The following is a 55910-nucleotide window of genomic DNA, read 5'->3' as shown; positions in this document are numbered from 1 at the left end:
CGCGATGACGTTCTTCGCCTTGTTGCGATAGAGCCCGATGGTCTTGATATAATCGCGAACCCTCTCCTCGCCGAGCGTCACCATTTTCTCCGGCGTGTCGGCCACGGGAAACAGATGCCGCGTCGCCTTGTTGACACCGGCGTCGGTCGCCTGCGCCGACAGCGCGACCGCCACCAGCAGCGTGTAGGGATTGAGGTGTTCGAGTTCGCCTTTCGGCTCGGGATTGGCCTTGCGGAAACGGCTGAAAGCCTCGACCACTTCGGCCTGCGTCCAGGGCTTGAACTTTATCGGCTTGAGCCTGGACTTGGCGGCTTTCGATAACCGCTTTGCCGGTCTGGCCGGACTCGCTTTGGATTTTGAACGGGACGTGATCGCCTTTTTTGCCATGATCCCGGTATAGTAAGGCGCCATGGATGAGCGCAACGATTTTGATCTTGAGCAGATCGCGGACGCGCCGCTGTTCAGCGCGCGGCTGACGCCGCATCGTTCGCTCAGCCGCCACGGTTTTCTGGTGCTGATGGGAATTGTCATCGCCGTCAGTTTCGCGGCGGGCATCATGTTCCTGATGATGGGCGCGTGGCCGGTGCTGGCCTTCTTCGGGCTCGACGCACTGATCATCTACTGGGCGTTCAAGCTGAACTTCCGCCGCGCCGACGCGACCGAGGATATCGTCGTCACGCCGTATGAAATCCGCGTCCGGCGCGTCAGCCATCGCGGACATGTTGCCGAATGGACGCTCAATCCGCTGTGGGTCCAGCTCGAGCAGAAATCGCATGCCGAATTCGGCATCGAAAAGCTCTATCTCGTCTCAAGAGGACGGCGGCTCTCGATCGGCAGTTTTCTCGGACCAGACGAAAAAGCCAGCTTTGCCAAAGCCTTAACCGCAGCGCTTCAGACCGCCAAACGCGGCCCGACCTATAATCCGGTGACCTGAACACAGGTCGGGAAACGGGTGGCTGGCGCGGGACGAGCAGCCTAGATCATGATGGACACCGCATAACGGACGCCGCCATGATGAACGCCGCCAAAGTATCTGCGATGAAATCCATGCTCACTGAGCTGAAGCTCGCAAAGCCGTCCAGGCAGGGCGCGGCGCTGCGCGATTACGATTCGGTGCGCCGCGCGATCGGATTCATCTCCGAGCAGTGGCGCACGCAGCCGACCATCGAGGCGATGGCGGACGCCGCGCATCTGACGCCCGATGAACTTCATCATCTGTTCCGGCGATGGGCGGGACTGACGCCGAAGGACTTCATGCAGGCGCTGACGCTCGACCACGCCAAGCGTCTGCTGCGCGATTCCGCCAGCGTGCTCGATGCGGCGTATGACTCCGGCCTGTCCGGGCCGGGACGGCTGCATGATCTGTTCGTGACCCATGAAGCGATGTCGCCGGGCGAGTGGAAGAAGGGCGGCGAGGGCATGACGCTACGCTACGGTTTTCATCCCTCGCCGTTCGGCATGGCGGTGATCATCGCCAGCGAGCGCGGGCTTGCGGGTCTGGCGTTCGCCGACGAAGGCGAGGAGATGCCGGCGCTGGCCGACATGCAGAAGCGCTGGCCGCTGGCGACCTACATCGAATCGTTCGCCGAGACCGCGCCGCTGGCGAAACGGATTTTCGATTCCTCGCAGTGGCGCGAAGATCAGCCGCTGCGCGTGGTGCTGATCGGCACCGACTTCGAGGTCCGCGTCTGGGAAACGCTGCTGAGAATTCCGATGGGTCGCGCCACCACCTATTCGGATGTCGCCTGCAGGATTTCCTCGCCGAAAGCGTCGCGCGCGGTCGGCGCGGCGGTCGGCCGGAACCCGATCTCGTTCGTGGTGCCGTGTCACCGTGTGATCGGCAAGAGCGGCGCGCTCACCGGCTATCACTGGGGCATCACGCGCAAGCGCGCGATGCTCGGCTGGGAAAGCGGACAGGCAGCGGGGGAGTGATGGCCCTTTCTTCCCTCTCCCCTTGTGGGAGAGGGTGCCCGAGCAAAGCGAGGGCGGGTGAGGGGTCCTCGACTACGTGCTTGAACACCCCTCACCCGGCTCGATCTCGTTTCACTCGATCTCACCACCCTCTCCCACAAGGGGAGAGGGTAAGAACTACCCCGCCAAATCCTTCACCGACGCAACCGTCGAATCGGCGTTGAGCCGGTAGACCACCGGCGCGCCGGTGCCGAGTTCACGCTTCAGGATTTGCTCCGGCGTGAGCTTTTCCAGCACCATGATCAGCGCCCGCAGCGAGTTGCCGTGGGCCGCGACAAGCGTGCGCTGGCCGCGCAGCACGCAGGGCAGAATCTCCTGCACGTAGTAAGGCAGCGTGCGGGCGAGCGTGTCTTTCAGGCTCTCGCCGCCGGGCGGCGGCACGTCGTAGGACCGCCGCCAGACCAGCACCTGCTCCTCGCCCCACCTGGCGCGGGCGTCGTCCTTGTTCAGACCCGACAGATCGCCGTAGTCGCGTTCGTTCAACGCAAGATTCTTCGTGATCGGAATCCCGGTCTGGCCCATTTCCTTGAGCGCAAGATCGAGCGTGGTCTGCGCGCGCGTCAGCGCCGACGTGAAAGCCACATCGAAGGTCAGGCCCTGCTCCTTCAGCTTGCGGCCCGCGCCGACGGCTTCCTTGACGCCGAGCTCGGTGAGCCCGGGATCTTTCCAGCCGGTGAAAAGATTCTTCAGATTCCATTCGCTCTGGCCGTGACGCACGAGCACGAGAAGACGGTCGCTCATTCTTTCAATTCCGATTTCGAGGATGGGTTCAAGAGGCGCCAATGCCGAGCACATCGGCCATGGTGTAGAAGCCGGGCTTCTTGCCCTGCGCCCACATCGCCGCCTTCAGCGCACCGCGCGCGAAGATCATGCGATCCTCCGACTTGTGCGCCAGTTCGATGCGTTCATAGGGCCCTGCGAAAATCACCGTGTGATCGCCGGTGGCTGTGCCGCCGCGCAGCGTCGCAAATCCGATGTCGCCCGGAATGCGCGCGCCGGTGTGACCGTCACGGGCGCGGACCGAGCGCTGCTCGAGATTGACGCCGCGCCCGTCCGCCGCCGCCTGTCCGAGCAGATAGGCTGTGCCCGACGGCGCATCGATCTTCTGCCTGTGATGCATTTCGAGAATCTCGATGTCGAAATCCTCGTCGAGCGACTTCGCCACCTGCCTGACCAGCGCCGCCAGCAGATTGACCCCGAGGCTCATATTGCCGGACTGCACGACGATGGCCTGCGAGGTCACGCTCTTGATGACCGCGTTGTCCGACGCCGAGAGGCCGGTGGTGCCGATGACATGGACCAGGCCGCGCTGGGCCGCGATGGCGACATTGGCGATGGTCGCGGCGGGAACAGTAAAATCGAGGATGCCGTCGGCGTTCTTCGACAAGGTCCAGAGGTCGCCGGAGAGTTCGATGCCGTTGGCGGGAAGCCCGGCGAGCACGCCGGAATCCTGACCGAGCAACTCAGAACCCGGTGCCTCCAGCGCCCCGGCCAGCGTGGTCCCAGGAGTCTCGGCAATGGCGCGGACCAGGGTTCGCCCCATCCGGCCACCGGCTCCAGCAACGATCAGGCGCATATCGGCCATTTCCAGCCCTCAAACCAGAAAACTATGATTCCAGTGTGGTTTGGTTCGCAAGTCCGACCACCACACTGGCGGTATAGCGGCGCGGGGCCACGGCGGCAACCGGAGGCCACACCCTCCTGCCTCGCGTCTGGACAGACTTATGGGAGGTCATGCAAGGGTCACGCGGAGAACCTAGTTCTGCGTGACACAAACGCTCCGAAGGACACCACCATGCGCCTGCTGCCTGCCGCGTTCGCCGCGATCCTTGCGATCACATTTTCCGTACCTGCATCCGCCGCGGAGCGCATCGGCGGCGACAACGCGTTCTCTTTCGTGGCGCTCGGCGACATGCCCTACAACCTGCCGGACGACTATGCGAAGTTCGACCGGCTGATCGCCGCGGTCAACGCGCTCAAGCCCGCCTTCACCCTGCATATGGGCGACATCAAGTCCGGCGCGCTTCCCTGCACCGATGAAGTTCTCAAGAAGTCCTACGACCAGATCCAGACCTTCGAGGGCGCGCTGGTCTACACCATCGGCGACAACGAATGGGTCGATTGCCACCGCAAGGCCGCCGGCGGTTACGACCCGCGCGAGCGGCTGGCGAAAGTCCGCGAGATGTTTTTCGCGGCCCCGTCAAAATCACTCGGCAAGACACCGCTCGATGTCGAGAGTCAGGCGTTGCTGATGCCGCAATTCTCAACCTATGTGGAGAACACGCGGTTCACCAAGAACGGCGTGATGTTCCTCACCGCCCATGTCGTGGGGTCGAACAACGGCTTCGAGGCGCAGGACCCGGGCGGCGTGACTGAATTTTTCGCCCGCGACAAGGCCAACGTCGCATGGATCGAGGCGGGTTTTGCCAAGGCGAAAGCCGACGAGGCCAAGGCTTTGGTGATTTTCATGCAGGCGGAATTCAACGAGGCACGGTTTCCGAACGGCGCGATGCCGCGCCAGTCCGGCTTTGCCAACACGCTCGACGCCATCGAGGCCGGCGCGAAAAGCTTCGGCAAGCCCGTGCTGCTCATCCATGGCGACGAGCACTTTTTTTCAATCGCGCCGCTGCGCAACAGCAAGGGCAGGCCGATCCCCGGCGTCAACAAGCTGATGGTCTACGGCGATACGCTGGTCCACGCCGTGCGCGTGCTGGTCGATCCGGACAGCAGCAATGTGTTCGGATTCGTGCCGCTGATCGTCCCTGAGAACGGGATGGGGAAGTAGGGCATGATCCCGAAAAGTGGACACCGGTTTTCGGATCGGATCATGCCCAAATAAAACAGGCTTACGGCTGATCGCCGTCGTAGCCTTCGACAATCACGATCTCGCCCTTGGAATGCGGTGCGCGGGCTTTCACGAGAGCTGCGTATTCCGGCGAGTGATAGCAGGCGAGCGCAGTCGCGTAGTCCTTGAATTCGATCACGACATTGCGCGAGCGCGCCGGACCTTCATGCGCTTCATGAGCGCCGCCGCGCACCAGAAACTTCGCGCCGTACTTCTTGAACACCGCGCCGTTGTGCGCGACGTAGTCACGCTTGTAGGCATCGAGGTCATGCACATCGACCCGTGCGATCCAGTAACCCTTGGGCATTGGTTTCTCCTTCTTCTTGCTTACAAGTCTTTTGAACTCTCATTTCGTCATGCCCGGACTTGTTCCGGGCATCCACGTCTTACCTCTCCCAGCAATGAAGGCGTGGATGGCCGGGATAAACCCGGCCATGACGGCGGAGTGTTGTGAGCCACTAGCCGCCCGCCTGTGCGATTTCAGCAACGATCGCCTCCGCCGCCGCTTTCGGATCGGCGGCCTCCACCACCGGCCGGCCGACCACAAGATAATCCGCGCCCGCAGCAATGGCGCGGCCCGGCGTCATGATGCGCTTCTGGTCGCCCACCGCGCTGCCTGCGGGGCGAATGCCGGGCGTCACCAGCGCCATCTGTGCGCCGACAATGCCGCGCACGGTGGCGGCCTCTTCGCCGGAACACACCAGACCATCGACGCCGAGCGCCTGCGCCTGCAAGGCGCGCGCCTCGACCAGATCCGGGACGCCGAAGCGAAAACCTGCTGCGTGCAAATCGTCATCGTCGTAGGAAGTCAGCACCGTGACCGCGAGAATCTTCAGCGACGATCCGCGCGCTTCGACCGCCGCCTTCATGGTCTGCGGATAGGCATGCACGGTGAGGAACGTCGCGCCAAGCTTCGCAACGCTCTCGACGCCCTTCGCAACGGTGTTGCCGATATCGTGCATCTTGAGGTCGGCGAAAACCTTCTTGCCGCGCTCCGCCAGCTTCGGCACCAGTGAAAGTCCGCCGGCATAAGCGAGCTGGTACCCGATCTTGTAGAACGTCACGCTGTCGCCGAGCCGCGCGATCAGCGCTTCCGCGGCCTCGACGCTGGAGAGATCGAGCGCGACGATCAGCCGGTCGCGGGTTTCAACGTGGGTGGGCTTCATGCGGTCTCACATCATCTGTTGGGCGGCATCGATCAACTGGCGCAGCGTTCCGCGCAGCAGCTCGGCATCCGCCGGCTCCTTCAGGCGATCCATGTCGTCGAAGGCCTGATCGGCGAACGACAGCGCCATCTGCTTCGGGACCACCGTCGCGCCGCAGCCCAGCGCCAGGATCTGGCGCAGCGCCATCAGCACGCGAAGCCCGCCGAACTTTCCGTCGGATGCGGCTCCGATCGCAAAGGCGCGCTCGCGAAACACCTGACCGAACGTCTCGTTGCGGTCGCGCACCCGCGTCACCCAGTCGATGGCGTTCTTGAGCAGCGGCGGCACCGACGAATTGTATTCCGGGCTGACGATGAGGACGCCGTGATGCGCACCGATCATGCGCTTGAGATCGACGGCGTTGGCTGGTACGCCGGATTTCACTTCAAGGTCGCCGTCATAGATCGGCAGCGGATAATCATTGAGCGAGATCAGCGTGACATCGACGTCGAGCAGCGCCAGCTCCTTGACCGCCACGGCGGCAAGCCGTGCGTTGAACGAGCCTGTGCGCGTTGAGCCGGGAATGACGAGGATTTTCAGCGCGGACATAAGGTCAGCACTAAAGCGTTTTCCGGGGTAGGGAAAGCCGGTTTAGCATCTGGCGTCATTCCGGGGCGCGAGCCCTTGCGAGTGAACCCGGAATCCAGAGGTGTCAGGAATGAACTCTTCTGGATTCCGGATCAGTCCGCTGACGCGGCCTGTCCGGAATGACGGCGCAAAGCCGATCAGCCCTTGCGGTAGACCCAGACCCGCGCCGGCGGCAGGTTCATCCAGACCCGCTCGGAGGCCTGGGTATGGATTCCCGGCAGCGATTTCGGGATCGGCGGCGCCACCGAATAGGTGAACTGGATGAAGGGCGCGCCCGGCTCCATTTTCAGGAATGCGTCGCGCATCAGCTTCAGGCGGACCAGCATCGGCTTGGTGACCAGCGGCAGGCCCGACACCATTGCTGCCGCGGGCTCTTTCCAGTCGGACAGTGTCTGATCGAGACTGTAGGCGTCGCCCTGAATCACGGTCGCCTGCGGATAGCGTTCGCGCAGCAGCGCGCAGAAACCCGGATCGAACTCCACCAGCACCAGACGTTTTTCGGCCACGCCGTGCGCGATCAGCGCATCGGTGATCGCGCCGGTGCCCGGTCCAAGCTCAATGACGGGTCCGTCGGAATGCGGATCGACATAACGCGCGACCGTGCGCGCCAGCACCTTGCTGGAGGGCATCACCGCGCCCATGTGCAGCGGCTTTTCAATCCAGGAGCGGAGAAAACGGACTTCGTCGTCAAGACGAAGCGGTTTTTTCAACGCACGCGCAGTGGATTGGGGAGCCATGATACTTCCAGCGGAGCCCGGGGACGGGCGAGGCGTCAAATTTCCTTCACAAAGGGGTACAGACGCAAGCAAAAAGCGTCAAGGAGGCCGGTTACGGCGTATTGGTCCGAGTCCCGAAGAAATCTTTGACCATCTTGAAGAATCCAGCCGCCTCGGGCTGGGTTTCGCCCGATGACAGCTTTTCGAACTCCGCCAGCAGCTCTTTCTGCTTCTTGGTCAGGTTCTGCGGCGTTTCGACCACGACCTGCACGTACATGTCGCCCGTCTGCCGGGAACGCAGCACAGGCATGCCTTTGCCAGCAACGCGGAAGCGGCGCCCGGACTGGGTACCGGACGGCACCTTCACCTTGGTCTTGCCTGTGTCGATGGTCGGCACTTCAAACTCGCCGCCCATCGCCGCCGTCACCATCGACACCGGAACGCGGCAATGCAGATCGGCGCCGTCGCGCTGGAAGAACTTGTGCGCCGCCAGCGACAGGAAAATATAAAGATCGCCCGCAGGACCGCCCTGCACGCCCGCCTCGCCTTCGCCCGCGAGGCGAATGCGGGTGCCGTCCTCGACGCCCGGCGGGATATTGACCGACAGCGAGCGCTCCTTCTGAACGCGGCCCTGTCCCGAGCAGGACGGACACGGCGTTTCGATCATCTGGCCGCGGCCCTGACAGCCGGGGCAGGTGCGCTCCAGCGTGAAGAAGCCTTGCGCCTGGCGAACACGCCCGGCGCCGCCGCACATCGAGCAGGTCTTCGGCTTGGTGCCGGCCTTGGCGCCGGTGCCGGAGCAGGTTTCGCAGGTGACCGCGACAGGGATATTGATCTGCGCGGTCTTGCCGGAGAACGCCTCCTCCAGCGTGATTTCCATATTGTAGCGCAGGTCCGCGCCGCGCTCGCGGCCGCCACGGCCGCCGCGCTGTCCGGCCATGCCGAACAGGTCTTCGAAAATATCGGAGAACGAGGACGCAAAGCCGGCGCCGAATCCGGCTCCATGGCCGCCGCCATTGCCCTGCTCGAACGCGGCATGGCCGTAGCGGTCGTAGGCGGCACGCTTGTTGCCGTCCTTGAGGATTTCGTAGGCCTCGGAGATTTCCTTGAACTTGTGCTCGCAGGATGGATCGCCCGGATTCTTGTCCGGGTGCCATTTCATCGCGAGCTTGCGGAAGGCCGATTTCAGTCCGGCTTCGTCGATGGAGCGTTCGACTTCCAGCGTCTCGTAATAGCAGGCCTTAGACATGGCTGATCTGGGTCATGCGAGTCTGGATCTGTAAGCGGTTCGGTTCGCCACGAAAGGCCTCCCCTTGAGGGGAGGCCGGTCGTGCATGGTTACGCGGACTTCTTGTTGGTCTTATCGTCGTCGACTTCGGTAAACTCGGCGTCAACGACATCGTCCTTCGCAGCATCCTTCTTGGCATCCGCCTCGGCCTGCTGCGTGTACATCGCCTCGCCGAGCTTCATCGAAGCCTGGGCGAGGGTATTGGTCTTGGCCTTGATGGCTTCCGCATCGTCACCCTTCAAGGCTTCCTTGAGATCCGCCAGCGCGTCTTCAATGGCCTTGCGCTCGGGCTCGCCGACCTTCGCACCGTGCTCGGCCAGCGCCTTCTCGGTGGAATGCACCAGCGCGTCGGCATGGTTCTTGGCATCGACCGCCTCGCGGCGCTTCTTGTCCTCGGCCGCGTTGACCTCGGCGTCCTTGACCATCTTCTCAATGTCGCTGTCAGACAGTCCACCGGACGCCTGAATGCGGATCTGCTGTTCCTTGTTGGTCGCCTTGTCCTTCGCCGACACGTTGACGATGCCGTTGGCGTCGATGTCGAACGTGACCTCGATCTGCGGCATGCCGCGCGGCGCCGGAGGAATGCCCATCAGGTCGAACTGACCAAGCATCTTGTTGTCGGCCGCCATCTCGCGTTCACCCTGGAACACGCGAATGGTCACCGCGCCCTGATTGTCCTCGGCGGTCGAGAACACCTGGCCCTTCTTGGTCGGGATCGTGGTGTTGCGCTCGATGATGCGCGTGAACACACCACCCAGCGTCTCGATGCCGAGCGAGAGCGGCGTGACGTCGAGCAGCAGCACGTCCTTGACGTCGCCTTGCAGCACGCCGGCCTGAATCGCGGCGCCGATGGCGACGACTTCGTCAGGATTGACGCCCTTGTGCGGCTCCTTGCCGAACAACTGCTTCACGACTTCCTGCACCTTCGGCATGCGCGTCATGCCGCCGACCAGAACGACTTCGTTGATCTCGGCCGCCGACAGACCTGCATCCTTCAGCGCCTTGCGGCACGGCTCGATGGTCTTCTGGATCAGATCGTCCACCAGCGCCTCGAACTTCGCGCGGGTCAGCTTCATCGTCAGATGCTTCGGACCGGAGGCGTCCGCCGTAATGAACGGCAGATTGATTTCGGTCTGGGTCGTCGACGACAGTTCGATCTTGGCTTTTTCAGCGGCCTCTTTCAGGCGCTGCAAGGCCAGCTTGTCGTTGCGCAGGTTGATGCCCTGCTCCTTCTGGAATTCATCCGCCAGATAACCGACAAGACGCATGTCGAAGTCTTCACCGCCGAGGAACGTATCGCCGTTGGTGGACTTCACCTCGAACACGCCGTCGCCGATCTCGAGGATCGACACGTCGAAGGTGCCGCCGCCGAGGTCGTACACCGCGATGGTGCCGTTCTTGCTCTTGTCGAGACCGTAAGCGAGCGCGGCCGCGGTCGGCTCGTTGATGATGCGCAGCACTTCAAGGCCGGCGATCTTGCCGGCGTCCTTGGTGGCCTGACGTTGGGCGTCGTTGAAATAGGCAGGAACGGTGATGACCGCCTGATCGACCTTCTGGCCGAGATGGGCTTCCGCGGTCTCTTTCATCTTCTGCAAAATGAAAGCGGAGACCTGCGAAGGCGAATAGCTCTGGCCGTCAGCTTCGACCCAGGCATCGCCGTTGGACGCCTTCACGATCTTGTAGGGGACAAGCTTCTTGTCCTTTTCGACCGTCGGGTCGTCGTAGCGGCGTCCGATGAGGCGCTTGACGGCAAAGATGGTGTTTTCCGGATTGGTGACAGCCTGGCGCTTGGCGGGCTGACCGACGAGGCGCTCGCCGTCGTCAGTGAAGGCAACGATGGACGGGGTCGTCCGCATGCCCTCGGCATTCTCGATCACTTTCGGCGATTTGCCGTCCATCACGGCAACGCACGAATTCGTGGTGCCGAGATCGATCCCAATGACCTTTCCCATGGTCCTCTAGTCCTTCTTTTTGCGGCAGGTTGGCTGGGCCCTGACGGCGCACCAATCCAAACCCCCAAGTATCAAAACTTCGCGACGTCGCGACGCTCCGCCTCATATAGGAGGGGGGCATGAGGCCGCAAGGACCAGCCCTTGTAAACCGCCGGGAAAATGAATTTCCGCAAGCGCCCCTGGGGGACTGCCCTGGGTACGGGGAGCAGCGGTCAATGCGTCAATTTGCAACGATTCGGGCCTTGATCTGTTGGCCCGGCGCGGAAACAGTCAAGCCCTCGCAACGAGACCACCTCGCGCCGCTCGCGACCATCGAACGGCCTCAATACGACATCAGTCAGGTTTCATGAAAACAATCGCCCGCATTCTCGCCGTCGTCTCCGTCGCTGTTGCCTCACCGGCCCTGGCCGCCGATCCGGTGTTCCCGCCGGGCGCGCGGGTCGGGCTGGTGCCCGCCGAAGGGCTAACGGTCGCCAGGGAATTTCTGGGTTTCGAATCGGAAGATCAGAAGATCAAAATCGGGCTGGCCGAGATTCCGCCCGAGGCTTTCGCGACGGTCGAGACGGCTGTGAAGGAGGGCAAGACCCCACCCACCGGCGCGAAGCCGGAAGCCTTCGACACCACCGCGGGCAAGGCCTTCATCACTTCGGACACCGGCAAGGATGGCGCAACCACGATCCGGATGTATTCCCTGATCGTGTCCGGCGACAAGTTCACCGGTTACGTCATCGCGCAGGCGCGCGAGGACGCGGCGAAGCCGCTTTCCGACGGCGCCATGCGCAAGATGCTGGCGTCGACAACGCTGCGCAAGGACGTGCCGGTCAACGAGCAACTCGGTCTGCTGCCCTTCAAGATCGGCGACCTCGGCGACTTCAAAACCGTTCGCACCCTGGCGCCGCGCTCGTCGATCCTGCTGACCGACGGCACCGAGGACACAACGCTGGACGGCGCGCCCTACATGGTGATCGGCCTGATCGGCACGGGTCCGGAAAAGCCAGACGATCGCGCGCGCTTCGCGCAACAGAGCGCCGCCACGATTCCGGGCCTGCGCAATGCGCGCATCACCTCGAACGAGCCGATGCGGATCGAAGGTACGCCCGGATTCGAAACACGGATCGACGCCGTCGCCGGCAAGAACGATACGCCGGTGACCGTGGTGCAGTGGCTGAGATTCGGCGGCGGCTCATCGCTGCGGATCATCGCAAGCGCGACGCGCGAGGAATGGCCGAAAGCGTTCCCGCGATTCCGCGCGGTCCGCGACGGCATCGATCCGCGATGATCCAAAGACCGTCATTCCGGGGCGCGGGCATTTGCGAGCGAACCCGAAATCCGAAAATCGTACTGGATGAACTTTGAAGGATTCCGGATCAGTCCGCGTTGCGGACTGTCCGGAATGACGCCGGAACGATTTCAGCTTTTCGCGCCGCCCTTGGCGACCGCGACCAGCGCCGGCCGCAACACGCGTTCGCCGATGGTGTAGCCGCCCTGCACGACCTGCACGACAGTGCCCGCCGGCACAGAGGAATCCGGCACTTCGTACATCGCCTGGTGGAAGTTCGGATTGAACTTCTCGCCGAGCGGATCGAGCCTCGAGACGCCGTTTTTCTCCAGCGCCTTGTGCAGCGACTTCTCGGTCAGTTCGACGCCTTCGATCAGCGCCTTGAGGCCAGGATCGGCGGCTTCGCGCGCTTCCATCGGCACCGCGTCCAGCGCGCGCTGCAAGTTGTCGGCGATGTCGAGGACGTCGCGCGCGAAAGCCGTGATGCCATAGGTCCGCGCGTCGGCGACTTCGCGCTGGGTCCGCTTGCGCAGATTTTCCATCTCCGCGAGCGTGCGCAGCATCCGGTCCTTGGCCTCGGCGACGTCCTTGGTGAGCGCTTCGACCGACCCTTCTTCAGGATCGTCGGGCATCACGTAAGGCTTTGAGACCACAGGCTCCTTGTCGTTCGCCGGTTCCGGCGCAGACTTGTCCTGCGGTTCCTTTTGCCCATTGGAATTGGCCATAACTCACCTTTTCAGCAAATCGTCATAACGAATGTGGGATTGTTAGCCCGCATATCGTTGTTTAGAGGCGGAAAATCAAGCGCAAACGCACTATTTGCCGATCAGCTGGCTAACGATCCGGGCGGCGTAATCGACCGTCGGAATGACCCGCGCATAGTTCAGCCGCGTCGGGCCGATCACGCCGAGCACGCCGACAATGTGACCCGCGCCGTCGCGATAAGGTGCGATGATGGTCGAGGAGCCGGACAGCGAGAACAGCTTGTTCTCGGAGCCGATGAAAATACGCACGCCGTCGGCGCGCTCGGCGCGGCCAAGCAGGTCGATCACGCCCTTCTTCGCTTCAAGGTCGTCGAACAGCAGCCGCACCCGTTCGAGATCCTCCATCGCGTGAAGGTCTTCCAGCAGATTGGCGTGACCGCGCACGATCAGTTGCCGCTCGTCGCTGGCGCCGCCCGACCAGCTTGCGATACCCGCTGCGATGACTTTCTGCGTGAGCTGATCGAGTTCGCTGCGGCCCGCGGTCAGCGCAACCTCAAGTTCGCTGCGCGCCTCGGCCAGCGTGCGCCCGCGAATTCGCGCATTGAGAAAATTCGAGGCTTCGGTCAGCGCCGATGACGGCACGCCCGGCGGCAGCGGCAGCACGCGGTTCTCGACCTGACCGTCTTCGGCTACCAGCACGACCAGTGCCTGCGCCGGTTCAAGGCGAACGAATTCGATATGCTTCAGCCGCACGTTCGACTTCTGCGTCAGCACAACGGCTGCGGCGCGCGTCAAACCCGACAGCCGCGTCAAGGCTTCGCTCAGCGCGGCTTCGACCGATGTTGCTCCGCCCACGGACTTGAGCTGGCCTTCGATCGATTGGCGCTCCGGCTCGGTCAGATCGCCTACCTGCATCAGCGCATCGACAAAAAAGCGCAATCCCAACTCAGTCGGCAGTCGCCCCGCCGACGTATGCGGCGCATAGATCAGTCCCAGTTGTTCGAGATCCGACATCACATTGCGCACCGAAGCCGGCGACAGCGGCATCGTGATCAGGCGCGAGATGTTGCGCGAGCCCACCGGCTCGCCGGTGGCCAGATAGCTCTCGACGATCTGACGGAAGATATCCCGCGACCGTTCGTTGAGCTGCGCCAGCCCGGCGTTCGGCGTGATCAGATGGCCTATCGGGTCGTGGTGGGCCAAAATCGGGCTCCAAACGGGGTTGATATCGCTACAATTGTCCATCGTCCGGCATCATGACAAGCGGGTTTCTGCCCACATCTTTGCCGCCGCCCTGATCTGCCCTTGCCGCTACGCTTCCGGCCCCCTAAAAGCAGCGCCAAATCAGGATTTCCCGGAATTTCAGGAGGTTTTTCATGCGGCCAAGCCGTCGCGCGCCCGACGAACTGCGCCCCGTCACGCTGGAACGCGGTGTGGTCAAATACGCCGAAGGTTCCTGCATGGTGAAATTCGGTGACACCCACGTGCTGGTCACCGCCACGCTGGAAGATCGCCTGCCGCCGTGGCTGAAGGGTCAGGGCCGCGGCTGGGTCACCGCCGAATACGGCATGCTGCCGCGCGCCACCCACGAGCGCATGCGCCGCGAATCCGCCGCCGGAAAGCAAAGCGGCCGCACCGTCGAGATCCAGCGCCTGATCGGCCGCTCGCTGCGCACCACTGTCGATCTTGTTGCGCTGGGCGAACGCCAGATCACAGTGGACTGCGATGTCATTCAGGCCGACGGCGGCACGCGCACCGCGTCGATCACCGGCGCATGGGTCGCGCTGGCGGATTGCCTGCAATGGATGAAGGCGCGCAACATGCTCAAGAACGACAACGTGCTGCGCGACAATGTCGCCGCGATTTCGTGCGGCATCTACAACGGCACGCCGGTGCTCGACCTTGATTACGCGGAAGACTCCGAGGCCGAAACCGATGCGAATTTCGTCATGACCGGCGACGGCCGTATCATCGAGGTTCAGGGCACCGCCGAAAAGACGCCGTTCTCGCAGGACGAGTTTCTCAACCTGATGGCGCTGGCCAAGAAGGGCATCGCCCGGCTGGTCGACCTGCAAAAAATGGCGGTGGCGTAAAACAAGGTTGTCATTCCGGGGCGCAGGCGGCCCATGCCGCATGCGAACCCGGAATCCAGTCGAGATGAACATGATGAGATTCCGGGTTCGCGTACGCCAAAAGGCGCCCGCGCCCCGGAATGACGGATCGGTTATAAGTAGTCATGACTCAACATCGCCGAATCACCGGCCGCCTTGTGATCGCGACCCACAATCCCGGCAAGCTCGCCGAGATGCGCGAACTGCTTGCGCCTTACGGCGTGGAAGCGGTGTCGGCGGCGGAACTCGGCCTCGCCGAGCCGATTGAGACCGGCACCACATTTCAGGCCAATGCCCGCATCAAGGCCATGGCAGCCGCGAAGGCGGCGAAACTTCCGGCCTTCGCCGACGATTCAGGCCTCGCGGTCGATGTACTCGGCGGCCAGCCCGGAATCCATTCGGCGCGCTGGGCCGGAGAGGACAAGAATTTTCTCGCGGCGATGACGCAGATCGAGCGACTGCTGCAGGAGCGCGGCGCGAAGGAGCCCGCGCAGCGCAAGGCGCATTTCGTCTCGGCGCTCTGTGTCGCCTGGCCGGACGGACATCAGGAAGACGTCGAGGCGCGCGTCGACGGCACACTGGTCTGGCCGCCGCGCGGCACCGCGGGTTTCGGCTACGATCCGGCGTTTCTGCCCGACGGTTACACCCGCACCTTCGGCGAGATGACCAGCATCGAGAAGCACGGCCTGCCGCCGCATGGCTTAGGCCTTTCCCATCGCGCGAAAGCTTTCGTGAAGCTCGCGCAGATGTGTCTCGCATGAGCGACGCAATTCAATAGCCCGCTTTTGCACCTCTCCCGCTTGCGGGGGAGGAGGAAAAGAAATGATGGATCGTTAAAATTTTAACGAACGCGATTGAGGAAAGTGCTGAAAAAGGGCGTGTTGTTGCGGCCTTAAAAGCTTAATATGGCATTAATGATTCAGCCCTCCGCAGCCTTCGGTGTTTACGTCCACTGGCCGTTCTGCCTGTCGAAGTGTCCGTATTGCGACTTCAACAGCCATGTGCGTCACGCGCCGATCGACGAGTTTCGTTTCGCCCGCGCCTTCGAGCGCGAGATCGAGACCACCGCCGCGCGCACCCCTGGCCGCGAGGTCACGTCGATCTTTCTCGGCGGCGGCACGCCCTCGCTGATGCAGCCGCAGACTGTCGGTGCGATTCTCAACTCCATCGCCATGCACTGGCGTGTCGCCAGCGATGTCGAGGTGACGCTGGAAGCCAATCCGACCAGCGTCGAGGCCACGCGCTTCCGCGGCTATCGCGACGCCGGCGTCAATCGCGTGTCGCTCGGCGTGCAGGCGCTCGATGATGCCTCGCTGAAAGCGCTGGGACGCCTGCACACCGCGCGCGAGGCGCTCGATGCGGTTGCGATCGCGCGCTCCGCGTTCGACCGCTATTCGTTCGATCTGATCTACGCGCGGCCCGACCAGACCCCGCGGATGTGGGAAGACGAATTGAAGCTCGCGATCTCGGAAGCCGCTGAGCATCTGTCGCTGTACCAGCTCACCATCGAGCCGGAAACGCCGTTCTTCGGGCTGCATGCCGCCGGCAAACTCAAGATTCCTGACGAGGCAGTGGCGCGCGCGCTTTACGACGTGACGCAGGATGTCTGCGCCGAACTCGGTCTGCCGTCCTACGAGATTTCCAATCACGCGCGGCCGGGCGCGGAGTGCAAGCACAACCTCGTCTACTGGCGCGGACAGGAATATGCCGGCATCGGCCCGGGCGCGCATGGCCGCCTCGATATCGACGGCATCCGTCACGCCGTCGCGACCGAGAAGCGGCCCGAGACCTGGCTGATGCGCGTCGAGGCGCAGGGCCACGGCGTGACCAGCGACGAGCTTCTCAACAGCGAGGAGCGCGCCGACGAATATCTCCTGATGGGGCTGCGTCTGGCGGAAGGCATCGATCCGGTGCGCTACAAGGCGCTGTCGGGACGCGCGCTCGATCCGAGGCGGATCGAAATCCTGCGGGATGAGGGTGCGATCACGGTCGATCCCGATGGCCGTGTCAGAGTTACGATGCAGGGATTTCCGGTGCTGGATGCCGTGGTCGCGGATCTCGCGGCGTAGCCACCGTCACTTCTTTTCCCTCTCCCCTTGTGGGAGAGGGTGGCGAAGTCGAGCAAGGCGAGACTGAGCCGGGTGAGGGGTTGCTGGCATCGCGATAAGGAGCACACCCCTCACCCGCCCTCGTTTCACTCGGGCACCCTCTCCCACAAGGGGAGAGGGAAAGCGCTACGCGCCGAAACTCTTCGGCGATCCGGCAACGATCTGTCCGCCGCCGGGCCCAACGCGCATCACCGCCAGACCGCGCTCATTGGTGCCGTCGCTGCGGAATCGAAACAGCCCATCGATGCCCGCGAAGCCGGAAGGATTCGTCAGGACCTCCGGTGAAAACCGCTGGCCGCCTTGCGTTCGCGCCAATGCCGCAACCAGCGCGACCCCGTCATAGGCAAGCGTCGCGGTGCGGACCGGATCGCCGCTGTATTTCGCACGGTAGCGCTGGGAAAAACTGCGGAAGCCGGCCGGATCGGGCGCCGCATAAAGTCCGCCGCGCAGATTGGCGTTCGCGAACACGCGGGGATTGTCCCACAGGCCAGTGCCGAGTAACTGCACGCGCTTGAGATTGGCGCCGCCCGCGGCAAGCGCATCCGCGGCGCCGGCCAGCGCATCGCCGTCGTCGGCGAGCAGCAGCGAATCGGCATTGGCGAGCGCCTGGCCGATGGCGGCCGCGGGTTGCGCGCGATCGGCGCCGTATTTTTCAAACGCGGCAATGCGCCCGCCCCTGCGCGGCACCGCCTGCTTGAAGGCGGCTTCGACCACATTGCCGTAGGCATTCTCCGGCAGAAAGGCGGCGAAGGATCGCTTGCCGGTCCCTGCCGCATATTCGACGATCCGGCTGACGTCCGACTCGGGAAGAAAACTCAGGAGATAGACGCCGCGCCCGGCAACGCTCGAGTCGGTCGAGAACGCGATCATCGAGATGCCGCGATTGCGCGCGGCCTGCGCGGCGGCCGGAACCGACTGAGCGAACAAAGGCCCGAGAATAATTTCAGCGCCTTCATCGACAGCCTGCTGCGCGCCCTGCTGTGCGCCTTGCGCGGTGCCGTTGTCGTCCTTGATCAGCAGCTGGATATTCGGATTCTGAAATTCAGCGAGCGCCAGTTCAGCGGCGTTGCGCATCGATTGCGCGGCGACGGCGGCATTGCCGGACGCCGACAACGGCAGCAAGAGCCCGACCTTGACCTGGCCGCTGCCCACCGCCGACGGCTGCTGTGGCGGGCCGGCCGGCTGCTCGCCACCGGAGAACGGAGACTGCATGCCGGCGCAACCGGCAACGAGTGGCGCACCCAGAATCAGGCCGACAGCGCCGCGGCGGGTCGCGCCGATGCGTGGAGGCTTTGGAGTGAACGGCGCAACCATCATTGTCTTCCGGGTATCGATCCTGGGCCACGTCTGGACGAGGATTCAGGCATATTGTCGGCTATAAGCTAGCCGGATCAAAGGCCTTTCGCACACTTCAGCACAACCGAACATGAACAGCTATTGCGGATGCGAACAAGACGAGGCGGCGCTTCGGCGTTAGATTGTTCCAATGCGCACCAAACCATCCCCCGCTTCTTCGCCTGATTCCGACAGCTCCGCCCGCACTTTCGCGGTCGCAGGACAACTCGTTCATGCACCCAAGGCCGCTCCGGGCCTGTATCTGGTCGCAACGCCCATCGGCAATCTCGGCGACATCACACTGCGCGCGCTTGAGACACTCGCCGGCGTCGACATCGTGGCCTGCGAGGACACCCGCATCACGCGGCGGCTGATCGAACGGTTCTCCATCGCCGCATCGCTGATGCAGTATCACGAACACAACGCCACGGTGGCGCGGCCGAAGATTCTGGAGAAGCTCGCGCAAGGCGCGTCCATCGCGCTGGTGTCGGACGCCGGAACGCCGCTGATTTCCGACCCGGGATTCAAGCTGGTGCGCGAAGTCAGCGCGGCGGGTTTTCCGGTGGTCGCATTGCCGGGACCATCGTCGGTGCTGGCGGCGCTCTCGGTCGCAGCATTACCGACCGATCGATTCTTTTTCGAGGGCTTTCTGCCCTCGAAACAGAATGCGCGCCGCACACGCCTTAGTGAACTCGCACGTATCGACGCCACCTTGGTGATGTTCGAGAGCGGCGCACGGGTGCAGGATTGCCTGCACGATCTTGCAGGCGTCATGGGCGAGCGCGAGGCCGCGATCTGCCGCGAAATGACCAAGCTGCATGAGGAGGTGCGCCGCGCGACTGTCTCCGAACTCGCGGCGATTGCCGATACACTCGAGACGCGCGGCGAATTCGTGCTGGTGATCGGTCCACCCGCCGCCGATGCCGGACTGATGAGCGACGACGCGCTCGACGATCTGCTGCGGACATCGCTGACGCGCGGCAGCGTCAAGGATGCGGTCGCGCATGCGGTTGAAGTGTCCGGACGGCCGCGCCGCGAGATCTATGCCCGCGCGCTCGAGCTTTCAAAGGACGGCGATGACGCAGGATAGCGATCCGCCAAAATTGCCGAAGGCTCGCGCAAACATCCCCTCCCCGGCGCGCGTTGCGGCGTTTCAGACCGGAATTTCCGCCGAGAGCAAAGCCTGCGTTTACCTGATCGCCAAGGGCTATCGCATTCTGGCACGGCGCTTCCGCACACCCTACGGCGAGATCGATATCGTGGCCCGACGGCGGGACTTGCTCGCTTTCATCGAAGTGAAGGCCCGCGCGAATCTCGACGAGGCCGCCTATTCGGTGACGCCCCGGCAGCAGCACCGCATCGTCGCCGCGGCCCAGGCCTGGCTGATGGCGCATCCCGAACACGCCGGTTTCGACATGCGGTTCGATGTGGTGCTGATTGCGCCGAAACACCTGCCCAAACACCTCACGGCCGCATTCGACGCTGGCGCATGAACAGCAGGGTTGCATGCAAAACCTCTGGCAACGGAAGCTGAAATCGCACAGATTGCCGCCGCAACAGATCAACAGCCGGATTTGACTCATGAAGCTGAAAGTCGCCGTCCAGATGGACCCCATCGCGCGGATCAACATTCGCGGCGACTCGACATTCGCGCTTCTGCTCGAAGCGCAGAAGCGCGGCCATGCGCTGTCCTATTACACGCCCGAAAAACTATCCCTGAAGGGCAAGCAACTGGTCGCCATGGTCCAGCCGCTCAAGGTGCGCGATGAGGACAGCGATCACTTCACGCTTGGCGATGCCGAGCGCGTCGATCTCGCATCCTTCGATGTGATCCTGCTGCGGCAGGACCCGCCGTTCGATCTCGCCTACATCACCACCACGCATTTGCTCGAACGCATTCATCCGAAAACGCTGGTCGTGAACAATCCGGCCAGCGTGCGCAATGCGCCGGAAAAAATCTTCGTGATGGAGTTCGCAGACCTGATGCCGCCGACGCTGATCTCGCGCGACAAGGACGAGATCAATGCGTTCCGCGCCGAGCAAGGCGACGTGGTGATGAAACCGCTGTACGGACATGGCGGCGCCGCGGTGTTTCGCATCACGCCGAACGACATGAATTTCGGTTCGCTCTACGACATGTTCTCGGTGACGTTCCGCGAACCGTGGGTGATCCAGCGCTTCCTTCCCGAGGTCAAGCACGGCGACAAGCGCATCATCCTGGTCGATGGCGAATTCGCCGGCGCGGTCAATCGCGTGCCGGCGGCGGACGATCTGCGCTCCAACATGGTGCGCGGAGGCGCCGCGCAATCCACCGATCTGTCGCCGCGCGAGCGCGAGATTTGCGAACGGCTGAAACCGGCGCTGCGCGAGCTTGGCCTGCTGTTCGTCGGCATCGACGTGATCGACGGTCACCTGACGGAAATCAACGTCACCTCGCCGACCGGCATCCGGGCGATCGCCCGGCTCGGCGGCCCCGACGTCGCGGCGAAGATCTGGGACGCCATCGCCGCCAGGCGCGCTTAGCGACCCCGCGACAGGTTAATCAATTGCTGACCACCTTCTGCCAATCTCGCGGCGGGGGAGTGCGCCGCCGCCGGATACACGGTATGCGCGCACCGAAACGAGCTGACTAATGGCAATTGAAGTCTTCAACGGCACATCGATTCCGCGCGAGCTGACCACCGCCGCGATGGAATTCCTGTGGGTCAAGTGGAAAACTCTTAACGATACCAACGACTTGACGTTGCAGCGGCTGACTGAGGAATGCAGCTATCAGCTCCGCGCCAATTCCATTCACCTGCTCACGATCAACGACGACTTCGTCTACATGTACGTCGGCGAGGCGGTTCAGGCCGCTGCCAGCGAAAACCTGGCGGGCACCTTGCTGTCGCAGCAGATCAACCCTCTCAAGCGGGAATTCGCCGACGTCTATCGTCAGGTGACCAGGCGCCTCACACCGGCCTTCGTTCGCTTTACCGCAACCTGGTCGCAAACCGGCCAGCTCTGGCAGCGCCTCATCCTGCCGATCAAGGTCGCCGATGGCGCCGTTATTCTTGTGGTCTACTCCGAGCTGATCAACCATCAGACCGAGATCTACGATCATCTGTTCCGCACCGCGCCGGACGCGATGATCATCGCCTGCCCCATCACCAATGATGCCGGGCACGCCATCGACGGCTGGGTCCTGATGATGAACGACCGCGCGCGCCATTTGCTGAGATTCGACGGCACCGTCGGCAACCTGCGCCTGACTCAGCTGCCGCAATTCGCCGGAGTCGACATCTGGGGCCGGCTCTATGCTCCGAAATCCGCCGCCGCGGCGACGCCGGTGACCACCGCGGATTTCAACGTCGAGATCATGCGTTTTCCGCATGTGTTCGGCCTTCGCATTTCGCCGAAGCTCGACGACAGGGACGCGACGCTGGTTCCGCGCAGCGACGCCAACGGCGTCAATCAGCCCGCCTGACTTTCAAGGCATCCTGGCTTGAAGCCGCAATGACAGCTGCGTGACGTCACGCGTGCGTGCCTGCATATGCCCGTCCTTGCCAGCGAACGGAAACGGACCGCATAATCGGAACCGCGACGGCAAGCGACAACAACAAAATTCAATGGAGGAATGCATGACGATCGATGTTTCGCGACGATCTCTCCTTGCTCTTGGCGCCGGACTTGGCGCAAGTCTTGGCGCAACGATGATAAGCAGCGGCGCCATGGCGCGCGCGCCGAAGCTCGGCACGCAGGCTCCCTACTATCATCGCTTCAAGCTCGGCGAGGCCGAAGTCACGGTGGTGTCCGACGGACCGCTGCCGCTCGGCGATCCATCCGGCACATTCCTCGGCGTCCCGAAGGAGGACGTGCAGAAGATGCTGAGCGATAATTTCCTCAGCCCCAGCAACGTCATTCTCGAACAGAACGCGCCGATCGTGAATTTCGGCGAGCGCGTGGTGCTGTTCGACACCGGCATGGGCACATCGAAACTGTTCGGGCCGACCACGGGGCGTCTGCAGAAAAGCATCACCGAAGCCGGCCTCAAGCCGGAAGATGTCGATGCGATCGTTTGCTCGCACGCGCATATCGACCATATCGGCGGCATCGTCGATGAAGGCGGCAAGCCGCTGTTTCCGAACGCGCAGGTCTACATCAGCCAGACGGATCTCGAGTTCTGGACCGACGAGAAGAAGATGGACGGGCCGCTCAAGGATTTCATCGTCCACGCCCGCAAGAACCTGATGCCGGTGCGCGACCGCATCGTGTTCTTCAAGGACGGACAGGAATTCCTGCCGGGCATCACGGCGATCGCCGCGCCCGGCCACACCTTCGGCCACCACATCTTCATGATCCAGTCGGGTGGAAAGTCGTTCGCCTTCCTCGGCGACCTCACCCACCATCAGGTGTTGCTGCTGGAGCGGCCGAAGATGGAGTTCGCCTACGATTCCGATCCCAAGATGGCAGCGGCGACGCGGGTCAAACTGCTGGACACGATCGCGGCCAACAAGACGGCGGTGATGTCCTATCACTTCCCGTGGCCGGGCTACGGCCATGTGGTGAAGGCGGGCGACGGCTTCCGCTACATCCCCGAGCCGATGATCATGAATCTCTGAGACTTGCTCACGTCCTTTGGCGGCGGCTTCATCTCCGCTGCCAAAGGCGCTCCATCTGCGAACTTCAGCGCGACAGCACCCGGATGCCGGCGGGCCAGACACGATCGCCGTTGATCGCGCTCGCTCCGATCTCCCAGCCCGCGCCACCCCAAACGATATCGACGGCACCGAGTTCGCCTGACACGTCGCGCATGTAGAAAACATTCGGCCTGGCATTGACCAGGAGAATTCCGGATTCCCCTCCCGCCTGGATCTTCAGCAGGCACCACAGGTCGGCCAGCCGGGTCTCATGCTCATCCCCAAGCTCGTCGATGATCCAGCTGTCGGGGGCGGGCGCGTGCAGTATGTGGGACTGAAGCACGCCTGCCCCCGCCGCGTCTTCGATTTTGGCGGCAAAGCGGCGCAGGAATGTTGCGCCCAGCCACGTGATCCTGACCTCCGCCCGCGATGTAAAGTCTTCCCTGAAATGATCGCCCGCGCGAAATGTCTTGATCTCGGCCAAAGCGGCTGTCGTCGGTGGATCGAGGGATTCCGCCGCTGGCGACGGCTGAGGACAGCTCGCGGCCCTCTCATGTCTCAGGACCTTTGCGCTGTCCTTCCTCGCGGGGACGGATTGCGCGAACAGACCATCGGCCGGATCGGGTCGGGCCTCGGGCGCGACAAGCAGGGCATATGCAAGGAAAGCCGCCGACGGCAGCAGAAGGGACGGCCGACACGGAGTTCGGCGGCGCGGGCGGGGCATTTTCTTGTTCCTCGATTTCCGGCGATGGAAACAAGGTAAACGGAACCAGGAGCAAGTAAAGAATCGTATTAATACTTGGTTAAGGATAAAATACCTCTCAATTACATATAAATCTAAGTATAATATAAGTATAAATTACAATATGTGTCTATCTATACGCTGTCGCCGTCCCGTTGCGCGGCCGTGGGTCCCCGCCCTTGTTCCCTGAATGTTCTTGCGCTCGGAAAGGTTCCTGCTAGGGTTGCGGTGGGGGCGAGGGCGCAATGGTTCAACGCGTTTCCACGGTGGCATTTGAAGGCATCGAAGCCCGCGCGGTGGACGTGCAGGTTCAGGTCGCGCCGGGATTGCCCGCCTTCACCATCGTCGGCCTGCCGGACAAGGCGGTCTCCGAGGCCCGCGAACGGGTGCGCTCCGCCCTGATCGCCTCGGGCCTCGCGCTGCCCGCCCGGCGAATCACCGTCAATCTCGCGCCTGCCGACCTGCCCAAGGAAGGCAGTCATTACGATCTCCCCATTGCCCTCGGGCTGATGGCCGCGATCGGCGCGATCCCGCCCGATGCGCTGAGCGGATTTACGGTGCTCGGCGAACTGAGACTCGATGGCTCGATTGCGCCGGTCGCCGGCGTGCTTCCCGCAGCCATCGGCGCCAACGCGCGCGACGAGGGGCTGATCTGTCCCGCGGCCTGCGGCGCGGAAGCGGCATGGGCCAGTCCCGAGATTCAGATCGTCGCGGCGGCGTCGCTGATTCAGATCGCCAATCACTTCAAGGGCACACAGGTTCTGTCACGGCCCGAACCGAAGATCACCGAACGGCAGACCGCATTGCTCGACCTGCGCGATATCAAGGGCCAGGAAAGCGCCAAGCGCGCGCTGGAGATCGCCGCCGCCGGCGGGCATCACCTCCTGATGATCGGCTCGCCCGGCGCGGGCAAGTCCATGCTCGCGGCGCGGCTGCCGTCAATCCTGCCGCCGCTGTCGCCGTCCGAACTGCTCGAGATTTCAATGATCGCATCCGTCGCGGGCGAAATCGAAGGCGGCGCTTTGACAGCGCGGCGTCCGTTTCGCGCGCCGCATCACTCCGCGAGCATGGCCGCGCTGACCGGCGGCGGCATGCGCGCCAGACCTGGGGAGATTTCGCTGGCGCATCACGGCGTGCTGTTCCTCGATGAATTGCCGGAGTTCGATGCGCGCGTACTGGATTCGCTGCGTCAGCCGCTGGAGAACGGCGAGGTCGCGGTGTCGCGCGCGAACCATCGTGTCACCTATCCGGCGCGCTTCATGCTGGTGGCCGCGATGAATCCCTGCCGCTGCGGACATGCTTACGAGCCCGGCTATGCGTGCAAGCGCGGACGCATCGACCGCTGCACGGCGGATTATCAGGGCCGCATTTCCGGTCCGCTGATGGACCGTATCGATCTGCGGATCGAAGTGCCGGCAGTCACGGCCTCCGATCTGATCCTGCCTGCACCGGCGGAGGGCTCCGCCGAAGTCGCCGCGCGCGTCGCCGCGGCTCGCGCCGTTCAGATCGCGCGCTATGCGGCTTTGGGCCTGCCGCACATTCGCACCAATGCGGAAGCACCGGCCGCGGTTCTGGAAGAGATCGCGCAGCCCGATGCGCAAGGGCAGAAGCTGTTGCGCGACGCCGCTGAAACCATGCGCCTGTCGGCGCGCGGCTATCATCGCGTGTTGCGGGTGGCGCGCACCCTCGCGGATCTCGACGGCGCTGACGCCATTGGACGGCTTCATCTCGCCGAAGCGCTGTCCTACCGCGCGCTGGCGGAAGATTTGCGCCGCGCGGCGTAGCCATATCTTCGCAATCGCGGCCTCGCTCAACCAATCACGAAATCCGGACCATCTCCCTTTTTCTCGCGTATGGCAGCGATGCCATCCTCCTGCGCGCCAAAAATTCCCAATCATGGCACGGGGATTGCTTTGAATCGCGGCAAACAAGGACAAATCCGTGGACGCCATACCAACTCGTTCGATCAGCAGCGACAACTCAGCAAGACAGAATGGCTACGGCACGAAGCCTCCGCTTCAGCAGTTTCTCGCCAGCTGCCATGAAGAGTTCAAAGGCGACAGTTCCGGCGCGCTGGCTGACTATATTCCCGAACTGACCCGGGCGAATCCGGAGCATTTCGGCGTCGCCGTCGCCACCATTGACGGGTACGTCTACGAAGTCGGCGACAGCGCGGTGCCTTTCACGATCCAGTCGGTGTCGAAGGCCTTCGTGTTCGCGCTGGCGCTCGATCTGCTTGGACCGGAGTGTGTCGGCGCGGCGATCGGGGTCGAGCCCAGCGGCGAAGCCTTCAATTCCATCCGTCTCACGCTCGACAACAAGCCGTTCAACCCGATGGTGAACGCTGGAGCCATCGCCTGCTCCGGCCTGATCTACCGGGTCGAAGGCGCTAATGCCTTTGAGCGCATCCGGCAAACGCTGGGGCGCTTTGCCGGCCGCGACCTCGCCGTCGATGAATCGGTCTATTCATCCGAGCGCGCGACCGGCAACCGAAACCGTGCCATCGCATGGCTGCTGCACAACTACGCTGTCGTTGAGCGCGACGTGGACGCCGTTCTCGACACTTACTTCCGCCAGTGCGCCGTGCTGGTGACTGCGCGCGATCTGGCAGTGATGGCGGCGACGCTCGCCAACAGAGGCATCAACCCCGTCACCGGAGATCAGGTGATCGCGCCGCGTACCGTTGCAAGCGTCCTGTCCGTGATGACGAGTTCCGGCATGTACGACTATGCCGGCGAATGGATCTACCGCGTCGGCATCCCCGCAAAGAGCGGTGTGGGCGGCGGTATTGTCGCGGCGCTCCCTTCGCAGATCGGGCTGGGCACGTTCTCTCCGCGTCTCGACAGCCACGGCAACAGCGTGCGCGGCCTGAAGGTCTGCGAAGCCCTGTCGGAACGATTCAATCTTCACATGTTCAATCGCAGCGCGGATGTCCGCGCCTGCATTATCGCCGACTATGATATTTCCAGCGTATCATCCCGCCGCAGCCGTCAGCCGCATGAGCAGCAGATCCTCGAGGAGCGGCACGACGACATCCGGATCATCGAGCTGGTCGGCGCGCTCAACTTCGCCGCGATCGACTACATCACCCGCCGGCTCTCCAGCACATTGCCGAATGCGCCGCTGCTCATTCTGGATTTCCGGCGCGTGCCGGACGTCACCGCGGCCGGCATCCGGCTGTTGGGAGAGAACCTCACGATTCTCGCAAGCATCGATGTCACGGTGATCCTGACCGGGTTCGAACCGGAGTCCGAGGTCCTGAAGGCGATCTATGCTTCGGCCGAGACCCAGAAGGTCCGGCGGTTCGCATCGCTGGATAACGCGATCGAATGGGCCGAGGATCAGGTGATCTACAGATATGGCGGATTCACCAACACGACGGAGACCACGCATCTCAGCGAGCAGGCGCTGCTCGCCAACCTGACCACGGAGGAAGTCGACACCCTGGTCAAATTCTCGACCACGCGTCACTATCAGGCAGGCGCCAAAATCATTGGCGCGGGCGAGCCTGCCAATTCGATCTTCTTCATTCAACGCGGCATGGTCAGCGTCAAACTCCCGAGCGGAGTGCGCCTCGCCTCGCTCGGGCCGGGCATGGAGTTCGGCGAGATGGCGCTGATCAACCGCGAGCGGACAGCGGATGTCTGGGCGGACACCCTGGTGCAGTGCCTTGAAGTGCCGCTGGATGAACTGGTCGATTACGGAATGCTGTTTCCGACCATCGGGCTGCACATAGCGCGCAATCTGTCCGCCTTGCTTGCCCGGCGCCTCGTGCTTGCCAACGCCAAGGTCGATCTTCTCAGCTCATATTGAGCAGTCGTGCGCTTTCAGGGCCTCATTTCATCCCCGCAAACCCTTCAGTAACGATCTCTCTTTACACTTCAAAAACCATAAGCCGCCCTGTCGTGGCGGCATTGGCGGTAAACTGTGTTGTGAGTGGCGTCCGATGTTGCGTGTGAAGATCCTGGCCTCGACCATTCCGTTGCTGCTGGCCGGCGTGGTTGCCGGCGGCGAACTGATCCCGAGCGCAAGTCCCTGCATCGCGCTGGGCCGCGCATCGATGCAGATCGCAACCGCTCCATGGCAAAATCCGCTTCACGTCGGCTTCACCGACGATCCGGAAGTGGCCACTGTGCGGGTTCAGATCGTCGACAGCGCGGACATGGCGGACTTCACGGTGATCGACGACGTGCAGACCGCCGAGACCGACAGCTGCACCGTCACCCGCAACACGATGTTTGTCAGCATCTCCGATCATGCCTCCGCGTCGGAGCCGCTGATCTACCTGTCGCGGACCGCTGGCGCGGATTACCGGATCTTCGTGCAGTCGCGCACCTTCAGCCCGCGCGACGCAGCCGCGCTCGTGGTCAGCGCCGGACACAACGTCCGCCTCGCCGAGCGATCGATGTGACGCCGCGGCAACCCCGGCGTTAACATCTCATTAGCCACGTTTGTATCGCCGCTGACGATCCATCCGCGCTTCAAACTCTTCGAAACATCCCCAACACATTCTTGCGCGGGCTTTCCTCACGCACGACCTCAACCGTGGAGCGGACAATAATGCTGCGAGCCTTGCGCATCCGATCCCGGCTTCGCCGTTTTGCCCGCCGGCATCCCTGGATCAGCGTCACGATCCGCTCCGTGACGATCTTCTCCGCCGCCTTTGGCGGAGCCTATGGGTTCATTACCGGAAGCCGCAGCGAAACCTACGATCCGCACAGCTTTGCCCTTGGCGCGAGCTTCCTGTTCGCACTGGCCTGCCTGGCGCTTGCGACACTCAGCATGCGGATGCGCTGGCTGCGCAAGAAGATGCGCAAGATCGAACTGCACAATGAAGCGCTGGCCGACCGCAACTGGGAATTGAAGGGCGCCGAGGAGCATGCCCGAAGCCTGTTCGAATCCCAGAGCGATCTGATCGTCCTGCGCGACAGCGACGGCCTGGTCACGTCGGTCAATGACGCCTACTGCGCGCTCGCGCGCAAGCCGCGCGAGGCCTTGATCGGAACGCGCTTCACGTTACCCGTGCTGGAGCAGGGCGCCATCGCGATCGAGCCGAACGGCACGCGGGTTCACGACCAGAAGATCGACAGCGCGATAGGTCCGCGCTGGATCGCATGGCGCGAAGACCTGGTCCGCGGCGACGCCCATCAGCCCGCCGACCTGCAATGTGTCGGCCGCGATGTGACGGACCGCGCCGAGACCGAACGCGCCCTGGCCGAGGCGCGCGACCTCGCCAACTCCGCCAACCGGGCGAAATCGAAATTCCTTGCCATGGCGTCGCACGAGATCCGCACGCCGCTGAACGGCATTATCGGCATGAGCAACCTGCTGCTCGACACCGCATTGACCGCGGAACAGACGACCTACGCGAAGGCCGTGAAGACATCCGGCGACGCCCTGATGGCCCTGATCGACGAACTGCTCGATTTCTCCAAGATCGAAGCGGGCAAGATCGACCTTGAATATCGGCCGTTCGCTCTGGCGGCCATGATCGAGGAGATCGCCGAACTGCTCGCGCCTCGCGCGCAGGCGCGCAAGCTCGAGATCGCATCCTATGTCGATGAGCGGTTGCCGGCGGAAGTCATCGGCGACGCCGCGCGATTGCGGCAGGTGCTGCTCAATCTCGCCGGCAACGCCATCAAGTTCACACCGGCCGGCGGTGTTGCCTTGATCGTGGAGCCGGGAATCTGGCCCGGCGAAATCTCCTTCCTCGTCCGCGACACCGGCATCGGCATTGCGCCGGAAGCGCAGCAGCGAATCTTCCGCGAGTTCGAGCAGGCCTCCGATGGAACTGCGCGCAACTACGGCGGCACCGGCCTCGGTCTCAGCATCAGCGAACGCATCGTCCGGCGTATGGGGGGACAGATCACGCTGGAGAGCACCGAGGGCAACGGCGCGACCTTCGCGTTCTCGATTCCACTTGCCGCGGCGGATCGCGGCGGCAGCTCCGCTTCGCCCTTCCTTGCACCCGATCTGACAGACAAGTCCGTGATGCTGGTTGCGCCGCAGACGATTGAAGCTTCGCTGATCGCGCGGCGGCTGGGACGCTGGGGCGCGCAGACCTGCACAATAGCCGATGCCGACATCGCGCGTGCGTTGCTGCCGGAACGCTCATGGTACGCGGTGCTGGTCGACTGCACGAGCGGCGATCCGCAATTGCAGGATTTCGCCGAGGCAGCCTCACGCCATGCCGCCCATCGGATCGCGATGTTTACGCCATCTGCGCGGCGCGACATCGCGACCGGCGTCATGGCGTTGTTCACCGGGTATCTGGTGAAGCCGCTGCGCGCGACGTCGCTGGCCGCGCGCCTGTCGGCATCCGGCGCCGCGCTGGTGCCGGAAATGCCCGGCGACAACGAGCCTGCGATTGGGCCGCTGGACGTCGTTGCGCCGCAGGCTGTCACGCCGCGCGCGCTATCGATTCTCGTCGCGGAAGACAACGAGATCAATGCGCTCCTGATCCGGTCGCTGCTGACACGCATGGGCCATCGCCCTGTCATCACCACCGACGGCGAACAAGCTCTCGAATCGTGGCTCGCGGCGGACAGCGCAGGTACGCCTTACGATGTGGTGCTGATGGACATCCAGATGCCGAAGCTGGACGGCATCGCAGCGACAAAGCGGATTCGCGCACTTGAGGCGGAACGCAGCCCGCGGCGAACGAAAATCCTTGCGCTGACGGCGAACACCCTGGTGGACGATCGCTATGCCTGCTTCGAGGCAGGCATGGACGGCTTTCTGGTCAAGCCGCTCGATCGCGACAAGCTCATGGATGCGCTGGCCGCCATTCCCGCGGCACGCAGCATCGTCGCCTGACTCCGCCGCGCCGCATGCGCGCCGATGTCATAAATCCGTATCACGACCATGATTATTGATGCCTCAGGGCTGCGCTTGGCGAATCAATGCGCGCGGCCGCGAGGAAGCCATGAGCGGCAACAAACCGGCGCCTGCAAAGCCGGATGCAAATTCCAGACTGTTTGAACGGCAGGCCGTTCGAAGCCCGCTTGAAGCGCTTCGCCAAAATCCGCTGGTTCAAATGCTCCGGCCCGCGCACGCGAAATCGGCCGCAACGACCGCCGCCACCTGGCTGATGCCGGGACTGCGTGGCGAAGCCGTGCCGGAAATGATGCAGCCGGCGCGTCTCGGCAAGATCGGTTCGCTGGAAGTCCGTCTCGCGCAGACCAAGAGCGACGTGAAGCGCGCGCAGAAGCTGCGCTACAAGGTCTTCTATAAAAACGGCTCCGCCATTGCCGACGCCGCGACCATGCTGGCGCAGCGCGACAAGGACGCGTTCGACAAGATCTGCGACCACCTGCTGGTGATCGATCATGCCGCCAAGCCGACGATGAGCGGCAAGCAGCCCGTGGTCGGCACCTATCGCCTGCTGCGCCAGGACGTCGCCGAAAAACACGGCGGCTTCTATACCGGCGACGAGTTCGACATTTCCAACATGATGGAACGGCAATCCGGCCTGAAGTTTCTCGAGCTTGGCCGCTCCTGCGTGCTGCCGCCCTATCGCACCAAGCGAACCGTTGAGCTGTTGTGGCACGGCGTGTGGAGTTATGTGCGCCGGCACAATCTCGATGTGATGATCGGCTGCGCCAGCTTCGAGGGCACCGATCCCGAGCGGCTCGCGTTGCCGCTGTCGTTCCTGCATCACTTCGCGGCGGCACCGGACGGCTGGCGCGCCAGCGCGCATCCATCGCGCCGGGTGGAAATGAACCGCATCGCGAAAGAAAACATCGACACCAGGGCGGCGCTGCGGATGCTGCCGCCGCTGATCAAGGGCTATCTTCGGGTCGGCGCCTTCATTGGCGACGGCGCGGTGATCGACCACCAGTTTGGCACCACGGATGTACTGGTTGTCATGCCGGTGTCGGCCATCTCCGGGCGCTATCTCGATCACTTCGGTGCCGACGCGACGCGGCACGCGGCATGATCCCGAAAAGTGGGAACCGGTTTTCGGAATAGATCATGCCGAAATAAAAGCTGGGCGGCGGACCTGGTGTTGCGCTCTACAGCCGGCGCAGCTGAACATCCTCGATGATGTGGTCGCTGCCCTTCTTCAGGATCAGCGTCGCGCGAGGCCGGGTCGGCAGGATGTTCTCTTCGAGATTGACCAGGTTGATGGTGGTCCAGAGCTCAAGGGCCCGGTCGGTCGCTTCCTTGTCGGACAGTTTCGCATAGCGATTGAAGTAAGACCGTGGATCGCGGAACGCTGTGTCGCGCAGGGTGAGAAAGCGCTCGACATACCACTCGCGCAGGATCGGCTCCTCCGCATCGATATAGACCGAGAAGTCGAAGAAATCCGATACATAGGGAACGGCCTTGCCGTCACGCGGCAGGCGTCCGGTTTGCAGCACATTGACGCCTTCGACGATCAGGATGTCGGGCCGGTCGATTTCGACGCCCTCGTTCGGAATGACGTCGTATGTGAGATGCGAGTAGACCGGCGCGCGCACCGGCCGGCGTCCGGCCTTGATGTCTGACAGGAAACCGAGCAGCGCGGGAAGATCGTAGCTTTCAGGAAAGCCCTTCTTCTGCATCAGGCCTTCGCGTTCCAGAACCTCGTTTGGAAACAGAAAGCCGTCGGTGGTGACAAGATCGACCTTGGGCCGCGGCGACCAGCGCGCGAGCAGCGCCTGCAGCACGCGCGCCGTGGTGGACTTGCCCACCGCCACCGATCCGGCGACGCCGATGATGTAGGGCATCTTGCGGTCCTCGATGCCGAGGAAGTGACGCTGCGCAACGAACAGTCGCTGGGCGGCTGCGACATAGAACGACAGCAGCCGCGACAGCGGCAGATAGATTTCCTCGACCTCCTTGATGTCGAGGCGATCATGCATCGAATGCATCCGCGCGATTTCATCGGCGGTCAGCGTCATCGGCATGTCGTCGCGCAGCGCGGCCCACTGCGCGCGCGAGAAAACGCGGTAGGGATTGTACTGAACCTGGTCGGCTCTCACATCCATGAGCCATTCCCTCCTGCCCGGCGCCCGCGTGTCCCCACGTCTGCCGGAATTTGAACTACTCGCGCTAGTGGTCCGATTCTAACATTCGCATCCCGTTTCGGCAGACATTCTTGCGAATGTTAGAATCGACGGACCACTAGCAATTATAGATTCTAGTGGAGTTTTGGATTTGACATTCGCTTTGCTGAATCCGCCGCCAGCAGGGTGCGAATGTCAAATCCACTCCACTAGCGCGCAGCTTTCTCTTCAAGGCCCGACATCTGGGTTCGCCGCGCCAGCGCGTCCTCGACATCCGTGAAACTGATGCCGCGCGACTTCAGCAGCACCAGAAGATGGAAGACGAGATCGGCACTCTCGGCGATCAGATGATCGCGATTGTTTTCAATGGCGGCGATCACGGTTTCCACCGCCTCCTCGCCCAGCTTCTTGGCGCAGTGATCCGGGCCCTTGTCCAGCAGCTTGCGGGTATAGGACGCATCGCCGCCCGACGCCGCGCGGGCATCGATGGTGGCTGCCAGATCATGGATCGTAAAACGGCTCATAAAGCGCCTTCTATCACTTCCGTACCCCGGTAGGGAGGACAAAGAGTTGATCGGATTCAGGTATTTGGCATACGGCGGCGCTCATGGGTCAAGCCGCATCGGCAATCCCGCGCGAACCATGTGGTCCTTGGCCTGGCGGATGGTGAATTCTCCGAAGTGGAAAATCGAAGCCGCCAGCACGGCGGTGGCGTGTCCCTCGCGGATGCCCGCGACCAGATGATCGAGGTTGCCGACACCGCCCGAGGCGATGACCGGAACCTTGACGCTGTCGGCAATGGCGCGGGTCAGATGGATATCGAAACCCTGCCGGGTGCCGTCGCGGTCCATCGAGGTCAGCAGGATCTCTCCCGCGCCCAGCGAGACCACCTCCTGCGCGTATTCGATCGCGTCGATGCCGGTCGACTTGCGGCCGCCATGGGTGAAAATCTCCCATCGGTCGGAGCCGGTGCGCTTGGCGTCGATGGCGACGACGATGCACTGGTCGCCGAACTTCTCCGCGGCTTCCTTGACGAATTCGCGCCGGGCAACCGCCGCCGAATTGATCGATACCTTGTCGGCGCCATACGTCAGAAGCGTGCGGATGTCGTCCACGGTGCGCACGCCGCCGCCGACGGTCAGCGGCATAAAGCAGGCTTCCGCCGTCCGCCGCACCACATCGAGAATGGTGCCGCGGTTCTCATGCGTCGCGGTGATGTCGAGAAAACAAAGCTCATCGGCGCCGGCCGCGTCATAGGCAATCGCGGCCTCGACCGGATCGCCCGCATCGCGCAGATCGACGAAATTGACACCCTTGACGACACGGCCGTCTTTGACGTCGAGACAGGGGATCACGCGAACCTTGAACATCGTTGCCTGCCCTTAAGCCGCCGCCCGCGCGTTGCGGATCAGCGTCAATGCCTCGGCCGGATCGAGGCGGCCGTCGTACAGCGCGCGACCCGAGATCGCGCCTTCCAGCTTTCTGGCGCGGGGCTCGAGCAGCGCTTTCACATCGGCGATCGACGCGAAACCGCCCGATGCAATCACCGGAATTGAAATCGCCTCGGCCAGCGCAATGGTCGCGTCGAGATTGAGCCCCTTGAGCAGGCCGTCGCGCGCAATGTCGGTGAAGATGATGGCGGCGACGCCGGCATCCTCGAAGCGCTGCGCGATATCGAGCGCCGTCACTGTCGAGGTTTCCGCCCAGCCCTCAACGGCGACCTTGCCGTCGCGGGCATCGAGACCGACCGCGACCCGGCCCGGAAACTTTTTCGCGGCTTCTTTGACCAGCGCAGGATCGCGCACCGCTGCGGTGCCGATGATGACCCGGCGAATGCCCTTGGCGAGCCACGCCTCGATGGTCGCAAGATCGCGGATGCCGCCACCGAGCTGCACCGGAAATTTCACGGCCTTCAGCATGGCTTCAACAGCCTGCGCATTCATCGGCTTGCCGGCAAACGCACCGTCGAGATCGACGACATGAAGATACTCGAAACCCTGCGTCTCGAAGGTTTTTGCCTGCGCGGCGGGATCGAGGTTGAACACGGTCGCGCGCGCCATGTCGCCCTGTTCGAGGCGCACGCACTCACCGTTCTTGAGATCGATCGCGGGAAAAAGAATCATGGGCAGTTTCTGAAAGTAAGGTGAGGCACGCGTGAGTGGGTTCTCCCCTCCCCCCGCCTCGCGGCGGGGAGAGGTCGGGGGTGGGGGGCATTTATCAGGAAAGACCCCCCACCCCGACGCCTATGGCGTCGACCCTCCCCACCACGCGCAAGAGCGCGCGGGGGGAGGGATGAATCAGCAACACAAGCCATGAGCATCACGGCTTCCACTTCAGAAAGTTCGAGATCAGAGCCAGACCGAAGCGCTGGCTCTTCTCGGGGTGAAACTGCGTGCCGATGGCGGTGTCCCTGGCGACGATCGCCGTCACCGGCCCGCCATAGTCGGCGCGCGCAACGACATCGGCTTCATTCGCCGCGTTCAGATGATAGGAGTGTACGAAGTAGGCGTGGCGGCCCTTGTCGCCGAGCGGCAGCCGCTCCAGCACCGGGTGTTCGCGCACCAGATCGAGCGTATTCCAGCCCATGTGAGGAATCTTCAGGTCTTCCTCGCGCGGCGAAATCTTCACGACGTCGCCCGAAATCCAGTCGAAGCCCGGTGTCGTGACGTATTCCTTGCCCTGGGTTGCCATCAACTGCATGCCGACACAGATGCCGAAGAACGGCCGCGCCTTGTCGCGCACCGCTTCCGTCATCGCATCGACCATGCCATCCAGCGCGTCGAGGCCCTTGCGGCAATCCGCGAACGCGCCGACGCCCGGCAGCACAATGCGATCTGCGCGAAACACGGTTTCAGGATCGCGCGTCACGACAATCTTCTGCGGCTGCTCCATGCTGCGCGCGGCGCGCTCGAAAGCCTTCGCTGCCGAGTGCAGATTGCCCGAGCCGTAATCGATAATCGCAACGCTCAACGCGACGCTCCCGGTTCAGGAAACAGGCCGATCACACTCTCCGATTGCTTCAGCGACGCGCGCGGCAACGGCGGCGGGGAACTCGCGCTGCCGCGATTGCCGTCACGCGCCGTCTTGGCATTCCAGCGCTCGAAGAACCGCCGCTCCGCGGCTTCTTCCGAGTCCGCGACGACAACGTCGAGCTGACGCCACTTGCGGCGCGACAGCTTCCAGCGGCGCAGCGATCCGGCCTCAAGCCCGACCAGCAATGCGATAACGGCCATCACCAGAAAACGCGCACCCGACCCGACGCCCGCGGCCGACATTGCGATTTCGGCGACGATCATCAGCGCGACATAGCCCAGCAGCGCCAGCCACAGCCGGTGCCAGATCAGCCAGAAGAGCGCGGCCACAAAGGCCCAGACATAAAATCCGTCCCGCACGAACACGAGCTGGTCCGGCGCCGTGCGCACATCGGTGCCGTAATAGCTCGCCGGCCCGTGAACCGTGTAAACCGCCATGATCGTTCTCCGGAACCTCGTTCAGCACGATCCGGCAAAGATCGTGCGTCGCTCGCTGGTCCAAAAGTGAATTCCAGCGCATGACCGGCATGCGCTTCAGGTCAAATCAGCCGCCGAGCGTGCCCTTGGTCGAGGGAATTTCGCCCGCAGCGCGCGGATCGATCGCAACCGCCGCCCGCAGCGCGCGCGCCAGGCCCTTGAAGCACGACTCGGCGATATGATGGTTGTTCTCGCCGTACAGCGTCTCGACATGCAGCGTCACGCCAGCATTGATCGCGAAGGCGTTGAACCATTCGCGCACCAGCTCGGTGTCGAACTCACCGATCTTGTCGCGGGGAAACTCGGCCTTGAACACCAGCACCGGACGCCCCGAAATGTCGATCACGACACGCGACAGTGTTTCGTCCATCGGCATGTGGATGCTGGCATAGCGGGTGATGCCTTTCATGTCGCCGAGCGCCTGCTTCACGGCCTGCCCGAGCGCGATGCCGACATCTTCCGTGGTGTGGTGGTAATCGACATGGAGATCGCCGTCGGCCTGCACGGTGATATCGATGCGCGAATGGCGCGCCAGAAGATCCAGCATATGATCGAAGAATCCGATGCCGGTCGCGACATTGGAAATGCCGGTCCCATCCAGATTGACCGACACCATGATGTCGGTTTCCTTGGTCTTGCGCTTGATGGTGGCCGTGCGCATGAAAAGTGCTCTCCAGAAGCCGGAAGACGCGCCCTTTTAACAGGCACATGACGCCTTCGCTACTGCGGGATGACGCGATTTTTGCCTGAGTTTTCATATATGGTGACTGGAATTCGCCGCCCGGCGGGCCGATTGCAACCGGCGGCGCCAGTGCCTAGATCAGACCCCTCAACGAGGTATTCATGCAAGCATCACAGCCTGAGATCTGGCACGGGACCACCATTCTCACGGTCCGCAAGGGCGGCAAGGTGGTTATCGGCGGCGATGGGCAGGTCTCCATCGGCCAGACCGTCATCAAATCCAACGCCAGGAAGGTCCGAAAGCTCGGCAATGGCGACGTCATCGGCGGTTTCGCCGGGGCCACCGCCGACGCCTTCACCCTGTTCGAGCGCCTCGAGGCCAAGCTGGAACAGTATCCCGGCCAGCTGACCCGGGCCGCGGTCGAACTGGCAAAGGATTGGCGCACCGACCGTTATCTGCGCCGCCTCGAAGCCATGATGATCGTCGCCGACAAGGACGTCTCGCTGGTGCTGACCGGAACCGGCGACGTGCTGGAGCCGGAACATGGCGTGATGGCGATCGGCTCCGGCGGCAATTATGCGCTGGCTGCGGCACGTGCGCTGGCCGATTCCGACAAGGACGCCGAGACCATCGTGCGCCGCTCGCTCGATATCGCGGCCGACATCTGTGTCTATACCAACCGCAGCATCACCATTGAAACGCTGACCGCATGAGCGCGACATCGGGCCAGGCAGCCTTGTCTGCAAGGTCGGGGCTTTCGCCGCGCCGGGGCTTCATCATCGCGGCGGGGCTGCTTCTGTTGCAGGCGGCGATCCTCTACGCCATGGGCCGCGTGCCGATCTGCACCTGTGGCTACGTCAAGCTCTGGCACGGCGTGGTGCTGAGTTCAGAGAATTCGCAGCACATCGCCGACTGGTACACGTTCTCCCACATCATCCACGGCTTCCTGTTCTACGGCCTGACCTGGCTGCTGCTGCCGCGCGTGTCATGGATCGCGCGTCTTCTGATCGCGATGCTGATCGAGGGCGGCTGGGAATTGCTGGAGAATTCGCCGCTCATCATCGAGCGCTATCGCGCCGGCACCATCTCGCTGGATTATTACGGCGACAGCATCGTCAATTCGGTGTCCGACACGCTGGCGATGATCGCGGGCTTCATTGCCGCGCGGAAACTGCCGGTGATCGCAACCGTCATGCTGGCGATTGTCTTCGAGATCGCCGTCGGCCTGCACATCCGCGACAACCTGACGCTGAACATCATCATGCTGATCCATCCGTTCGATGCGATACGGCAATGGCAAAGCGGGCCCCCGATCATCTAGCTCCGCCAGCCTAACCGCTTGCGATACAGTCCATTCAACAATAGCTAAGAGACATGACAGACTTCTCTCCCCGCGAAATCGTATCCGAACTCGACCGTTTCATCGTCGGACAGGGCGACGCCAAGCGCGCGGTGTCCATCGCATTGCGTAACCGCTGGCGGCGGCAGCGGCTCACCGGTTCGCTGCGCGAAGAGGTGTTGCCGAAAAACATCCTGATGATCGGGCCGACCGGCGTTGGCAAGACCGAGATCGCGCGGCGGCTGGCGCGGCTGGCCAATGCGCCCTTCATCAAGGTGGAGGCCACGAAATTCACCGAGGTCGGTTATGTCGGCCGCGATGTCGAGCAGATCGTGCGCGATCTCGTCGAGGTCGCGATCATGCAAACCCGCGAGCGCAAGCGGAAGGACGTGCAGGCGCGCGCGCAACTGGCCGCCGAGGAACGGGTGCTCGACGCGCTGGTCGGCGCCAATGCCGGCGCCGCGACGCGCGATTCGTTCCGCAGGAAATTGCGGGCTGGCGAACTGAACGACAAGGAGATCGAGATCGAGACGCAGTCGTCCGGCGGCACGCCGATGTTCGAGATTCCCGGCATGCCGGGTGCGCAGGTCGGCGCGATCTCCATCGGCGACATTTTCGGCAAGATGGGCGGCCGCACCAAAACGCGGCGGCTCAGCGTGTCGGATTCCCACGAAATTCTCGTCAACGAGGAAAGTGACAAGCTGCTCGACAACGACCAGGTCGTGCAGGAATCCATTCAGGCTGTCGAAAACAACGGCATCGTCTTTCTCGATGAAATCGACAAGATCTGTGTCCGCGACGGCGTGCGCGCCGGGGACGTGTCGCGCGAAGGCGTGCAGCGCGATCTGCTGCCGCTGATCGAAGGCACCACCGTCTCCACCAAGCACGGCGCGGTGAAAACCGATCATATTCTCTTCATTGCGTCGGGCGCGTTCCACATCGCCAAACCGTCGGACCTGCTGCCGGAATTGCAGGGCCGCCTGCCGATCCGCGTCGAGTTGCAGGCGCTGACCCGCGACGACATGCGGCGCATTCTCACCGAGCCGGAGGCCTCGATGCTCAAACAGTATGTCGCGCTGATGCAGACCGAGGGTGTGACCCTCGACATTACCGACGATGCCATCGATGCCCTCGCCGATATCGCCGTCGCGGTGAATTCAACCATCGAGAACATCGGCGCGCGGCGTTTGCAGACGGTGATGGAGCGCGTGCTGGACGAGGCGTCGTTCCACGCGCCGGACATGAACGGCCAGACCATCACAATCGATGCGGCCTATGTGCAGAAGCACATCGGCGATCTGGCCAAGAACACGGATCTCAGCCGGTTTATTCTGTAGAGATTGACCGCGAGTTTTGGTCCGGTCGCTTCACAACAATTTGGATGTCGTCCCCGCCTTCGCGGGGACGACGCCGTATGCGTTGCACCGACGACTATAATTACCTTGCCCGTCTGATGCGCACATACAGCGCGCCTTCGCCGCCGTGGCCGATATGCGCTTCCTCGAAGCCGATCACAAAGCTGCGGAATTCCGGCAGCCCGAGCCATTGCGGGACCTGACGGCGCAACACGCCACGCTCCGATTCCGGCCCGACAGTGCGGCCCTTGCCGGTGATGATGAGAACGAACGCCATGCCGCTCTCGTGCGCGTGATGCAGGAAGTTCAGCAGCACACGATGCGCCTTTGTCTGCGTCATCCCATGCAGATCGAGCCGGGCGTCGATCTCCTTCCGGCCTCGTGAAAGCTGCGAGCGCTCCCGCCGCCCGAGCGGCGCAAGCGGCGGCGGTGCCTGCGGGGTGACCGGAATCTTTCGAGGTGTCGCAGGAAGCTTCGACACCGGCGCCAGCTTCGGTGCAACCGGCGATTCTTCCGCCGCTTCAGCCGATACCTTCGGCGAACGCGGCTTCTTGCGCAGCGGCTTCGCCTGCCTGGCTACGCTTTCCCATAGTTCGGCTTCTTCGCGGCTGAGCGCGCGCTTTCGCCGTGACATCGGAGGTGGATCGAGATTGCGCGGACGTTTCATTGGCGATGACGGTAACGTCGGTGATGCCGGGTGCGGCGCGGCTGCTCAGGCTTGGCCGCAGCGGTCGATGCCGCATCCGGCGCGGTTTTCGGGCGAGCTTCCGGCAACGGCACCGCCTGCGCGATCGGGGCGGTTACGGCAGGTGTTGCCGGCGTAACCGGCGCCTGGGCCGCAGCGGGCTGATCCTTGGACGGGCTCTCGGACTGGTTCTTGGGTGAGTCCTTTGGTTGCTCTTTCGGCGCGTCCTTGACTGCTTCCTTGGAAGCTTCCTTGACCGGGTCGTTTTGCGGAAACAGTTTTGCGATGGTGGCCGATGGCCGGTCTTCCGGCAGCGGCATCGTCTTGCCGCGCGGCACCGGATCGAGGCTGTTCGGCAGCAGCATGACAAAGCGTGCCGGATTTTTCAGGCGGCCTGCGACGCGGCCAGCGTCGATGCCCGCGCCGAAGTAGATGTCCGCGCGCGCCGGACCAATGATCGCGGAGCCGGTGTCCTGCGCGATCATCAATCGGCGAAACGGCGTGTTCGATGTCTCGGATTCAATCGGCAGATTGCCTTCGATAAAGAACGGCGTGCCATAGACATGCAGCGATTTGTCGACGGCGATCGAGCGTCCCGCCGTCAGCGGCACGCCCTGAGCGCCGACCGCTTCGTCGTCCGCCGCCAGCTTCACCTCGCGGAAGAACACATAAGAGCGATTCTGCCGGCGCAACTCCTTCGCAGCGTCGGGGCTCTGCTCCATGTATTCCCGGATCTTCTGCATCGACATCTGATCCTTGGGAATGATGTTGCGTTCGATCAGGATGCGGCCGACCGGCATGTAGGGATAGCCGTTATGTGCATCGTAGTTGATGCGCACCATCGAACCATCCTCCAGCCTGATTCGCGCCGAACCCTGAATCTGGATGAACAGCAAATCGGTCTGGCTCTTCAGCCAGACCACCTCGAGTCCCCGCCCCGCGATGGCCCCGTCTTCGATCTCGGCGCGGTCGTAATAGGGCACCAGCTTGCGCCGCCCGATCTTGCGGAACACCTGCCCCTTGTTCGGCATGCTAGCGTTGGCCTGCGAATATCCGCGCACGAACAGGTTCGACGGACGCCGATAGACCGGCACATTGTACACATCGGTCTGAACGCGCGAGCCATCGACGACGGGCTCATAGTAGCCGGTGACAAAGCCGGCATCGTCGCCAATCCGCGAAATCAGCAGCGGCGTGAAATTCCGCTCGAAGAATTCGCGCGCCCTGGTGCTGTCGGAAAAATCCTCGGCCCTGGCGGCGATGCAAGAATCGCGCAGCGACGTGCCGAGCGCCTTGCTCTCCGCGAGCGGGCCTTTCTGCGCGGCAATCGGCTTGCAGCTTGCCCGAAACGTCTTGAAGGCCGGAAGCGGATCGTCGTCGGCCCAACCGGCGACCTCGTTCCACTTCAGCGGCGCATACTGGGCGCCGGGAAATTCCAGCGGCCAGACAACCGGCCCGCGTTTCGGATGTTCATGATAACTGTGCGCGGCATGACGGCCTGCCGTCCTGGCCTGGGCGTCCGCGACAGCAAGGCTGGCAACGAGAAATCCGGCGGTTCCGGCTTTCAGCCACGCGCCAAGGCGCCCGGCCCGCGCGCCGGACGCGGCAGCCTCGTTACTGTCCGCTTTCCGTCCCAACCAGCTTCCAGTTCGGATCGCGCGACGCGATGTCACGGGCGAACGTCCAGACATCTGTGACATCGGTGAGCTTTTCCGCGTTGCCATCGACGACGGTGCCGGCCTTGTCGCGCGTGACCGAGATCATCTGGGACACAAACCGGATGGTGATCTGGGCGGAGCGATCGCGCGTTTCCGCGTTGACAATCTCTGCCTTGTCGATCGATGCGAACCGGGTCTCGACCTTTTCGCCGCGCTGCTCGCGTTCCTTGATCGCGGCCTCGAATCCCTCATAGACCTCGGACGACAGCAGATCCTTCAGCGCGCGCCGATCGCCATTGGCGAACGCAAGTACGATCATTTCATAGGCGCTCCTTGCGCCGCTGATGAAATGCTGCGCGTCGAAGGATGGGTCTGAGACGGCGATCTGATCGAGACCGCGCGCAAGCGCGGAACCGGATTCGGCGATTCCCTTCCAGCGGTCGGGCGCGACCGCAGCTTCCGCCGACGGCGCCAGCGGCGCCTGATCGATGGTTTTGCCGGGCAGCGGCACGACATTGTCGGACACACGAGCGCTGCCGCGGGCTGGCAGATCGAACGGCGGACGTTCGTCACCGGTGCGCTGTCCCAATACATTGCGTAGCCGCAGGAAGATGAAGACGGCCAGAGCCAGAAAAATGATAGTGTAAATATCCACGTCGCATTCACTTTCTGATCGGTGCTTCAAGCCGCCTGAGGGATAACCCTGTTCACACAAGGGGTCACCCAGGAATTCGCCTGTCACATGTAGGCACGAAACCCGATCCAGCCAACACCGCACTATGCCGCGCTTTGAAGTGCCCGAAAGACAGGGTTTAGGGCATTCATGGCGCCTGTTTAGCTTAATTCTACCCGATCCAGCGGTCAGGGCCAGCCGAAACGCCGCAGAATGGGGCCTATCGTCCTTGTGGAATGAGGCAAGGCTATGATAGCCACTCGCCCCAACGAAGGCCTGCCCATGGCAGAAGCGGACGTTTCCGCCGCCCAGGCCTTTCGCAGGCAGTTCCCGGGCCGGATCGCATCCTGGCGATTCCGTTTCCGCTTTCTCGGAGAGATCGACTTATGACCAACGGCAATGGCGCACCTCTCGAGAACGCGGCCCCGCCTCAGTTCAATGTCCTGGCGCAGTACATCAAGGACTTCTCGTTCGAGAATCCGAACTCGCCGGCTTCGCTGGCGGCCCAGGACAAGCAGCCTACGATCAACATTCAGATCAATGTCACCGCCAACCCGGTTGCCGAACACGACTTTGAAGTCGCGCTGACCATCGAGGGCAAGGCCGAGACCGACAACCTTGTGCTGTTCGCGTTCGAGCTGATCTATGCCGGCGTGTTCCGTATTCAGAACGTCCCGCAGGACAGCATGCATCCGTTCATCATGATCGAATGCCCGCGGCTGCTCTTCCCGTTCGCCCGGGAAATCATCGCAACGTCGGTGCGCTCCGGTGGCTTCCCGCCGCTGATGCTCGATCCGGTGGATTTCGTCGGCCTCTACCGCCAGAACATGGCGCGTCAGGCCGAGCAGCAACAGCAGGTCAAGCCGAGCTAAGGCATCCCGGGTTGCACGCGAAGCGAAAATCGCTTCGCTCAGTCTTCTTTCGAGAATTCGTTCCAGACCGGCGTGCCGCCCAGCGTCGCAACGAAGGCTGCGTGCGCGGCGGCATCCGCTTCGGTGATCCGCGGCGCAAGCGGGACCTCACGCTGCCGGCGCGGCGCGTCCGTCTGTCCCGTGCTGAACGACTGGCGCGTCTCCGACAGAATAAGCTGCGACTGCCGCGCGCCGATCAGGTCGATATAGACTTCCGCCAGCAATTCGGCGTCGAGCAGCGCGCCGTGCTTGGTGCGGCGGGAATTGTCGATGGCATAGCGCGAGCACAGGTCGTCGAGCCGGTTCGAGACACCGGGATGCTTGCGGCGGGCCAGCGTCAACGTATCGACCAGACGGTCGCGCGGAATTGCCGCGCGCGAAACCTTGGTCAGTTCGGCATTGATGAAGCCGATATCGAACGATGCATTGTGGATGACCAGCGGCGCGTCCGCGATGAAGGTTAGGAAATCCTCAGCCACCGCCGCGAACAGCGGCTTGTCGGCGAGAAACTCGCTCGACAGCCCATGCACCGCGAAGGCTTCCTGCGGCATATCGCGTTCAGGGTTGAGATAGACGTGGAACGTCTGTCCCGTCGGCATGCGGTTGATCATCTCGACACAGCCGATCTCAACCAGCCGATCGCCGCGCAGCGGATCGAGGCCTGTGGTTTCGGTATCGAGAACGATTTCGCGCATGAGAATGCCGGTTGGTTTTGCGAATCAGCTTCGCCGTTTCGGCATTTTAACGACTTCGCGGAGGATTTCACCGATCCGCTGCCGCACCGGCTCGAGGCCGTGGGAAGTGTCCACCACAAAATCCGCCCGTTTGCGCTTTTCGGCATCAGGAAGCTGACGCGCCAGGATGGCATCCAGCTTCTCGGGCGTCATGTTGTCCCGCGCCAGGATGCGTTCGCGCTGGATCTCCGGCGCCGTGGTCACGACCACCACCGCATCGACGCGGTTCTCACCGCCGGTCTCATATAATAAAGGCACGTCGAGTACCGCCACGGGCGCGCCGGATTTTTCCGCATCGTCGAGAAACTTGAGCTGATGGCTGCGCAGCATCGGATGCACAATGGTCTCGAGCCGCTTCATGGCATCGGCGTTGTTCACAACCATGGCTGACAGTTTTTGCCGGTCGACCTTGCCGTTCACCGTGCTGCCCGGAAACGCGGCTTCGACGGCCGGCGCGGCTTCGCCCTCGTAGACCTTGTGGACCGTGGCGTCGGCGTCATAAACCGGCACCCCGGCCTCCTCGAACAGTTTCGCGGTGGTGGATTTTCCCATCCCGATCGAACCCGTCAGACCCAGCAGCAGCATCGGCACTTCTTTCATCAAACAGTCAGCAGATCGCGGCTGCGCAGAAAACCAAGCAACGGCAGCAGCGGCAATCCCAGTATCGTAAAATGATCGCCGTCGATACGCTCGAACAGATGCACGCCGGCCCGTTCCAGCTGATAGGCGCCAACGCTTGCAGTCACTGCGTCGCCAGCCTCTGCGATATAGGCGTCTATCTCGCGTGCGGTCAGAGGCCGCATCGTCATGCGCGCCACGCTGACATGGGAAAACAGCGGCACACCGTCCTTTGTCACGCTGACCGCGCTGTGCAGTTCGTGGGTCTGCCCGGACAGCGCTGCGATCTGCGCCGATGCCGCGGCGCGATTCTCCGGCTTGCTGAAAAGCCGCTGGCCCAGCGCCAGTGTCTGGTCCGCGCCGACGACATACCGGCCCGCATGTTTCAGGGAGACAAACTTCGCTTTCTCGCCGGCAAGAAACGCCGCGATCTCACCTGGATTCTTCAGACCTGATTTGTCCTGAGCAGCGCGTTCGTCAATGTCAGCCGGGATCGGCTCGGCCGCGATGCCGGCATTCGCAAGCAGGCTTTTCCGCACAGCGCTCTGCGATGCCAGAATCAAAGGTTGCCGCTCACGCCAGACAGTCACGTTTGCGATGCTTTCTGGCGCTGGCGATCGGCAAAGAGCTTCATGATGGCCGCGGCGGTTTCCTCGATCGAGCGCCGCGTCACATCGAGGAGAGCCCAGTCGAATTTCGCGCTCAGCCTGCGGGCAAAGGCAACTTCCTCGGTCACGGCCTGACGATCGATATAGGTATCGTCGCCGGTTTTGCCGATGCCGAGCAGACGATTTTGCCTGACCTGAATCAATCGCTCCGGGGTCGCATGAAGGCTGACCACAAGCGGCTTTTTCAGCGTCTCAAGCTGCTGCGGAATTGGAATTCCCGGCACCAGCGGAACATTCGCGGTGCGGACGCCGCGGTTGGCAAGATAGATGGAGGTCGGCGTCTTCGATGTGCGCGACACGCCGACCAGAACCACGTCTGCATCCTCAAGACCTTCAACGTGCTGGCCGTCGTCGTGCATCATCGTATAGTTCAGCGCATCGATCCGCTTGAAATACTCGGCGTTGAGGGTGTGCTGCGCGCCGACGCGGCGCGAGGTTTCAGTGCCGAGATAAGCCTGAAACAACTGCATCACCGGACCAATGATCGACAGGCTAGGAATGTTGATTTCCTGGCATTTGGCCTCCAGCCGCTCGACCAGATCCTTTTCCAGCAGGGTGAACAGCACGATTCCCGGCGCTTCCTCGATCTCGGCGAGGACGCGATCGAGCTGCTTCTGACTGCGGACCAGTGGATAGACGTGCTCCACAGGCGACACGTTGGAGTATTGCGCCGCCACCGCGCGCGCGACCGTGATCAGCGTTTCACCGGTCGAATCGGAAATCATATGGAGGTGAAAATAACTGCCGGTGGTAGGCGCCATGGCGTATCGAATCCGTTTCCACTCAATCCGGCGGCTGTGAATCGCTGTGAATCCCTGTGGGCATATTGACCCGATCGGGCGCCGGTCGGCGCCAGCCGGGATAACTCGCCTCTTCATTCACAGCGCTGACTTCGGGATGAAATCTAACCTTCACACGGATGGTAGCGGGGTTGTGTGGATTTGTCTTGGGATAATGGCAGGCCAATAGCCGGCAAACGCTTGAAACCATCGGGGTATTTTCCGCCACCCTCACACTGACCGAGGGCGGGTATAAGTCGGCGGCTTGTGGACGATCACTGGACAAACACGGGAGAGAGATGCGCGAGCGCTAATCACGGCTACACTTAATCAAACTTAAGAATCTAAAAGGATTCTTTAAGCAAGTGGTGCTTGCGGACAGAGCCCTTCTCACGTCATCTATCGATGCTGCTCGACATACCGGACAAAAATGAGCTCCGGCATGCCGAAACTGTAAAACGATTTCACGGCAACGATAAGCTCGGCAGAAAAGAAGACGCGATGTACGAATGGATCAAGGCGCTGCATGTGATCGCCGTGATTTCCTGGATGGCAGGCATGCTCTATCTGCCGCGGCTGTTCGTTTATCACTGCGAGGCGGAAATCGGGTCGAAACAGTCCGAGACGTTCAAGGTGATGGAGCGGCGGCTGCTCAGGGCGATCATCGATCCGGCGATGATCGTGACCTGGCTGGCTGGTTTGTGGCTGGTTTGGCGGGGCGGCTGGTATGTTTCAGGCTGGTTTCACGCAAAATTCCTGCTGGTGCTGATTCTGTCAGGCGTTCATGGATTTTTCGCAGCCCGGGTGCGGGATTTCGCCAACGACCGAAATACCCGAAGTCAGAAATTCTATCGTATTATCAATGAAGTACCGACGGTTCTGATGATCGGGATCGTCGTTCTGGTGATCGTGAAACCGTTTTAGGACGACGTGTTGCCGGTTGATGCGGCAACGACCTCCTTGCGAAGACCCGGACGATTTTCTATATTCCTGTCATCCCACCGAACGCAGGCGGATGTGGTTGAGTACCGGTCTCATTGTTGGACCGGCCACCACATCAGGTTCGAAGCCTCCCGGCACCTTCCTCGCTCAAGACCTGCGGACTTCTGATCGCGTTTGTAGTCCGTAGGTTGTCAGCAGGCTGAACCTTTCGCTCCCCTCCCCTCTCTTTTTCTCCACATGCTCCACAGGACAACCCCAATGCGGGAAATCAAACTACAAGACCTCAAAACCAAAACTGCGGCGGAGCTCGTCTCGTTCGCTGAAGAGCTTGGGGTCGAAAATGCCAGCACCATGCGCAAGCAGGAGCTGATGTTCGCCATTCTCAAGCAGCTTGCGATCCAGGAAACCGACATCATCGGTGAAGGCGTCGTCGAGGTTCTCTCCGACGGCTTTGGATTCTTGCGCTCATGGGACGCCAATTACCTGCCCGGCCCCGACGACATCTATGTCTCGCCGTCGCAGATCCGCCGTTTCGGACTTCGCACCGGTGACACCATTGAGGGCCATATCCGCAGCCCGAAGGAAGGCGAGCGCTATTTCGCGCTGCTCAAGGTCAACACGCTGAACTTCGAGGACCCCGAAAAGTCCAAGCACAAGGTCAACTTCGATAACCTGACGCCGCTGTTTCCGGACGAGCGTTTCCGTCTCGAGCTCGATGATCCGACGCGCAAGGATCTCTCGGCCCGCGTCATCGACATCGTGGCCCCGATCGGCAAGGGCCAGCGCGCCCTGATCGTCGCGCCTCCCCGCACCGGCAAGACGGTGCTGATGCAGAACATCGCGCACTCGATCACCGCCAATCATCCGGAATGCTATCTGATCGTTCTTCTGATCGACGAGCGCCCGGAAGAAGTCACCGATATGCAGCGTTCGGTGAAGGGCGAGGTTGTGTCCTCGACCTTCGACGAGCCCGCGGTGCGTCACGTGCAGGTCGCTGAAATGGTGATCGAAAAGGCCAAGCGCCTGGTCGAACACGGCCGCGACGTTGTCATTCTGCTCGATTCGATCACGCGTCTGGGCCGCGCCTACAACACCGTGGTGCCGTCATCCGGCAAGGTGCTGACCGGCGGTGTCGACGCCAATGCGTTGCAACGTCCCAAGCGCTTCTTCGGCGCCGCGCGTAACATCGAGGAAGGCGGCTCACTCACCATCATCGCGACCGCGCTGGTCGATACCGGCAGCCGCATGGACGAAGTGATCTTCGAAGAGTTCAAGGGCACCGGCAACTCGGAATTGATTCTTGACCGCAAGGTCTCGGACAAGCGCACCTTCCCGGCGATCGACATCTCGCGCTCGGGTACGCGCAAGGAAGAGCTCATCACCGATCCGCAACTGCTCAAGAAGATGTACGTTCTGCGCCGCATCCTCAATCCGATGGGCACCATGGACGCCATCGACTTCCTGCTCGACAAGCTCCGCAACACCAAGAACAACGCGGAGTTCTTCGACTCCATGAATACCTGAAGGAACACCTGATATGCACGTCTGACCGCCAGTAGCGGTCAGCCTGTTTGCAATGCCCGGCCCATCAGTGCGAAGCACGTCTTCGTATTGATGTGCCGGGCATTTGCATTTTTGACCTGTCACGTCAGGATGATTGTGCTGCTGGCGCCGGCACAGGACGCGGCGGCGGGGAGGTTGTGTCTTGTCGTCAGAATCCCGTCTTCCGCTCGGCGTCGCCCTGCCCGGCTGGACGCGCCGTGCGTCGCCGCAGCCGGTCACGATCGACGGCCGCACCTGCCGCATCGAACCGCTGGATGTTGCGCGTCACGGTACTGATTTGCTGGCGGCGTTCAGACACACCGGCGAATCGTCTTGGGTGTATCTGTTCATCGGCCCCTTCGCGGATGACGCCGGGATTCTGACCTGGCTGACTGAGGCTGCGAACAGCAAGGATTACATTTACAGCGCCATCATCGACCGCGCGTCGGGACGTGCCGGCGGCGTCTGTGCATTCATGCGGCCTGATCCCGCCAATGGCGTCGTTGAAATCGGCAGCATCCATTATGCCGACACACTGAAGCGCACGCCCGCTGCCACCGAGGCGATGTATCTTTTGATGCGCTATGTGTTCGAAGATCTCGGCTACCGGCGCTACGAGTGGAAGTGCAACTCATTCAACGCGCCGTCGCGGCACGCCGCGCTGCGGCTCGGATTTCGCTTCGAGGGAGTCTTCCGCAATCACCTGGTGGTCAAGGGCCACAACCGGGACACCGCCTGGTTTTCGATTCTCGACAGCGAGTGGCCGGCGCTGAAAGGCGCTTACGAGAACTGGCTGGCGCCCGAGAATTTCGACCGCGATGGGCAACAGCGCATGTCGCTCTCGGAGATGATCACAGCTGCGCGCGGGTAACGCGTTATGTTGCGTCGCAACAACGGAATTGCTGCACCCATTGTTGCAGCATATTGCGGTGCAGCAATTGTAAAGTCATGACCCTTTGGGATTTTTCGTTGCCTGCCGGACGAGTGTCCGACAAATAGGCATGCATTCCCCCGACCAGACCATCTTCGCCTTGTCGTCCGGCCGCGCCCCGTCGGCGATTGCCATCATCCGGGTATCCGGCCCCCAAGCCAGGGCGGCGGTCGAGCGGCTGTGCGGGAAACTGCCTGCGCCTCGCATCGCCCATGTCGCGACCCTGCGCGACCTCGATGGCAGCGCCGTCGACGAATCGGTGGCGCTCTGGTTTCCGGGTCCTCACAGCGCGACCGGCGAAGACGTCGCGGAATTTCATGTCCATGGCGGACGCGCGGTGATCGCGGCGATGTTCGATGCGCTCGGGTCCATCGACGGCTTGCGTCCGGCGGAGCCGGGCGAATTCACGCGCCGCGCGTTCGAGAACGGCAAACTCGATCTCACCGAAGCCGAGGGCCTCGACGATCTCATTCATGCCGACACCGATCGTCAGCGCCGTCAGGCCTTGCGGCACCTGAAAGGCTTGCTCGGCACGAAGGCGGAGAGCTGGAGACAACAAATCATCCAGGCATCGGCACTGATCGAAGCGGGGATCGATTTCTCCGATGAGGGCGACGTGTCGGCAGAGCTTGTCGCGCCGGCGCTGCGCAAGATCGCGGCGCTGAAATCGGAAATTGAAGAAACCCTTATTTCATCGGCACAAAGTGAACGCCTGCGCGAAGGCCTGACGGTTGCGATCGCCGGTCCGCCGAACGCCGGCAAGTCGACGCTGCTCAATCGTCTCGCGCGGCGCGAGGCTGCGATTGTTTCGCCCCATGCCGGCACCACGCGCGATGTGATCGAAGTTCACCTCGATCTCGACGGCTATCCGGTGACGCTGATCGACACCGCGGGCGTGCGCGACACCCACGATCCCGTCGAGCAGGAAGGCGTGCGCCGTGCGCGCGATCGCGCCCGCACATCGGATCTGGTGCTGTGGCTCGTCGATGCCAACGACAAGGCGGCACCATCGCCGCAAACCGAGGGCGATCATGCGCCGGTCTGGATCGTCCGTAACAAGGTCGATCTGGTCGCTTTGGAGGGTGAGGGTCCGGCGGGGGCGCAGTTCGATATTTCCGCAGCAAAGGGCGATGGTGTTCCGGAGTTGATCGGAGCATTGGTGTCCTACGCTCAGGACTATTTCGGAGCGGGCGAGATGGCGCTGGTCAGCCGCGCCCGGCACCGGACATTGCTGCGGGAAACGGTTGACGCGCTCGACCGGGCAGGGCGCTCAGCCGGGAAAGGCGACGAGCTTCTGGCGGAAGAACTACGAATCGCGATTCATTCATTGGGTCGACTGACGGGCCGGGTGGATGTCGAGGATATTCTGGACGTGATCTTCCACGAGTTTTGCATCGGCAAATAGGCTGGCAAGTAGGCCATTGGCCGATCGCTGGTTCCGGGTCGGCCAATGGCCCTGTTTCACGTGAAACAATCGATGGAACCCTTACCATGTTTCACGTGAAACACTTCTGATCGATTTCCGTCTTTCAGCTTTCGCACCAAAGCGATAGAAGTCTGCCCATGCAGACATTCGACGTCATTGTGATCGGAGGAGGCCACGCCGGCTGTGAAGCCGCGGCGGCATCCGCGCGCGCGGGCGCCAAAACGGCGCTTGTGACCCATCAGTTCGCGACCGTCGGAGCGATGTCCTGCAATCCGGCCATCGGTGGTCTTGGAAAGGGCCATCTGGTCCGGGAAATCGATGCCCTGGATGGTCTGATGGGCCGGATGGCCGATCAGGGTGGCATCCAGTTCCGGGTTCTGAACCGGCGGAAGGGTCCGGCGGTGCGCGGTCCCCGCGCCCAGATCGACCGCAAGCTTTATGCGGCGGCGATGCAGGCGGAAATCCGGGGCACGCCCAATCTGACCGTGATTGAGGGCGAGGCCGACGAGCTTTTGCTGTCTGAGGGCCGAATCTGCGGGATTCGCCTTGGCGATGGCCGGGAATTTGCCGTCGGCGCCGTGGTTGTGACCACCGGGACGTTTCTTCGGGGGCTGATCCATCTCGGCGAGAAGAATTGGCCTGCGGGGCGGGTCGGAGAAGCGCCGGCGATGGGTCTCTCAAAATCCTTCGAGCGGGCCGGGTTTACCTTGGGCCGGCTCAAGACCGGGACGCCGCCGCGGCTTGATGGCTCGACCATCGACTGGTCGGCGGTCGAAATGCAGCCCGGAGATGACCCGATCGAGCCGTTTTCGGTGCTGACGGACCGGATCACGACCCCGCAGATCGAATGCGGGATCACCCGGACCACCAATGCCACCCATGAGATCATCCGGGCCAATGTCCATCGCTCGCCGATGTATTCCGGACAGATCAAAAGCTCTGGCCCGCGCTATTGCCCGTCGATCGAGGACAAGATCGTCCGGTTCGGCGACCGCGACGGCCATCAGATCTTCCTGGAGCCGGAAGGGCTCGACGACACCACGGTTTATCCGAACGGCATCTCCACCTCGCTGCCGGAAGAGGTCCAGCAGGCGATTCTGGCGACCATTCCGGGCCTCGAGCGCGTGAAAATGGTCCGGCCGGGCTATGCCATCGAATACGACCATGTCGATCCGCGCGAACTGGACCCGACCCTCCAGACCAGGCGCGTGCCGGGCCTTTTTCTGGCGGGACAGATCAACGGCACCACCGGCTATGAAGAAGCCGGCGCGCAGGGGCTTGTGGCCGGGCTGAACGCCGCGTTGCTCGCGGGCGGCGGTGAACCGGCCGTGTTCGACCGCGCCGACGGCTATCTCGGGGTGATGATCGACGACCTGACGTCGCGCGGCATCACCGAGCCGTACCGGATGTTCACCTCGCGGGCCGAATACCGCCTGACCCTTCGTGCCGACAATGCCGATCAGCGCCTGACCGGCCGGGGCATTGCCCTGGGATGCGTCGGTGGTGAGCGGGCAGGGCGCCATGCTGCCAAGATCGCGGCGCTTAACATCGCGAAATCATTGGCGAAATCGCTCTCGGTGACGCCCAATGAGGCCGCAAAGCATGGTCTGATGCTCAACCACGATGGCCAGCGCCGGACCGCATTCGAGCTGCTGGCCTATCCGGAGGTTGAGTGGGGCAATGTCATATCGATCTGGCCGCAGCTTAACGAGATTGATCCGAAGATTGCCGTCCATCTGGAGATCGACGCCAAGTATGACGTCTATCTGGCCCGCCAGGCCGCCGACGTGCAGGCATTCCGCCGCGACGAGGGCCTGGTCCTGACCGATGTCGATTACAGTGCCGTTCCCGGCCTCTCGAACGAGGCGCGGCAGAAGCTTGAAAAGGTCCGGCCCCGGACTATCGGGCAGGCGGGCCGGATCGAGGCCATGACCCCGGCAGCGCTGGCAATTCTTGCGGCTTATCTCCGCCGCGAGGCACGCCGGTCGTCCGCCGCTTCGGCCTGAGGCATCCCATGGCCAAGACGGCCCCCATTTCCATTCCGGCCGCGGACAAGGCGGCGGCATTGGCGCTGACGCCTGTTTCACGTGAAACAGAAGCCCGGCTCGATCGCTACGTCGATCTGCTGATGGCGTGGCAGGCCAAGACCAATCTGATCTCGCCCTCCACGCTGCCGCAGCTCTGGACCCGGCACATTGCCGATTCGTTGCAGCTTCTGGATCTCGCGCCCTCAGCGCAACGCTGGCTCGACTTCGGTAGCGGCGGCGGCTTTCCGGGTGTGGTGCTGGCCTGCGCAATGGCGGAGCATGAGGGGGCGTCCGTTCAGCTCGTCGAACGCAACGCCAAGAAGGCGGCGTTTCTGCGCGAGGCACTGCGGATCACCGGTGCTGCCGGCTCAGTTATCCTCGCCGATATCGGGGATTATGTGGATAGCTCGCAGACGCCGATAGATTGCGTCACTGCGCGCGCGGTCGCTCCACTACATATGTTGCTGGGCTATGCAGAGCCTCTGGTGAAACAAGGAGCGAAAGCACTCTTTCTAAAGGGACAAGATGTAGAGTCAGAATTGACGGAAGCTACTAAATACTGGAATATTGAGCCCATTCTTCATCCCAGCCGCACAGGCGGACACGGCTGGATCGTCGAGCTCAGGACAATTGAGCGGCGATAATCGTCCGGCAGTAACAGGTACAAGGCGGCCAGGCACATGGTTGGCATCGGCGGAATTTTTGAGGGCGAAAACGGCACGGCGACGGGCGAACGGGGGCATCCCCGCATCCTGGCGCTGGCCAACCAGAAGGGCGGCGTCGGCAAGACCACGACCGCGATCAATCTCGGGACCGCGCTGGCCGCCATCGGCGAGCGGGTGCTGATCGTCGATCTCGATCCGCAGGGCAACGCCTCGACCGGACTCGGCATCGATCGCCGCAACCGCAACTGCTCGACCTACGACGTGCTGATCGGCGAAGCCAAATTGCGCGAGGCGATCATTCCGACCGCGGTGCCTCGTCTGCACATCGCGGCTTCGACCATGGATCTGTCGGGCCTCGAACTCGAACTCGGCACCACCCGCGATCGCGCGTTTCGTCTGCGCGACGCCATCGCCGACCTCAATGTCAATGTCGCGCCGGACGCCGACTACACCTATGTGCTGGTCGATTGCCCGCCGTCGCTCAACCTCATCACCGTCAACGCCATGGCGGCGTCGCACGCCATTCTCGTTCCGTTGCAGTGTGAGTTCTTCGCGCTCGAAGGTCTGTCGCAACTGTTGCAGACGGTGGAGCAGGTGCGTTCGACACTCAACCCGACGCTGTCGATCCACGGCATCGTGCTGACGATGTTCGACTCGCGCAACAACCTGTCGAATCAGGTCGTCGCCGATGTGCGCCAGTTCATGGGCAAGAAAGTTTACGACACCATGATCCCGCGCAACGTGCGCATTTCCGAAGCGCCGTCCTACGGCAAGCCGGTTCTGGTCTACGATCTCAAGTGCGTCGGCAGCGAAGCGTATCTGAAACTCGCGACTGAGGTCATTCAGCGCGAGCGCGAGCTGCGCACGCATTGAGACAAGCTGTCATCCTTCGAGGCTCGCCGAAGACGGCTCGCACCTCAGGATGACGGAACGATACGACGCAAGCACCATTTCCGGATGGTGAGAGATCGTCATCCTGAGGTGCGAGGGGCAAGGCCCCGAGCCTCGAAGGATGACATGCAGAACAGATTTTAGATTCGGAGTGTGCGAGTTGAGTGCGAGGGATGCGGCGATGGCCGAGGAGCGTTCGCGACTGGGTCGCGGTCTTGCAAGTCTGATCGGCGATGTGGGCGGCGAGGCGGCGCATGTCGATCGTCCCGCGCGCGCGCCGCGCCGCGTTCCGATCGAATTTCTGAAAGCCAACCCGCGCAACCCGCGCCGGACTTTTTCCGACGAAGAACTGGGCGAGCTGTCGGCGTCGATCAAACAGCATGGCGTGATTCAGCCGATCGTGGTGCGGCCGGTGAAGGGCGCGCAGGATCGTTTCGAGATCATCGCCGGCGAGCGGCGCTGGCGCGCATCGCAGCGCGCCGGTCTGCACGATGTGCCGATCGTTACGGTGGAAGTGAATGACAGCGACGCGCTCGAGATCGCGATCATCGAGAACGTGCAGCGTTCCGACCTGAACGCGATGGAAGAAGCGCAGGGCTATCACGCGCTCGCCGCGGAGTTCAAACGCAGCCAGGAAGACATCGCCAGGATCGTCGGCAAGAGCCGCAGCCATGTCGCCAACATGATGCGTCTGACCAGGCTGCCCGATCAGGTTCAGGCCTACATCGCGGAAGGCAAATTGTCGGCGGGTCACGCGCGCGCGCTGATCGGCGTGCCCGATGCAGTCGCCGCGGCAAAGCGGATTGTCGAGGAAGGTCTGAACGTGCGTCAGACCGAAGCGCTGGCGCATGACGAAGGCGTACCGGAGCGCAAGCCGCAGAAGGCGCGCGGCGGCAGCTCGGCCAAAGTCAAGGATCCCGACACCATCGCGCTCGAAAAGCGCGTCAGCGACGTGCTCGGCCTGAAGGTCAGCGTCGATCACCGCAATCCCGGCGGCACGGTGCAGATCAAGTACACCGATCTCGACCAGCTTGACGAGATTTTGCGGCGGCTGGAAGCCGGCCGGTAAATCACAAGCGAACAGCCGGGCCGCTCCATGAAGCGCGGCAATTTCCCTGCCCGTCAATCCGGGCTACGAGTTAGCGGGACAGCGCCACACACATGATGTCGTCCTCGCGAAAGCGGGGACCCATAGCCACCGAACGTCGTGATAGTGGCGAGAGGATCGCTCCGGCATCTCCATCAAATCGAGTGCTCAGGGAGTATGGGTCCCCGCTTTCGCGGGGACGACGTGGTGAGATTCCGGATGACAACGAACCTGTAGCCCCGAGAGCAGCAATTTCCCTGCCCGGCAACCTCAGCGACGCCGATATCGACGCCCTGTCATAGGCGCGGCGCGATTTTCTCGCCCGTCATTCCGGG

The 55910-nt window shown here is 62.7% G+C and carries 56 protein-coding genes (1 of these 56 running past the window's edge); 29 read left to right on the top strand and 27 right to left on the bottom strand.

The features are described 5' to 3' along the window. Positions 1 to 411, bottom strand: the 5' portion of a protein-coding gene (nth, locus tag AC1Q6J_RS07350) for an endonuclease III (protein ID WP_492278665.1). 366 nt of this gene lie to the left of the window's left edge; the window shows 411 of its 777 coding nt (coding positions 1–411); it begins with the start codon at positions 409 to 411; its stop codon lies beyond the left edge, outside the window. Between nth and AC1Q6J_RS07345 the strand changes: the two genes are divergently transcribed. Then, positions 410 to 934, top strand: a complete 525-nt coding sequence (locus AC1Q6J_RS07345) for a DUF2244 domain-containing protein (protein WP_492278664.1) — start codon at positions 410 to 412, stop codon at positions 932 to 934. The two genes, nth and AC1Q6J_RS07345, sit on opposite strands and share 2 nt — an antisense overlap. 80 nt (positions 935 to 1014) lie before the next feature. After that, positions 1015 to 1932 (top strand): methylated-DNA--[protein]-cysteine S-methyltransferase, encoded by a 918-nt coding sequence (locus AC1Q6J_RS07340; RefSeq protein ID WP_492278957.1) that lies wholly within the window; start codon positions 1015 to 1017, stop codon positions 1930 to 1932. 156 nt (positions 1933 to 2088) lie between these two features. Here the strand turns inward: AC1Q6J_RS07340 and AC1Q6J_RS07335 are convergent, their stop codons facing one another. Then, positions 2089 to 2712 carry a 2,3-bisphosphoglycerate-dependent phosphoglycerate mutase gene (locus tag AC1Q6J_RS07335; RefSeq protein ID WP_492278663.1) on the bottom strand — a complete coding sequence of 208 codons (624 nt, stop codon included), beginning with the start codon at positions 2710 to 2712 and terminating at the stop codon, positions 2089 to 2091. Positions 2713 to 2740: 28 nt separating this feature from the next. Continuing rightward, positions 2741 to 3556 (bottom strand): 4-hydroxy-tetrahydrodipicolinate reductase, encoded by an 816-nt coding sequence (gene dapB / locus AC1Q6J_RS07330; protein WP_492278662.1) that lies wholly within the window; start codon positions 3554 to 3556, stop codon positions 2741 to 2743. 210 nt (positions 3557 to 3766) lie between these two features. Between dapB and AC1Q6J_RS07325 the strand changes: the two genes are divergently transcribed. After that, positions 3767 to 4756 (top strand): hypothetical protein, encoded by a 990-nt coding sequence (locus AC1Q6J_RS07325; RefSeq protein ID WP_492278661.1) that lies wholly within the window; start codon positions 3767 to 3769, stop codon positions 4754 to 4756. Between the two features lie 61 nt (positions 4757 to 4817). Here AC1Q6J_RS07325 and AC1Q6J_RS07320 read toward each other — a convergent pair whose 3' ends face one another. The 6 genes from AC1Q6J_RS07320 to dnaK form a co-directional block, all read right to left on the bottom strand. Next, the gene (locus AC1Q6J_RS07320; RefSeq protein ID WP_492278660.1) at positions 4818 to 5123 is read right to left on the bottom strand and encodes a DUF1330 domain-containing protein; all 306 of its coding nucleotides are present in this window, start codon (positions 5121 to 5123) and stop codon (positions 4818 to 4820) included. 151 nt (positions 5124 to 5274) lie between these two features. Next, complete coding sequence (gene pyrF, locus AC1Q6J_RS07315) at positions 5275 to 5982, bottom strand: orotidine-5'-phosphate decarboxylase (RefSeq protein WP_492278659.1); 708 nt, start codon at positions 5980 to 5982, stop codon at positions 5275 to 5277. 6 nt (positions 5983 to 5988) lie between these two features. Continuing rightward, on the bottom strand, positions 5989 to 6570 hold the full coding sequence (locus AC1Q6J_RS07310) for an NADPH-dependent FMN reductase (protein ID WP_492278658.1): 582 nt from the start codon (positions 6568 to 6570) through the stop codon (positions 5989 to 5991). 176 nt (positions 6571 to 6746) lie between these two features. Further along, positions 6747 to 7346 (bottom strand): class I SAM-dependent methyltransferase, encoded by a 600-nt coding sequence (locus AC1Q6J_RS07305; protein WP_492278657.1) that lies wholly within the window; start codon positions 7344 to 7346, stop codon positions 6747 to 6749. A gap of 91 nt (positions 7347 to 7437) precedes the next feature. Then, the gene (dnaJ, locus tag AC1Q6J_RS07300) at positions 7438 to 8574 is read right to left on the bottom strand and encodes a molecular chaperone DnaJ (RefSeq protein ID WP_492278656.1); all 1137 of its coding nucleotides are present in this window, start codon (positions 8572 to 8574) and stop codon (positions 7438 to 7440) included. Between the two features lie 89 nt (positions 8575 to 8663). Then, on the bottom strand, positions 8664 to 10565 hold the full coding sequence (gene dnaK, locus AC1Q6J_RS07295) for a molecular chaperone DnaK (RefSeq protein ID WP_492278655.1): 1902 nt from the start codon (positions 10563 to 10565) through the stop codon (positions 8664 to 8666). A 346-nt stretch (positions 10566 to 10911) separates the two neighbouring features. Between dnaK and AC1Q6J_RS07290 the strand changes: the two genes are divergently transcribed. Beyond that, positions 10912 to 11844, top strand: coding sequence for a hypothetical protein (locus AC1Q6J_RS07290; protein WP_492278654.1), 933 nt, complete (start codon positions 10912 to 10914; stop codon positions 11842 to 11844). 131 nt (positions 11845 to 11975) lie between these two features. On the opposite strand, the gene grpE is transcribed toward AC1Q6J_RS07290, so the two are convergent. Next, complete coding sequence (gene grpE, locus AC1Q6J_RS07285) at positions 11976 to 12569, bottom strand: nucleotide exchange factor GrpE (protein WP_492278653.1); 594 nt, start codon at positions 12567 to 12569, stop codon at positions 11976 to 11978. A 90-nt stretch (positions 12570 to 12659) separates the two neighbouring features. Further along, on the bottom strand, positions 12660 to 13751 hold the full coding sequence (gene hrcA, locus AC1Q6J_RS07280; protein WP_492278652.1) for a heat-inducible transcriptional repressor HrcA: 1092 nt from the start codon (positions 13749 to 13751) through the stop codon (positions 12660 to 12662). A gap of 173 nt (positions 13752 to 13924) precedes the next feature. Here hrcA and rph point away from each other — a divergent pair, with 173 nt between their 5' ends. The 3 genes from rph (at position 13925) to hemW (ending at position 16728) form a co-directional block, all read left to right on the top strand. After that, a complete protein-coding gene (gene rph, locus AC1Q6J_RS07275) occupies positions 13925 to 14641 on the top strand; it encodes a ribonuclease PH (protein ID WP_002713860.1) in 717 nt (238 codons plus the stop codon). Between the two features lie 143 nt (positions 14642 to 14784). Next, positions 14785 to 15420 carry an RdgB/HAM1 family non-canonical purine NTP pyrophosphatase gene (rdgB, locus tag AC1Q6J_RS07270; protein ID WP_492278651.1) on the top strand — a complete coding sequence of 212 codons (636 nt, stop codon included), beginning with the start codon at positions 14785 to 14787 and terminating at the stop codon, positions 15418 to 15420. 153 nt (positions 15421 to 15573) lie between these two features. Continuing rightward, on the top strand, positions 15574 to 16728 hold the full coding sequence (hemW, locus tag AC1Q6J_RS07265) for a radical SAM family heme chaperone HemW (RefSeq protein ID WP_492278956.1): 1155 nt from the start codon (positions 15574 to 15576) through the stop codon (positions 16726 to 16728). A 165-nt stretch (positions 16729 to 16893) separates the two neighbouring features. On the opposite strand, the gene AC1Q6J_RS07260 is transcribed toward hemW, so the two are convergent. After that, complete coding sequence (locus tag AC1Q6J_RS07260; RefSeq protein ID WP_492278650.1) at positions 16894 to 18081, bottom strand: penicillin-binding protein activator; 1188 nt, start codon at positions 18079 to 18081, stop codon at positions 16894 to 16896. Between the two features lie 172 nt (positions 18082 to 18253). On the opposite strand from AC1Q6J_RS07260, the gene rsmI reads away from it, so the two are divergent. The 5 genes from rsmI to AC1Q6J_RS07235 all read left to right on the top strand — a co-directional run bounded on the left by rsmI (position 18254) and on the right by AC1Q6J_RS07235 (position 22703). Continuing rightward, a complete protein-coding gene (gene rsmI / locus AC1Q6J_RS07255; RefSeq protein ID WP_492278649.1) occupies positions 18254 to 19192 on the top strand; it encodes a 16S rRNA (cytidine(1402)-2'-O)-methyltransferase in 939 nt (312 codons plus the stop codon). After that, positions 19179 to 19595 (top strand): YraN family protein, encoded by a 417-nt coding sequence (locus AC1Q6J_RS07250; protein ID WP_492278648.1) that lies wholly within the window; start codon positions 19179 to 19181, stop codon positions 19593 to 19595. The genes rsmI and AC1Q6J_RS07250 overlap by 14 nt, the downstream gene beginning before the upstream one ends. An 88-nt stretch (positions 19596 to 19683) precedes the next feature. After that, positions 19684 to 20625 (top strand): glutathione synthase, encoded by a 942-nt coding sequence (gene gshB, locus AC1Q6J_RS07245; protein ID WP_492278647.1) that lies wholly within the window; start codon positions 19684 to 19686, stop codon positions 20623 to 20625. A gap of 109 nt (positions 20626 to 20734) precedes the next feature. Continuing rightward, positions 20735 to 21568, top strand: coding sequence for a hypothetical protein (locus AC1Q6J_RS07240; RefSeq protein WP_492278646.1), 834 nt, complete (start codon positions 20735 to 20737; stop codon positions 21566 to 21568). 154 nt (positions 21569 to 21722) lie between these two features. After that, positions 21723 to 22703 carry an MBL fold metallo-hydrolase gene (locus AC1Q6J_RS07235; protein WP_492278645.1) on the top strand — a complete coding sequence of 327 codons (981 nt, stop codon included), beginning with the start codon at positions 21723 to 21725 and terminating at the stop codon, positions 22701 to 22703. 64 nt (positions 22704 to 22767) lie between these two features. Here the strand turns inward: AC1Q6J_RS07235 and AC1Q6J_RS07230 are convergent, their stop codons facing one another. Continuing rightward, complete coding sequence (locus AC1Q6J_RS07230) at positions 22768 to 23205, bottom strand: hypothetical protein (RefSeq protein ID WP_492278644.1); 438 nt, start codon at positions 23203 to 23205, stop codon at positions 22768 to 22770. 503 nt (positions 23206 to 23708) lie between these two features. Here AC1Q6J_RS07230 and AC1Q6J_RS07225 point away from each other — a divergent pair. From AC1Q6J_RS07225 to olsB, 5 genes are all read left to right on the top strand, one after another. Next, the gene (locus tag AC1Q6J_RS07225; protein WP_492278643.1) at positions 23709 to 25247 is read left to right on the top strand and encodes a YifB family Mg chelatase-like AAA ATPase; all 1539 of its coding nucleotides are present in this window, start codon (positions 23709 to 23711) and stop codon (positions 25245 to 25247) included. 157 nt (positions 25248 to 25404) lie between these two features. After that, entirely contained in the window at positions 25405 to 27276 is a 1872-nt protein-coding gene (glsA, locus tag AC1Q6J_RS07220; RefSeq protein ID WP_492278642.1) for a glutaminase A, read from the top strand. A gap of 133 nt (positions 27277 to 27409) precedes the next feature. Beyond that, complete coding sequence (locus tag AC1Q6J_RS07215; protein ID WP_492278641.1) at positions 27410 to 27874, top strand: hypothetical protein; 465 nt, start codon at positions 27410 to 27412, stop codon at positions 27872 to 27874. A gap of 149 nt (positions 27875 to 28023) precedes the next feature. Beyond that, positions 28024 to 30279, top strand: coding sequence for an ATP-binding protein (locus AC1Q6J_RS07210; RefSeq protein ID WP_492278640.1), 2256 nt, complete (start codon positions 28024 to 28026; stop codon positions 30277 to 30279). Positions 30280 to 30388: 109 nt separating this feature from the next. Continuing rightward, positions 30389 to 31402, top strand: coding sequence for a l-ornithine N(alpha)-acyltransferase (gene olsB, locus AC1Q6J_RS07205; RefSeq protein WP_492278639.1), 1014 nt, complete (start codon positions 30389 to 30391; stop codon positions 31400 to 31402). Positions 31403 to 31478: 76 nt separating this feature from the next. On the opposite strand, the gene coaA is transcribed toward olsB, so the two are convergent. The 7 genes from coaA to hisB form a co-directional block, all read right to left on the bottom strand. Continuing rightward, positions 31479 to 32435 carry a type I pantothenate kinase gene (gene coaA / locus AC1Q6J_RS07200; protein WP_492278638.1) on the bottom strand — a complete coding sequence of 319 codons (957 nt, stop codon included), beginning with the start codon at positions 32433 to 32435 and terminating at the stop codon, positions 31479 to 31481. Between the two features lie 227 nt (positions 32436 to 32662). After that, entirely contained in the window at positions 32663 to 32977 is a 315-nt protein-coding gene (locus AC1Q6J_RS07195; RefSeq protein ID WP_492278637.1) for a phosphoribosyl-ATP diphosphatase, read from the bottom strand. Positions 32978 to 33058: 81 nt separating this feature from the next. Continuing rightward, on the bottom strand, positions 33059 to 33823 hold the full coding sequence (hisF, locus tag AC1Q6J_RS07190) for an imidazole glycerol phosphate synthase subunit HisF (protein WP_492234055.1): 765 nt from the start codon (positions 33821 to 33823) through the stop codon (positions 33059 to 33061). Positions 33824 to 33835: 12 nt separating this feature from the next. After that, positions 33836 to 34576: a 1-(5-phosphoribosyl)-5-[(5-phosphoribosylamino)methylideneamino]imidazole-4-carboxamide isomerase gene (gene hisA / locus AC1Q6J_RS07185; RefSeq protein ID WP_492278636.1), complete on the bottom strand. Its 741-nt coding sequence runs from the start codon at positions 34574 to 34576 to the stop codon at positions 33836 to 33838. Positions 34577 to 34772: 196 nt separating this feature from the next. Beyond that, complete coding sequence (gene hisH, locus AC1Q6J_RS07180; protein ID WP_492278635.1) at positions 34773 to 35423, bottom strand: imidazole glycerol phosphate synthase subunit HisH; 651 nt, start codon at positions 35421 to 35423, stop codon at positions 34773 to 34775. Next, positions 35420 to 35923: a DUF2628 domain-containing protein gene (locus AC1Q6J_RS07175; RefSeq protein WP_492278634.1), complete on the bottom strand. Its 504-nt coding sequence runs from the start codon at positions 35921 to 35923 to the stop codon at positions 35420 to 35422. The genes hisH and AC1Q6J_RS07175 overlap by 4 nt, the downstream gene beginning before the upstream one ends. A 106-nt stretch (positions 35924 to 36029) precedes the next feature. Continuing rightward, a complete protein-coding gene (gene hisB / locus AC1Q6J_RS07170; RefSeq protein ID WP_492278633.1) occupies positions 36030 to 36623 on the bottom strand; it encodes an imidazoleglycerol-phosphate dehydratase HisB in 594 nt (197 codons plus the stop codon). Positions 36624 to 36805: 182 nt separating this feature from the next. Here hisB and hslV point away from each other — a divergent pair, with 182 nt between their 5' ends. The 3 genes from hslV to hslU are packed head-to-tail and all read left to right on the top strand — an operon-like array spanning position 36806 to position 39320. Further along, positions 36806 to 37357: an ATP-dependent protease subunit HslV gene (gene hslV, locus AC1Q6J_RS07165; protein WP_492278632.1), complete on the top strand. Its 552-nt coding sequence runs from the start codon at positions 36806 to 36808 to the stop codon at positions 37355 to 37357. Then, complete coding sequence (locus AC1Q6J_RS07160; RefSeq protein ID WP_492278631.1) at positions 37354 to 37965, top strand: DUF2585 domain-containing protein; 612 nt, start codon at positions 37354 to 37356, stop codon at positions 37963 to 37965. The genes hslV and AC1Q6J_RS07160 overlap by 4 nt, the downstream gene beginning before the upstream one ends. Positions 37966 to 38018: 53 nt before the next feature. Further along, positions 38019 to 39320: an ATP-dependent protease ATPase subunit HslU gene (gene hslU, locus AC1Q6J_RS07155; RefSeq protein ID WP_492278630.1), complete on the top strand. Its 1302-nt coding sequence runs from the start codon at positions 38019 to 38021 to the stop codon at positions 39318 to 39320. A 100-nt stretch (positions 39321 to 39420) separates the two neighbouring features. Here the strand turns inward: hslU and AC1Q6J_RS07150 are convergent, their stop codons facing one another. From AC1Q6J_RS07150 to AC1Q6J_RS07140, 3 genes are read right to left on the bottom strand one after another with little or no spacing between them, the layout of a single operon-like run. After that, a complete protein-coding gene (locus AC1Q6J_RS07150) occupies positions 39421 to 40005 on the bottom strand; it encodes a Smr/MutS family protein (RefSeq protein ID WP_492278629.1) in 585 nt (194 codons plus the stop codon). After that, a complete protein-coding gene (gene mltA / locus AC1Q6J_RS07145) occupies positions 40002 to 41660 on the bottom strand; it encodes a murein transglycosylase A (RefSeq protein ID WP_492278628.1) in 1659 nt (552 codons plus the stop codon). Before mltA ends, AC1Q6J_RS07150 begins: the two co-directional genes overlap by 4 nt. Beyond that, entirely contained in the window at positions 41638 to 42336 is a 699-nt protein-coding gene (locus AC1Q6J_RS07140) for a Tim44/TimA family putative adaptor protein (protein WP_492278627.1), read from the bottom strand. Before AC1Q6J_RS07140 ends, mltA begins: the two co-directional genes overlap by 23 nt. A 404-nt stretch (positions 42337 to 42740) precedes the next feature. On the opposite strand from AC1Q6J_RS07140, the gene secB reads away from it, so the two are divergent. Then, positions 42741 to 43226 (top strand): protein-export chaperone SecB, encoded by a 486-nt coding sequence (secB, locus tag AC1Q6J_RS07135; RefSeq protein ID WP_492278626.1) that lies wholly within the window; start codon positions 42741 to 42743, stop codon positions 43224 to 43226. Positions 43227 to 43264: 38 nt separating this feature from the next. Here the strand turns inward: secB and dnaQ are convergent, their stop codons facing one another. From dnaQ to AC1Q6J_RS07115, 4 genes are read right to left on the bottom strand one after another with little or no spacing between them, the layout of a single operon-like run. Beyond that, the gene (dnaQ, locus tag AC1Q6J_RS07130; RefSeq protein WP_492278625.1) at positions 43265 to 43960 is read right to left on the bottom strand and encodes a DNA polymerase III subunit epsilon; all 696 of its coding nucleotides are present in this window, start codon (positions 43958 to 43960) and stop codon (positions 43265 to 43267) included. Between the two features lie 24 nt (positions 43961 to 43984). Further along, positions 43985 to 44584 carry a dephospho-CoA kinase gene (gene coaE, locus AC1Q6J_RS07125; RefSeq protein ID WP_492278955.1) on the bottom strand — a complete coding sequence of 200 codons (600 nt, stop codon included), beginning with the start codon at positions 44582 to 44584 and terminating at the stop codon, positions 43985 to 43987. A gap of 14 nt (positions 44585 to 44598) precedes the next feature. Then, the gene (locus AC1Q6J_RS07120; RefSeq protein WP_492278624.1) at positions 44599 to 45207 is read right to left on the bottom strand and encodes a Maf family protein; all 609 of its coding nucleotides are present in this window, start codon (positions 45205 to 45207) and stop codon (positions 44599 to 44601) included. After that, on the bottom strand, positions 45204 to 46046 hold the full coding sequence (locus AC1Q6J_RS07115; RefSeq protein ID WP_492278623.1) for a pyruvate, water dikinase regulatory protein: 843 nt from the start codon (positions 46044 to 46046) through the stop codon (positions 45204 to 45206). Before AC1Q6J_RS07115 ends, AC1Q6J_RS07120 begins: the two co-directional genes overlap by 4 nt. Before the next feature lie 519 nt (positions 46047 to 46565). Here AC1Q6J_RS07115 and hemJ point away from each other — a divergent pair. From hemJ to AC1Q6J_RS07075, 8 genes are all read left to right on the top strand, one after another. Beyond that, complete coding sequence (gene hemJ / locus AC1Q6J_RS07110; RefSeq protein ID WP_492278622.1) at positions 46566 to 46988, top strand: protoporphyrinogen oxidase HemJ; 423 nt, start codon at positions 46566 to 46568, stop codon at positions 46986 to 46988. Positions 46989 to 47264: 276 nt separating this feature from the next. After that, positions 47265 to 48530, top strand: a complete 1266-nt coding sequence (rho, locus tag AC1Q6J_RS07105; protein WP_492278621.1) for a transcription termination factor Rho — start codon at positions 47265 to 47267, stop codon at positions 48528 to 48530. A gap of 181 nt (positions 48531 to 48711) precedes the next feature. Beyond that, on the top strand, positions 48712 to 49419 hold the full coding sequence (locus AC1Q6J_RS07100; protein WP_492278620.1) for a GNAT family N-acetyltransferase: 708 nt from the start codon (positions 48712 to 48714) through the stop codon (positions 49417 to 49419). A 130-nt stretch (positions 49420 to 49549) separates the two neighbouring features. After that, positions 49550 to 50884: a tRNA uridine-5-carboxymethylaminomethyl(34) synthesis GTPase MnmE gene (mnmE, locus tag AC1Q6J_RS07095; RefSeq protein WP_492278619.1), complete on the top strand. Its 1335-nt coding sequence runs from the start codon at positions 49550 to 49552 to the stop codon at positions 50882 to 50884. 158 nt (positions 50885 to 51042) lie between these two features. Further along, positions 51043 to 52911, top strand: a complete 1869-nt coding sequence (gene mnmG, locus AC1Q6J_RS07090; RefSeq protein ID WP_492278618.1) for a tRNA uridine-5-carboxymethylaminomethyl(34) synthesis enzyme MnmG — start codon at positions 51043 to 51045, stop codon at positions 52909 to 52911. An 8-nt stretch (positions 52912 to 52919) separates the two neighbouring features. Next, complete coding sequence (gene rsmG / locus AC1Q6J_RS07085) at positions 52920 to 53576, top strand: 16S rRNA (guanine(527)-N(7))-methyltransferase RsmG (RefSeq protein ID WP_492278617.1); 657 nt, start codon at positions 52920 to 52922, stop codon at positions 53574 to 53576. Between the two features lie 36 nt (positions 53577 to 53612). Continuing rightward, a complete protein-coding gene (locus AC1Q6J_RS07080) occupies positions 53613 to 54470 on the top strand; it encodes a ParA family protein (RefSeq protein ID WP_492278616.1) in 858 nt (285 codons plus the stop codon). Positions 54471 to 54669: 199 nt separating this feature from the next. Further along, the gene (locus AC1Q6J_RS07075; protein WP_492278615.1) at positions 54670 to 55557 is read left to right on the top strand and encodes a ParB/RepB/Spo0J family partition protein; all 888 of its coding nucleotides are present in this window, start codon (positions 54670 to 54672) and stop codon (positions 55555 to 55557) included. Positions 55558 to 55910 lie beyond the last annotated feature (353 nt).

The sequence above is a fragment of the Afipia sp. MLSD5-FHT05B12 genome (genome assembly GCF_058793355.1).
Note: the sequence above shows the minus strand (reverse complement) of the source record. Positions and strands in the feature narration are given on the sequence as shown.

Bases quoted from the DNA above. Each gene is read 5' to 3' on its own strand.
- AC1Q6J_RS07345 (WP_492278664.1), top strand. From the start codon at position 410: ATGGATGAGCGCAACGATTTTGATCTTGAGCAGATCGCGGACGCGCCG.
- AC1Q6J_RS07340 (WP_492278957.1), top strand. From the start codon at position 1,015: ATGAACGCCGCCAAAGTATCTGCGATGAAATCCATGCTCACTGAGCTG.
- AC1Q6J_RS07335 (WP_492278663.1), bottom strand. From the start codon at position 2,712: ATGAGCGACCGTCTTCTCGTGCTCGTGCGTCACGGCCAGAGCGAATGG.
- dapB (WP_492278662.1), bottom strand. From the start codon at position 3,556: ATGGCCGATATGCGCCTGATCGTTGCTGGAGCCGGTGGCCGGATGGGG.
- AC1Q6J_RS07325 (WP_492278661.1), top strand. From the start codon at position 3,767: ATGCGCCTGCTGCCTGCCGCGTTCGCCGCGATCCTTGCGATCACATTT.
- AC1Q6J_RS07320 (WP_492278660.1), bottom strand. From the start codon at position 5,123: ATGCCCAAGGGTTACTGGATCGCACGGGTCGATGTGCATGACCTCGAT.
- pyrF (WP_492278659.1), bottom strand. From the start codon at position 5,982: ATGAAGCCCACCCACGTTGAAACCCGCGACCGGCTGATCGTCGCGCTC.
- AC1Q6J_RS07310 (WP_492278658.1), bottom strand. From the start codon at position 6,570: ATGTCCGCGCTGAAAATCCTCGTCATTCCCGGCTCAACGCGCACAGGC.
- AC1Q6J_RS07305 (WP_492278657.1), bottom strand. From the start codon at position 7,346: ATGGCTCCCCAATCCACTGCGCGTGCGTTGAAAAAACCGCTTCGTCTT.
- dnaJ (WP_492278656.1), bottom strand. From the start codon at position 8,574: ATGTCTAAGGCCTGCTATTACGAGACGCTGGAAGTCGAACGCTCCATC.
- dnaK (WP_492278655.1), bottom strand. From the start codon at position 10,565: ATGGGAAAGGTCATTGGGATCGATCTCGGCACCACGAATTCGTGCGTT.
- AC1Q6J_RS07290 (WP_492278654.1), top strand. From the start codon at position 10,912: ATGAAAACAATCGCCCGCATTCTCGCCGTCGTCTCCGTCGCTGTTGCC.
- grpE (WP_492278653.1), bottom strand. From the start codon at position 12,569: ATGGCCAATTCCAATGGGCAAAAGGAACCGCAGGACAAGTCTGCGCCG.
- rph (WP_002713860.1), top strand. From the start codon at position 13,925: ATGCGGCCAAGCCGTCGCGCGCCCGACGAACTGCGCCCCGTCACGCTG.
- rdgB (WP_492278651.1), top strand. From the start codon at position 14,785: ATGACTCAACATCGCCGAATCACCGGCCGCCTTGTGATCGCGACCCAC.
- hemW (WP_492278956.1), top strand. From the start codon at position 15,574: ATGATTCAGCCCTCCGCAGCCTTCGGTGTTTACGTCCACTGGCCGTTC.
- AC1Q6J_RS07260 (WP_492278650.1), bottom strand. From the start codon at position 18,081: ATGGTTGCGCCGTTCACTCCAAAGCCTCCACGCATCGGCGCGACCCGC.
- rsmI (WP_492278649.1), top strand. From the start codon at position 18,254: ATGCGCACCAAACCATCCCCCGCTTCTTCGCCTGATTCCGACAGCTCC.
- AC1Q6J_RS07250 (WP_492278648.1), top strand. From the start codon at position 19,179: ATGACGCAGGATAGCGATCCGCCAAAATTGCCGAAGGCTCGCGCAAAC.
- gshB (WP_492278647.1), top strand. From the start codon at position 19,684: ATGAAGCTGAAAGTCGCCGTCCAGATGGACCCCATCGCGCGGATCAAC.
- AC1Q6J_RS07240 (WP_492278646.1), top strand. From the start codon at position 20,735: ATGGCAATTGAAGTCTTCAACGGCACATCGATTCCGCGCGAGCTGACC.
- AC1Q6J_RS07235 (WP_492278645.1), top strand. From the start codon at position 21,723: ATGACGATCGATGTTTCGCGACGATCTCTCCTTGCTCTTGGCGCCGGA.
- AC1Q6J_RS07225 (WP_492278643.1), top strand. From the start codon at position 23,709: ATGGTTCAACGCGTTTCCACGGTGGCATTTGAAGGCATCGAAGCCCGC.
- AC1Q6J_RS07215 (WP_492278641.1), top strand. From the start codon at position 27,410: ATGTTGCGTGTGAAGATCCTGGCCTCGACCATTCCGTTGCTGCTGGCC.
- AC1Q6J_RS07210 (WP_492278640.1), top strand. From the start codon at position 28,024: ATGCTGCGAGCCTTGCGCATCCGATCCCGGCTTCGCCGTTTTGCCCGC.
- olsB (WP_492278639.1), top strand. From the start codon at position 30,389: ATGAGCGGCAACAAACCGGCGCCTGCAAAGCCGGATGCAAATTCCAGA.
- coaA (WP_492278638.1), bottom strand. From the start codon at position 32,435: ATGGATGTGAGAGCCGACCAGGTTCAGTACAATCCCTACCGCGTTTTC.
- AC1Q6J_RS07195 (WP_492278637.1), bottom strand. From the start codon at position 32,977: ATGAGCCGTTTTACGATCCATGATCTGGCAGCCACCATCGATGCCCGC.
- hisF (WP_492234055.1), bottom strand. From the start codon at position 33,823: ATGTTCAAGGTTCGCGTGATCCCCTGTCTCGACGTCAAAGACGGCCGT.
- hisA (WP_492278636.1), bottom strand. From the start codon at position 34,576: ATGATTCTTTTTCCCGCGATCGATCTCAAGAACGGTGAGTGCGTGCGC.
- AC1Q6J_RS07175 (WP_492278634.1), bottom strand. From the start codon at position 35,923: ATGGCGGTTTACACGGTTCACGGGCCGGCGAGCTATTACGGCACCGAT.
- hisB (WP_492278633.1), bottom strand. From the start codon at position 36,623: ATGCGCACGGCCACCATCAAGCGCAAGACCAAGGAAACCGACATCATG.
- hslV (WP_492278632.1), top strand. From the start codon at position 36,806: ATGCAAGCATCACAGCCTGAGATCTGGCACGGGACCACCATTCTCACG.
- AC1Q6J_RS07160 (WP_492278631.1), top strand. From the start codon at position 37,354: ATGAGCGCGACATCGGGCCAGGCAGCCTTGTCTGCAAGGTCGGGGCTT.
- hslU (WP_492278630.1), top strand. From the start codon at position 38,019: ATGACAGACTTCTCTCCCCGCGAAATCGTATCCGAACTCGACCGTTTC.
- AC1Q6J_RS07150 (WP_492278629.1), bottom strand. From the start codon at position 40,005: ATGAAACGTCCGCGCAATCTCGATCCACCTCCGATGTCACGGCGAAAG.
- secB (WP_492278626.1), top strand. From the start codon at position 42,741: ATGACCAACGGCAATGGCGCACCTCTCGAGAACGCGGCCCCGCCTCAG.
- dnaQ (WP_492278625.1), bottom strand. From the start codon at position 43,960: ATGCGCGAAATCGTTCTCGATACCGAAACCACAGGCCTCGATCCGCTG.
- coaE (WP_492278955.1), bottom strand. From the start codon at position 44,584: ATGCTGCTGCTGGGTCTGACGGGTTCGATCGGGATGGGAAAATCCACC.
- AC1Q6J_RS07115 (WP_492278623.1), bottom strand. From the start codon at position 46,046: ATGGCGCCTACCACCGGCAGTTATTTTCACCTCCATATGATTTCCGAT.
- hemJ (WP_492278622.1), top strand. From the start codon at position 46,566: ATGTACGAATGGATCAAGGCGCTGCATGTGATCGCCGTGATTTCCTGG.
- rho (WP_492278621.1), top strand. From the start codon at position 47,265: ATGCGGGAAATCAAACTACAAGACCTCAAAACCAAAACTGCGGCGGAG.
- mnmE (WP_492278619.1), top strand. From the start codon at position 49,550: ATGCATTCCCCCGACCAGACCATCTTCGCCTTGTCGTCCGGCCGCGCC.
- mnmG (WP_492278618.1), top strand. From the start codon at position 51,043: ATGCAGACATTCGACGTCATTGTGATCGGAGGAGGCCACGCCGGCTGT.
- rsmG (WP_492278617.1), top strand. From the start codon at position 52,920: ATGGCCAAGACGGCCCCCATTTCCATTCCGGCCGCGGACAAGGCGGCG.
- AC1Q6J_RS07080 (WP_492278616.1), top strand. From the start codon at position 53,613: ATGGTTGGCATCGGCGGAATTTTTGAGGGCGAAAACGGCACGGCGACG.
- AC1Q6J_RS07075 (WP_492278615.1), top strand. From the start codon at position 54,670: ATGGCCGAGGAGCGTTCGCGACTGGGTCGCGGTCTTGCAAGTCTGATC.